Genomic DNA, 41,251 nt, shown 5'->3' with positions numbered 1-41,251 from the left:
CGGGCGATGGTGGACAGCCAGCGCATTCGTACGCCTTCGGCGAGTGCCTCTTCGATCTCGATGTCGTGTGCGGGCATGCGTTCGCGGGTGCGGCGGTAGACGACGACGGCGTCGGTGGCGCCGAGGCGGCGGGCGGTGCGGGCGGCGTCCATGGCGGTGTTGCCGCCGCCGTAGACGACCACGCGGCGGCCGAGCATGGGGCGTTCGTCGCCTTCCATGCCGCGGAGGAGCGAGACGGCGTCGAGGATGCGGGCGCTGTCGCCGGCGGGGATGTCGGCCCGGCGGCCGATGTGCGCGCCGACCGCCAGGAACACCGCGTCGAACCCCTCGTCCCGCATGGCAGCCACCACGTCGGTGACGGTGCGGCCGGTCTCCAGGGTGACGCCCATGGCGAGGATCCGGTCGATCTCGGCGTCGAGGATGTCGCGGGGCAGCCGGTAGGCGGGGATGCCGTAGCGCATCATGCCGCCGGGTCTGGTGCCCGAGTCGCGGATGGTGACGGCGTGGCCGAGCAGGGTGAGGTGGTAGGCGGCGGCGAGGCCGGAGGGGCCGGCGCCGACGACCAGGACCCGTTTGCCGGACGGCGGTGCGGTCACCTCGACGGTCCATCCGCGTCGGATGGCCTGGTCGCCGAGGAACCGTTCGACGGAGTTGATGCCGACGGATTCGTCGAGTTGTCCGCGGTTGCAGGCTGTCTCGCAGGGCCGGTAGCAGACCCGGCCCATGATGGCGGGGAAGGGGTTGTCCAGCATGAGCTGCCGCCACGCCTGCTCGTAGTGGCCTTCCTCGGCGTGGAACAGCCAGCGCTGCACGTTCTCGCCGGCCGGGCAGGCGTTGTTGCACGGTGGCAGCAGGTCGAGGTAGACGGGTCGTTCGGTGCGCCAGGTGCCGGTCTTGTTGGCCAGGCTGGAGCCCACGTCCAGGGTGATGGCGAACGGCTTGTCCTTCATGGCTGGGTCTCCTGGTCGAGCAGGCCGAACCGGCGGATGTTGCGATCGGCGCCGGCCTGGATGCGGTCGATGACGTCCTGGCTCGGGGTCTCGCCGAACAGGTGGGCGTAGCGGCCCTGCAGCCGCAGGTACTCCTCGACCGGCACCGGCCGGCGGATCTTGGACACGGCGACGACTTCGCCGCGTTCGGCCTCGAAAACCGGGAACAGCCCGGACTCCTTGGCCAGCCGGGCGAGCCGGATGGTGTCGGCCGCCGAGGCCGCCCAGCCGAGCGGGCACGGCACCAGCACGTGCAGGTAGCGGGCTCCGCGGAACTGCATGGCGCGCCGCACCTTGTACTCCAGGTCGCGCAGCTCGGCCACGGTTGCCGTGGCCACGTAAGGGATCTCGTGCGCCATGGCGATCAGCGGGGCGTTCTTTCCCTGCCCGAAGGCGTTTCCCGGCTCGGGGCCGACGGCCTGGGTGGTCGCGGTGCGGGCCGCGGCGGGGGTGGCGCCGGAGCGCTGGACGCCGGTGTTCATGTAGGCCTGGTTGTCGTAGCAGATGTAGAGCACGTCGTCGTTGCGCTCGAACATGCCGGACAGGCAGGCGAACCCGATGTCCACGGTGCCGCCGTCGCCGCCCTGGCCGACCACCCGGATGTCGGTGCGGCCCTTGGCTTTCAGGGCGGCGGCGACGCCGGTGGCAACGGCGGGGGCGTTGCCGAACAGGGAGTGCAGCCAGGCCAGCCGCCAGGAGGTCTCCGGATACGGGGTGGAGAACACCTCGAGGCATCCGGTGGCGTTGACCGCGATGAGCTGGTTACCGGTGGCGCGCATGGCGGCGTCCAGGGCGTAGCGCGCGCCGAGGGCCTCGCCGCAGCCCTGGCAGGCGCGGTGCCCGCAGGTGATGCTGTTGGCCCGGTTCGGGTCGGCCTGCACGCTGCGCGCCTCGGGGTCGAGTAGCCGGTTGCCGACCGCGAAGCTTCCGGTCTGATAGAACTTGATCATCTGTGCGGGCATGGCGTCCTCACCTGATCCGGGCCGCGATCGCGCCGATGTCGCGTAGCAGGTTCTCCGCGATCGGCCCGGATCGCCGGGTCTGCCTGGTGCGGTGGAGCTCCCGCTCCACCAGGTCGGTGTTGAGGTCCAAGAAGGACAGTGGCGGGAGCCGGTCGGCGGTGGCGTCGGTGATCATGCCGCGCAGCGAGGCCCGGGTGATCGCCCGGCCGCCGAGTCCGGCGATCACGGTGTAGCCGTGCATCGGCAGACCGGACAGGGCCATCCGCACGTTGGCCGAGACGATGCCGCCGATGCCGACCGCGAACGCGCGTTCCAGCACCACGACCCGTTTGGCATCGAGCAGGGCCGCGCGGACCGCGTCGAGTGGGAAGGGCCGGAACGAGGTGATGCCCAGCACGCCGATCCGTTCGCCCTCGGCGCGCCGCTCGTCGACGGTGTCCTTGAGGGTGCCCAGGACCGAGCCGAGCGCCACCACGATGGTCTCGGCGTCCTGCGTCCTATATGGACGGACGAGCCCGCCGGAGTCGCGGCCGAACAGGCCGGCGAACTCGGCCGAGACCTCGGGGATGAGGTCCAGGGCCTGGATCTGCCTGGCGTGGGCCAGATAGCGGACCTCGGTGAACGCCTCCGGTCCGACCATCGCGCCGATCGAGACCGGATCGGCCGGGTCGAGCACCTGCCGTGGTTCGTATTCCGGTAGGAACAGGTCGACCTGTTCCTGGCCGGGCACGTCGATGCGCTCGACGGCGTGGGTGAGCACGAACCCGTCCATGCACACCATGACCGGCAGCGAGAGCTCCTCGGCGATCCGGAACGCCTGGATGTGCAGATCGAGCGCCTCCTGGTTGGTCTCGGCGTAGAGCTGGATCCAGCCGCTGTCCCGAACCGACATCGAGTCGCTGTGGTCGTTCCAGATGTTGATCGGCGCACCGATAGCCCGGTTCGCGACGGTCATCACGATCGGCAGGCCGAGCCCGGAGGCGTTGTACACCGCCTCGGTCATGTACAGCAGACCCTGACTGGCCGTCGCGGTATAGGACCGGGCCCCGGCCGCCGACGCGCCGATGGCCACCGACATGGCGGCGAACTCCGACTCCACGTTGACGAACTCGCACGGGGCCAGCGCGCCGGACTTCACCAGCACGCTGAGCTGCTCGACGATGTGCGTCTGCGGAGAGATGGGGTAGGCGCAGATCACCTCGGGCCGGCACAGCGCCACCGCCTCGGCCACCCCGCGCGATCCCTCGATCTGCCTAAGCATGAGTGATCTCTCCGATCTCCTGGATCTCACCGCGGACGAAGCCGAACGCTTCCTCGGCGGCCGCCACGTTCCGCTCGGCCACCGGGCCGGAGAACCGGTCCCGGATGGCCGCGGTCACCGAATCGATCGACACGACCCCGCTGGCCGCGGCGAAACCTCCGAGCAGCACCGCATTGGGCACCGGCCGGCCCAGAATCCGCTGGGCCAGCGCGGTTGCCGGCACGACGAGCAACCGCTCAGCACGCAACCGCGCGGTCACCTCGCCGATACCCAGCTCGGCAACGGGTTGGGTCGAGTTGATCAGCAGGTAGCCGTCCGGCCGAAGACCCTCGAACACGGCCACCTGATGCAGCAGCGTCGGATCCTGAACGATCAGCGCGTCCGGCGCCACGATCGGCTCCCGGGTGCGGATCTCCCGATCGGCGATACGGCAGTAGGCGACCACCGGTGCTCCGGTGCGCTCCGAACCGAAGCTGGGAAACGCCTGCGCGTGCCGGCCCTCCAGAAACGCCGCCACCGACAGCAACTCCGCGGCGGTCACCACACCCTGACCGCCCCGACCGTGTATGCGCACCTCGAACATGAACCCATCAAACGACGGCGCCCGGCCGCGCTCCAGGTACCAAAGGTCCCACATGTGCGGCCCTTGGACCCTTTGGTCGGAGCCGGGGCGTTGACGAGGCTGGAGCCATGAAGATCGGTGTGCTGAAGGAGCAGGCGCCGGGCGAGCGGCGAGTGGCGCTGGTACCCGGGGTGGTCGCCACGCTGTCGGCGACCGGCGTCGAGGTGCTCGTCGAGACCGGCGCCGGGGCGCGGGCGAACTTCCCGGACAGTACGTATGACGCCCAGGGAGCCGCGGTGGCTTCCCGGACCGAGATCTGCCGGGAGGCCGACGTGATCGTCTGCGTCGGCCCGCCCGACGGCCTGGAACCGCGTCGCGGGCAACTGCTGGTCGGCCTGCTCCGGCCGCAGGAGCGGCCGGAGCAGTTGCGCGCGTGGGCTCGGACGGGGGCGACGGTGGTCAGCCTGGACCTGTTGCCGCGCACGCTGTCCCGCGCGCAGGCGATGGACGCGCTGACCTCGCAGGCGACCGTGGTCGGCTACAAGGCGGTTCTGGTCGCGGCCAACGCCTACGGTGGCTACTTCCCGATGCTGGTCACCGCCGCCGGGACCGTGCGACCGGCCAGCGTGCTGGTGCTGGGTGCGGGCGTGGCCGGGTTGCAGGGGATGGGCACGGCCCGGCGGCTCGGCGCCGTCGTGACCGGCTATGACGTGCGGCCCGAGGCGCGGGAGGAGGTGCGGTCGGTCGGCGCCCGGTTCCTCGACCTGCCCGGCGGCCCGGATGCCGGTGGGACCGGCGGGTACGCCCGGGAGTTGACCGACGAGGAGCGCGAGGCGCAGCAGCAGGCGCTGCGCACCGCGATCGGCGACGCGGACGTGGTGATCACCACCGCCGGGGTGCCGGGGCGCCGGCCGCCGGTCCTGGTGACCGAGGAGGCGATCAAGGAGATGCGCGCTGGCTCGGTCGTGGTGGACACGGCGGCCGGCCCGCTCGGCGGCAACGTCGCACTGTCCAAACCGGACACGACGGTCGTCGTCGACGGGGTGACGATCATCGGCGCCGGCAACCTCGCCGCCACGATGCCCGCCGCCGCGTCGACCGCCTACGCGCGCAACATCCTGGCCATCCTGGCCCACCTGTGTCCCGGCGGCGAGCCGCGGATCGACCTGACTGACGAGATCCAGGACGCCATCGTCGTCGCGCACGAAGGAGAGCTCCGCCATGAGTGCTGAGCTGCTGACCGACCTGACGATCTTCGTGCTCGCCCTGCTGGTCGGCTACGAGGTGATCAGCAAGGTGCCGCCGACCCTGCACACGCCGCTGATGTCCGGTGCCAACTCGGTGCACGGCATCGTGCTCATCGGCGCGATGCTGGTCACGGCGGAGGCCCGTACCCCGGCCGGCTACGCGCTCTCGTTCGTGGCGGTGGCCTTCGCCGCGATGAACGTGGTGGGCGGCTACCTGGTCACCGACCGGATGCTGCACATGTTCCGGACCCGACCGGGGGTCGTGTCATGAGCACGGTCGAGTCGGTGGTCCGGCTGATCTATGTGGGCGCCGCCGCGTGTTTCGTGCTCGGCCTGCACGAGATGAACTCTCCCGCCACCGCCCGGCGGGGCAACCTGCTCTCCGCCGGGGGGATGGCGGCTGCGGTGCTGGCCACGGTGGTTCTGCTCGCCACGCGGGGCGGCGTGACCGCGACCGGATGGATCGTGCTGGCCGCCGGGCTGCTGGCCGGCGCGGGGCCCGGCCTGTACGCCGCCCGGACCGTGGCAATGACCGCGATGCCGCAACTGGTCAGCCTGTTCAACGCCGTGGGCGGTGGTGCGGCCGCGCTGCTCGCCGCCGTCGACCTGATCGAGCACCGGGCGGCCGGGGTGTCGGCGACGACCGCGGTGGCGGGTTCGCTCGACATCCTGATCGGCACCGTGACGTTCACCGGATCCCTTGTCGCGGCCGGGAAGTTGCAGGGATGGGTGCCCGGCCGGCCGCTGCTGTACTCCGGTGCGCGGGCGGTCATCGCCGGGCTGGCGGCCGTGCTCGTCGTCGGGGCGGTGTGGCTCGCCGCCGACCCGGCCAGCGTCGCCGCGCTCGCCGTCGTGCTCGGTGTGGCCGCGGTGTTCGGGGTCATGATGGTGCTGCCGATCGGGGGCGCGGACATGCCGGTCGTGGTGTCGCTGCTGAACGCGTGCACTGGGATCGCGGTGGCCATGGCCGGGTTCGCCATCGGCAACGTGCTGCTGATCATCGCCGGGGCACTGGTCGGCGCGTCCGGCGGCATCCTCACCAAGCTGATGGCCGACGCGATGAACCGCTCGGTCTTCGCGGTCCTGGCCGGCGGCTTCGGCACCGGCGACGCGCCGAGTCCGGTGGCGGGCTCGGCTTCCGGCCCGGTGCGCCAGACCACCGCCGAGGACGCCGCGATCCAGCTCGGCTACGCCGGCAAGGTGATCATCGTGCCCGGCTACGGTCTGGCGGCTGCGCAGGCGCAGCACGAGATCAGCGAGCTCGCGCGCTTCCTGGAGACCCGGGGCGTCGAGGTCAGCTTCGCCATCCACCCGGTCGCCGGACGCATGCCCGGACACATGAACGTGCTGCTGGCCGACGCGAACGTGCCCTACCCGCAACTGAAGGACATGGACGAGATCAACCCGGAGTTCGCCCACGCCGACGTCGCGCTCGTGGTGGGCGCCAACGACGTCACCAACCCCGCCGCCCGCCGGCCGGGTAACGCCGTGTCCGGCATGCCGATCCTCGACGTCGACCGGGCCAGAAGCATCATCGTGATCAAACGCTCGATGGGCCACGGCTACGCCGGCATCGACAACGAGCTGTACACCAATCCCAAGACCGCCATGCTCTTCGCCGACGCCAAGAACGCCGCTGTATCGCTCCTGGCGGCGCTCAAGACCCTGGCGGGCCGGCGGTAGGTGCGGTCGGGTCCGCTGGACCGGGCAGTTGCAGGTCGTCGATCGAGTGCCGGATGGCGCCGATCCGGTCGTCGGTCCAGCTGACGGTGGGGTCGGGTTCGAGGAAGGCGGAGGCGATGCTGGCCAGGCCCAGTGCGGGCAGTGACCAGTCGCGGGTTTCGGCCGCTCCGAAAGGTTTTGCCGTGGTCTGGTGGGTGGCCAGGTCGGGGGTGGACAGCGCCATGAGGATCAGGCCGCGGGCGGTGGCGCTGGCCAGGGTGGCGATGGTGTCGTAGCCGACGGCCAGTTCGGGGCGCAGGCGGTAGCCGAACAGCTCGGCGACCTGTCGCCAGGCGGCGGCGACCCGGGTGATGAAGCCGTGTTCGGATTCGGCCAGGGTGCGCCGGATCTGGTCGCGCAGCTGGCCGTCGGCGAGGCTGTCGAAGGTCGCGTGCAGGGCGAGGTAGGTGCGCCACTGCGCAGAGCCGTGGAGCGTCTGGAAGTCGTGCAGCGCAGCCTGGCGGAACAGCTCGAGCACGACGCCGTGGCGTCCCTCGGCGGTGGCCAGCCGGTCGGCGTGGTCGGCCACGATCTTCCTGATCAGTGCGAGTATCGCCGCGTTGTCGGCGGGGGAGGGGATCGCCGCCCTGGCCAGCTCGGCGACCAGGTCGGTGAAGAACAGGTCCTTGTAGGGCCAGCGACGGTAAACCGCGCTGCGAGCGACGCCTGCCTCGCGGATGACGTCCTCGAAGCTGAGATGGTCCAGACTCACGGTCAGCCCGGTGCGGTTGACCATGGCCAGCGCCGCGTCGAGCATCCTCCGCTCGGTCTCCTCCTCGGAAAGGCGCCTGCTTCTGCGGCCCAGGCCGGTAGGGGCCGGCGTGCCATCCCGCATCGTGACCCTCCCGCATTGGGACTTTGGACTCTGTGTCTCAAGTTTCATGTCTGACATAAGTGTAGGGGGAGCCCCGCGAGAGGAGGCGGACCATGTGGCCCTATTCCGCCGAGCGCCTGCGTGCCATGTACGACGGCGGCCGAGGTGACACCACCGCACGCCGGTTCGCCCGGTTCTGGGCGCGGGTGCACGCCCTGGGGCTGCTGCCCCGCCGTTGGGTGACGCTCGAGGTGCCCGGCCGCCGCTCCGGACGCCTGGCCCGGTTCCCCTTGGGCATGGCCGACTGGAACGGCCGGTGGTACCTGGTGTCGATGCTCGGGGAGCGGTGCGACTGGGTCCGCAACGTCCGCGCCGCCGACGGTCTGGTGGTGCTGCGCCGCCGCCAGGCCCTGGCCTGCCGGCTGACCGAGGTGCCGGTCACCGACCGGGCCCCGATCCTCAAGCGCTACCTGGCGAAGGTGCCCGGCGCGCGCCCGCACCTGCCGGTCGACCGGCACGCGGCCCTGGCCGAGTTCGACGCCATCGCCGCCAGCTACCCCGTCTTCCAGGTTCTCTCCGACCACCACGACCAAGGACGGCCGATATGAGCAGCACGACCGCTTCCACCACCCCGACCACCGGTGACCGTCCGGCGCGCAAGCGGCGCTGGGGTCGACGAATCCTCATCGGCCTCACCGCCGTCGTCGTGCTCCTCGTGGCTTCGGTGGTGCTCTACGTCAAGCTCGCACCCGTTCCCGCCCCGCTGGCGCTGCCGGCGACACCGGCGAACACGCCGGCCGGCGCGCTCGAGGGAACCTGGGACGTGGCCGAGGGATCCGAAGCCGGGTTCCGCATCCAGCAGGCCGTCCTGTTCGTCACCGCCGACGTCGTCCAACGCACCCGCGCGGTCACCGGCACCCTGACCGTCGCCGGCAACCAGATCACCGCCGCCGACTTCCGCGTCGACCTCACCACGATCACCAGCAACGGCCAGGTCACCCCCCAACTCGCGCTGAGTCTGGACACCGAACACCATCCGCAGGCCACCATCACCCTCACCCAGCCGATCACCATGGACCCGGCCTTCACCGCCGGCGGCACCACCACCAGCACCGCGTCCGGCCAACTGACCCTGCGCGGCATCACTCACCCGGTCAGCCTCACCGTCACCGCCCGCCGCGACGGCGACACGCTGCAGGCCGCCGGCTCGTTCCCGGCCACCTTCGCCGAGTGGAACATCCCCAGCCCCACCGGCTGCGGCCCGCTCGGCTCCCTCGCCGACCACGGCACTGCCGAGTTCCTCCTCACCCTGCACCACCGGTGAATCCCGTTGCTGTGCCTGACCTTCGGCACGGCACCCGGGGACGTTCGGCCGTGGCGATCGGCTGTTGGCCGCGCTGGACTGGAGCCACATCCAACCAGGACCGAGGAGGGATCATGACGACACCGGACACGCGGCCTGGGATCCCCACGCGCGGACCACAGCTGACCGCTACCCAGGTGTGGCGGCAGCTCCAGCGGTCGTCGTTCGCGGTGATCAGTTATCGCACGCCGGCCGGTGACCCGCGGTCGAGCGGGGTGCTGTACGCGGCGGAAGGGCGGCGGCTGTACGTGGTTGTCGCCACGGACAGCTGGAAGGCCAGGCACATCGCGGTCGGCGGGCGGGTCGCGGTGACCGTGCCGGTGCGCCGGGGCGGCCTGCTGTCGCTGCTGATGCCCATTCCGCCGGCCACGATCAGCTTCCACGGCACCGCGACCGTGCGTCCGGCGGGCGAACCAGAGATCGGCGCACTGCCCGGTCGGCTGGCGCGCCTGCTGCCGGCCGAGGGCCGGGCATCGTCGACGATCGTCGAGATCGCGCCGGAAGGCCGGTTCGTCACCTACGGGATCGGCGTGTCCCTGCAACGGATGCGTCACCCGGCCGCCGCCCGGGCCACGGTCCCGGTGGGCAGCGGCTGATCCGTCCGGACGGTAGCGTGGCGCGAATGTTGGAGCTGCATCTGCGGGGGCGAGTGGCGCCGGGCCGACATGCTGATCTGGTCGCGTTTCTGCGTGAGGCGATCCCGTTCTACGAGCAGCCGGGCGGGATTCGGGTCCGGCTGATGTGGAACGCCGCCGACCCGGACCGGTTCATCGAGGTCGTGGCCTACGTCGACCAGGACACCCACGACCGCGACCAGGCCAGAGTGGACAATGACCCCACCATGCGGGACTACCTGCGGCGGTGGCGGGACCTGCTGGCCGAACCCCCGCAGGTCGAGACCTACCAGCATGATCAGACCGCCGCACCGGTCCCGGATCGGTGACCATCGGCGGTGCCGGGCCGGGACGTTGGTCGGTGGCGGCCGTCACGGTGCGGGGTCCATCGTGGACGAGTCAAGTCCCGTTGAGGCTCCAGGTAGGTTGCCATGACCGGTTACCCGCATGATCGTCCTGTTCGCCCGCCAGCAGATCACGGCTGGATCCTGGTGGGATGGGTGCTGCCCCTGGTGATCGCGATCGGGTTGACCCTCGCGACGGCCGGGTTCGGCGCCATCTTCATCCCGATGGCGATCGTGATCGGCGTGCTGGCCACGGTGCTGCACCGCCGGCCGCGCACGCGGTAGACCGCACCGCCGTCCGGCGTGGCGTCAGCAGATGCGTGGCAGTTGCTCGCCGACCAGCATGTCGACGATCCGCGACGAGCCGACCAGGGTGCGGGCGGTGACCCATCCGGCCGGGTCGGCGGTCACCCGCCCGATCGCCCGGGCCTCCGCACCCTCGGGTAGGGCGCGCATCGCGGCCAGCACGGCGTCCGCGTGGTCCGGCGCGACCAGCGCGACCAGACAGCCCTCGTTGGCCACGTGCAACGGATCGAGACCGAGCAGGTCGCACAGCGACGCGACCGGCGCCGGCACGGGCAGCTCGGCTTCAGTGATCTCGATGGCCACCGACGCGGCGGCGGCGAGTTCGTTGAGCGCGCTGGCCAGACCGCCGCGGGTGGGATCGCGCAGCGCGTGCACGGCCGGGCCACCGGCCGCGATCATGGCCGCCACCAGGCCGTGCAGCGGCTGGCTGTCCGAGCTCAGGTCACCGGCGAAGCCCAGATCCTCCCGGGCGGCCAGGATCGCCGTGCCGTGCCGGCCGATCGCGCCGGACAGCAGCACCACATCCCCCGGGCGACCGGCGGCCGCGCTCACCTCGGCACCCGGCAGCCGCACCCCGATGCCCGTGGTGGTCAGGTAGATCCCGTCCGCCGCGCCGCGCCCGACCACCTTGGTGTCGCCGGCAACGACCGGCACACCCACGGCCGCCGCGGCGGCGGCCACCGAGTCGGTGATCCGGCGCAGGTCGGCCAGCGGCAGACCCTCCTCGAGGAGGTAGGACAGGGTCAGCGCGACCGGCCGGGCGCCGCGCATCGCGATGTCGTTGACCGTGCCGTGCACGGCCAGCGAACCGATGTCCCCACCAGGGAAGAATCGAGGCGTGACCACGAAGCTGTCCGTGCTGACCACCACTTCCGGCCGGTCCAGATCGAGCACCGCGGCATCTTCCAGTGGGCCGTGCATTCCCAGCGCGGGCGTGATGACCTCGCCGAGCAACTCGGCCATGAGCTGGCCACCGGAGCCGTGCCCGAGCAGCACCACCTCGGTCTCGGTACGGGGTATCGGGCAGCTGAACGCGGTCGACGACTCGCTCGCAAGCTCGCTCATTAGGCCGTCTCCTCGCAGGCTCGGATCCGCCGCGAGCGGACGCCCTGTGACATTGATTCGCTCGCAAGCTCGCTCATGATTCCGCCACGGTGGACGGCCGGCGGCCGGCGTTGTGATAGGCCGCGCAAGTGCCCTCGCTGGACACCATCGGCGCGCCCAACGGTGTACGCGGCGTGCAGCGCACCCGGTAGGCGGTGCAGTCGGTGGGGACCTTGGTGCCGCGCAGGATCGCCCCGGCGATGCACTCCGGGTTCTCCCGCACCGCGATCGTGCCGGTGGCGAACCGGGTCTCGGCATCGAAGTCGGTAAACGCCCCGGCCAGCCGCAACCCGCTGGCCGGGATCGGTCCGATTCCGCGCCAGGCCCGGCCGGTCACCGCGAACACCTCGGCCACCGCCGCCTGCGCGGCCGGGTTGCCCGATCGCCGGACGGCGCGGGCGTACTGGTTTTCCACCGCCGCGCGGCCCGTCTCGAGCTGCCGCACGGCCATCAGGATCCCCTCCAGCAGGTCCAGCGGCTCGAACCCGGTGACCACGATCGGCACCCGGTACCGGGCGGCGATCGGCTCGTACTCGGTGAAGCCCATCACCGCGCACACGTGCCCGGCGGCCAGGAATGCCCGCACCTCGTTGTCCGGCGCGTCCAGGATCGCGGTGATCGCCGGTGGCACCAGCACATGGCTGACCAGCATGCTGAAGTTCGCCAGCCCGGCCCGGGACGCGTGCAGCACGGCCATCGCGTTGGCCGGCGCGGTGGTCTCGAACCCCACCGCGAAGAACACCACCTGCCGGTCCGGGTGCTCCGCCGCGATCCGCACCGCATCCAGCGGCGAGTACACCACCCGGACATCACCACCGCGGGCCTTCACCCCCAGCAGATCCCCGGTCGTGCCCGGCACCCGCAGCATGTCCCCGTAGCTTGTGAAGATCACCCCGGGCCGTCCGGCGATCGCCACCGCCTTGTCAACCATCTCCAGCGGCGTGACACACACCGGGCAGCCGGGACCGTGCACCATCCGGATCCCCGCCGGCAGCTGTTCGTCGATGCCTTGCCGCACCAGGGTGTGCGTCTGCCCACCGCAGACTTCCATGATCGCCCACGGCCGGGTCGCGACCGCCCGCAACTCACCCAGCAACCGCCGAGCCAGCTCCGGATCGCGGTACTCCGCCAGGTATTTCACGACGCGCTCGCCTCCGGCCCCAGCTCGGTCTCCAACGCGCCGGGCATGGCCCGCAGCACCGCCAGCGTCCGCGCCGCCTCGTCCTCGTCAACCACTGTGATCGCGAACCCCACATGCACGATCACGTAGTCACCCACCCCGGCCTCCGGCGTGTAGGCCAGGCACACCGTGCGCCGCACGCCACCGAAGTCCACCGTTCCGGTCCGTAGATCCGGCCGGTCCGCCGGCACCTCCACATCGAGGATCCGCCCAGGCACCCCAAGACACATACCCACACGCTGGCACGCCGTCCGGGGACCGCAGCAGAGACCAAGGTCCCGAATGGATCAGGTCGGCCCGCACCGCCCCGGTCAGCTCCGGCGCCGCGCCGGCGTGACTGACCGGTCGAGCAGCGCGAACTGCTCCCGCAGACCTGTCGTGAAGACCTCGAGATCGGGGTAGGCGTCCCGGTCGGCGGTCACGGCGATGGCGAACTGGTCGGTGTAGGACAGTGCGCCTACGCCGAGGGCGACGTTCGCGATCAGCGGCAGGATCGGGAACACCTCGAGCAGGCGTGCCCCGGCCAGGGAGACCGGTCGAGGTGGGCCGGTCAGGTCGGCCGTGGTCACGTTCACCGGGTAGCGGTCCAGAACGGACAGCAGGGCGCGCCGGGCGATCCGGCCGCCGAACGCGCTGCCCAGCGGGGGATGGCTCATCGCCTTGCGGACGGTGGTCTCGGCGGCGATGCGGTACAGCCGCAGGCCTGGGTCGGCGATCCCGACCGGCAGCGGAACCACCATCTGCCCGATCAGGTTTCCCCGCGCCCGAGCGCGGTCCGGTTCCGCGCGCAGCGAGACCGGCACGTAGACCGGCAGGGTCAGTCCGTCGACCCGTTCTCCCCGGCCGCGCAGCAGCGCGGCCAGGCCACCAGCGGTGACCGCCAGCAGCACGTCGTTGACGGTGCCGCCGTGCGCGTGCGCGATCCGCTTGACCGCCTTGAGATCGGCGCGGACCAGAGCCAGCGATCGGTCCGGTCCGGCGAAGCGGTTCAGGCTGGTCGCGGGCGCCGCGGCTCCGGTGGGCACCGGCGGCGGTGCGGCCCGCAGCCGCCGCCCGGCGCGCACCGGGTGAGCGAGCGTCGCGCACAGCTTGTCCTTGTGCCGCTGGAGGTTGTCGGCGAACAGCTCCCACGCCGCCGGTTGCGGTGCCGGCGCCCACGGCGGGACCGGTGCCACTGTAGCGGTGTCGAGCAGGGCGCCGATGGTGGCGATTCCCGCGACTCCGTCGGCGACGACGTGGTGCAGCCTGACGAACAGGCCGACCCGGCGCCCGGGCAGGCCCGGCAGGAAGCACAGCTGCCACAACGGCTGCGAGCGGTCCAACCGGCGGCGGCGCAGCCGTTCGACCGCCGACAGCAGCGCGCCCTCGTCGCCCGGCGCCGTGAGTGGGACAACCCGCACATGCTGGGCGATGTCAAAGGCCGGGGCATCGGTCCACAACGGACCGCCCAGCCCGCGCCGCGGCACCGCAAGCACCTGCCGCAACCGTGGGGCCAGGTGCAGGCGGGCCTGGACGGCTTCCCGCACCGCCTCGATCCGGAACCGGCCGCCAGCGTCGAACAGGGCCGCGCCGTCGAGCACGGCAACCGCACCGATCTCCTGGGGCCAGGCCGCATCCGGCCACAGCATGAGCAGATCCTCGGCGCCGAGTCGCTCCATCACCGGCACCCCCTTTCCCCGCCAGCGTGTGGCTCACTGGCAGGCAAAGCCAGGGACGTTCGACCCGCCGGCACGAGCCGATCGACTCCTTTCCCCGCGCCCGCGACAGAGCAGCGTCGGTGCTGGACCTACCAGGAGGAGCCATGTCAGAGACCGACCAGCTCGAGATCACCGCCAGGGTCAACGCGATCCTCAACCGCCGTCCCGCCGTCGGTTTGGCGATCGGCGTCGTGCGCAACGGATCCCTGGAGTACTTCCACGCCCACGGGGTCGCGGACATCGACTCGCGCGCGCCCGTCACCGAGGACACCGTCTTCCGGATCGCCTCGATCACCAAGACCGTCACCGCGATCGCCGTCGTGCAACTGTGGGAGCAGGGCCTGATCGACCTCGACGCCCCCGCCGCCGACTATCTGCGCGCCTACCGGCTCGTCCCCGCCAAGGCCGTCTTCCGGCCCGTGACCGTGCGCCAGCTGCTCACCCACACGTCCGGCATCCCCGAGGTCGTCCATCCCAGCGACCTGCTCCGCCGGCTGTTCGGGGAGACCGTGCCGGCCGGAACACCGGTGCCGGCACTGACCGAGTACTACCGGGGCCGGCTGCGCGTCCAGTCCGAGCCGGGTACCAGGTTCGTCTACACCGACCACGGCTTCGCCACCCTCGGCCAGATCGTCGAGGACGTCAGCCGGGAACCGCTCGACCGGTACTTCCGCGAGCACATCTTCCAACCTCTGGGCATGACCGACACCGACCTCGTCCGCTCCGCCCGCATCAAGGACCGCCTGGCCACCGGCTACACCCTCGGCCCCCACGGTCCCACGCCGGTCGCCGACTACGAGATGGTGCCCGCGGCAGCATCCTCCGTCTACTCCACCCCCCGCGACATGGCCCGCTACCTGGCCGCACTGCTCGGCGGCGGAGCCAACGAGTTCGGCCAGGTGCTCAAACCGGCCACGCTGGCCACCATGTTCGAACCCCACTACCAACCCGACCCACGCATCCCCGGCATCGGGCTCGGGTTCTGGCGCGGCACCACCGGCGGCCACGCGATCGTCGAACACGGCGGCATCCTGCCCGGCTTCAACTCACAGATCTTCGTCGCACCCGACGCCGGACTCGCCGTCATGGCCTTCACCAACGGAGCCAGGGCGGCCATGCTCTGGCTCCCCGGCGAAACCGCCGCTCTGCTCAACCACCTGCTCGGAGTTCCGGGCGAGGCGATCCGCACCGACAGCCCGCACCACCCCGAGATCTGGCCCGAGCTGTGCGGCCGGTACCAGCTACCCGCCCGCCTCACCGACGCCCGCGCCCGCGAAATGGTCGGCGCCGGCATCGAGGTCTTCACCCGCGGCGACCAACTCCGGCTCCGCGTCCTGACCCCCATCCCCACCCTCTACCGCGGCCTCGCCCTGCACCCCGACGACCCCACCGACCCCTACGCCTACCGCATCGACCTCACCCGCTACGGCATCGGCACCGCCCGCATCCTCTTCACCCCCGACAAGGTTCACCTCGACCTGCTACCCCTGACCCTGCACAAGCGACCACCCGCCACCAACCCCCGACTCTGGGTCATCGGCACGCTCGCCGCCCTCGCCGCCCTCGCCACCCGCCGGCACCGCCGGCACCGCCGTCACCGCCCTGCCGCACAACCGACGGTCCCGGCGGGCGGCAGTCCCAGGACGAGCACACACAACGCCGCCGTCTGATCCAGCACGTGATCGGGGGCTGGCCGGGGTGGTCCCCTCATCAGGGGCGGGAGATTGCAACTACCTGCGGGTCAGCCACGACGGCAACCGCGGCCCGGTGACGGAGTATCCGCGGCTGCCGACAAACGGGGGCCGGCCACCCTGACCATCGACCGGCCAAACGCAACGCGATGAGCTACACGATGTCGTTATCGCTACCCGGAGCAACTCCACCGGCGCCTGACACCGCCAGGCCATTTAGGCGAGTCAGCAACAGCGAATGGTCCCGTTCGGACGGTTATCTACCTGCGGGGACTCGCCTCCTCAGGACCGGTGCTAGGTACGCTGGCCGCAGAGCAGGGTGGCGCTGGTGATGACCCATCTCACCGCGCTGGGCACGCTCATCCTGCCCGCCGCCGTGCAGGCGGTCGCCGGTGTGGTGGCGGGATTCGGCATCGGCGTGATCGCGGCGATCATGGGCGTGGCCGGCGGCGAGTTGCTCGCTGCCGCCGTGGTTATGGATCAGTGGCGGTGAGCCAGTGGGCGAGGTAGGTGTGCAGGCCGGTGAGGTCGGTGCCGCGGTTGCGGTAGGCGAGGTGTCCGTCTGGGCGGATCAGGTAGTGCACCGGGGTGTCGGGGTCGGTGCCGAGGCGGCGTAGCGCGGTGCCGTCGGGATCGTGCAGTACATCCTGGGCGGTCTGGTGGCCGAGTCGGTGTGTGGTGATCAATCCGGGCCACGCGGTGCGCAGTTGGTCGGCGGCATTCGAGTTCCAGGCGGTGGCGGGGCCGCAGAGCAGCAGGTGGTAGGTGGGGGCGGCGGTGGCCGCATGCAGGGTGCTGGGCTGCCCGTCGATGGTGATGGGGGCGTCGGGGAGCCGGTCACCGGGTCGCGGTCCGCGGCGTGGTGGGGTGGGTCCGGTGGTGCTGAGCGGGCTGTGCCGGTAGTCGATGGTGAGTTGGGCGATGGTGCGAAACCCGGTGCCGCGCAGCCGGGTGCGCAGGGCCAGGGGTGCGATGCGGGGGACGAGGTGGGTGCGGGCGAAGCGGATGAGCGGGTTGCGGGTGGTGGCGATGGTGAAGGCGCGGTCGCTCATCCGCCGTACCGCGCGGCCGACCGGGGCGCGTTCGGGCTGGTAGCTGTCCAGCAGGGCGGTGTTGGTGCCTCGGGTGGATAGGGCGAGTTTCCAGCCGAGGTTGACCGCGTCCTGGATGCCGGTGTTCATGCCCTGGGCGCCGGCCGGGCTGTGGATGTGCGCGGCGTCGCCGGCCAGGAAGATCCGGCCGGTCTGGTAGTGGGTGGCGCCGCGGTTGTGTAGCCGGAACTCGGTCAGCCACACCGGATTCCGCAGGCGCACCTGGCCGCCGGTGGTCCGGTCGGTGATGGTCTGCAGGTAGTCGAGGGTGAGCGGGGTGTGCGGGTCGTCGGGTGGGCGCATGGCCAGCATCCGGAATGGTGCGGGTGTGCGCAGGGGGAAGAAGAACAGCATCCCGGTGTCGGACAGCCAGGTGTGCACCGCGTCGGGGTCGAGGTCGTCGGCGTCGAGGTCGGCCAGCAGGAAGGTCTGCGGGTAGGGGTGGCCGGTGAACCCGATCCCGGCCCGGGTGCGCACGGTGCTGCCGGCGCCGTCGCAGCCGACCACATAGCGGGCGAGCACGGTCTCCTCTCGGCCGCCTGCGTGGTGGCGCAGTCGGCAGGTCAGCGTCTCGCTGCCGGGGTCGAGGTCGAGGAGTTCCACGCCGCGTTGGACCGCGACGTCTTGTTGGGACAGGTGCTCGCTGAGGATGAGTTCGGTTTCGGCCTGGGACAGGAACAGCAGGAACGGGTAGGTGGTGTCGGCGATTCCGATGTCGAACAGGGGCAGTGCCACGGTTCGGTTCGGGGTGTGCAGGTGCAGCTGGACCGCGGGGTTGCCCGCCGCGACGAGTTGGTCGGCGAGGCCGTGGCGGGCGAGGACTTCCAGGGTGCGCGGTTGGATGGCCAGGGCCCGGGACTCCTGCACCCGATCGCGGTGCCGGTCGATGATGCGGAACCGGACGCCGAAGGCGGCCAGCTCGGCGGCCAGGGCCAGGCCGGTTGGGCCGGCTCCCACGACCAGCACGTCGAGCGGGTTCGGCTCGGTCATGGTGTTAGGTGGCGGTGGCGCGGCGGTAGCGCAGCACGGCGATCGGGATGGTGACGGCGAGCAGGCCGGTGATCCAGGCCAGGGCGTGCCAGACGTGGGTGGCGGTTGGGCCGCCCAGGCACAGCGCGCGCAGCGCGTCGACGGTGATGGTGATCGGGTTGCGGGTGGCGAAGGCCTGTAGCCAGCCGGGCATGGTGGCCACGGGTACGAAGGTGGAGCTGACGAAGATCAGTGGGATGACCGCCAGCAACCCGCCGATGCCGGCCGATTCGGGATCGCGCACGATCAGTCCGAGCAGGGCGAAGATCCAGGAGAAGGCCACCCCGATCGCCAGGGCCAGGCCGACCGCGCCGAGCGCGGCACCGGGGCCGGCGTGGAAGCGGAACCCGATCAGCGATGCGACCCCGATCATGAGGGCGAGGACGAACAGGTTGCGGATGGCGTCGGACACGGTGCGGCCGGCCAGCACCGCGGAGCGGGCCATCGGCAACGCCCGGAACCGGTCGATCATCCCGGTGGCGAGGTCGTCGGCGATGGCTACGCCGGTCTGGGATGCACCGAAGGCGATGGACAGCACGAAGATCCCGGGCAGCACGTAGTCGATGTAGTGCTCGACGCCGGGTGGGTGCACCGCGCCGCCCCAGGTGTAGGTGAACAGCAGCACGAACAGGATCGGCTGCACGGTGGCGAAGGCGATCAGGGTGGGCACCCGCACCAGCCGGTGCAGGTTGCGGCCGGTGATCGTGGCGATGTTGGCCACCAGCCACCCAGGTCCGGTAGTGCGGTGGACTGCGGCGGTGGTCATGCGGTCCTGCCGACCAGCTCGGTGTCTGGTGTGGACGGTGTGGTGGGTTGGCCGGTCAGGGTGAGGAAGACGTCGTCCAGGGTCGGGCGGCGCAGCGCCAGGTCGGCCACCCGCAGGTCGTGGGCGGCCAGGCGGGCGGCCACCTGCGGCAGGATCGCCGGCCCGTCGGCGACCGGCACCACCACCCGACCGGCCTCGGCGTCGACCGAGGGTGGGCTGGAGCCCAGGCCGGCCAACGCGGCGGCCAGCAGCTCCGGATCCGCTCCCGGGATCGCCGCCAGTTCCAGGCGGTCGCCGCCCACCCGGGTCTTGAGCTCGGTGGCGGTGCCGGCGGCGATCACCCGGCCGGCGTCGAGCACCACGATCTGGTCGGCCAGCCGGTCGGCCTCCTCCAGGTACTGCGTGGTCAACAGCAGCGTGGTGCCCCGCGCGGTCAACTCCCCCAGCAGCTGCCACAGGCCGCGCCGGCCGCGCGGGTCCAGCCCGGTGGTCGGCTCGTCCAGAAACAGCACCCGCGGGGTGGCGACCAGGCTGGCCGCCACGTCCAGCCGGCGGCGCATCCCACCCGAATAGGTGCGGGCGGTGCGGTCGGCCGCGCCGGTCAGCTCGAAGGCCTCCAGCAACTCCTCGGCCCGGCGCCGGGCCGCGGACCGGCGCAGGCCGGCCAGCCGGCCGATCATCCGCAGGTTCTCCCGCCCGGTCAGATAACCGTCCACCGCGGCGTACTGGCCGGACAGCCCCACAACGCGGCGCACCGCCGCCGCCTGCCGCACCACGTCCAGCCCGGCCACCCAGGCCCGCCCGGCATCCGGTGCCAGCAGCGTGGCCAGGATCCGCACCACGGTGGTCTTGCCCGCCCCGTTCGGTCCCAGCAACCCCAGCACCGACCCGGCCGGCACCTGCAGATCCACCCCGGCCAGCGCCTCGACCGCGCCGAACCGTTTCACCAGCCCCTCGGCCACGATCGCCGCCCGCTCACCCATCCCGGAGTCTCCCATAGCTAGGATTACTACCTATCCACGAGAGGTAGCATACCTACCTATGAAGGCCGAGGCGCAAGCCCTCAAGGGGCACCTGGACGTCCTGCTGCTGGCCACCCTGGAGGACGGGCCCCGGCACGGCTACGCCATCAAGGAAGCGCTGCGGGAGGGCAGCGGCGGCCGGTTCGACCTGCCCACCGGCACCGTCTACCCCGCCCTGCACCGGCTGGAACGCGCCCGGCTGATCACCGGCTCCTGGTCCACCGTGGACGGACGACGGCGCCGCAGCTACCGGTTGACCGCCAAGGGTTCCCGCCAACTGGCCGCCGACCGCGGCAGCTGGCAGGAGTTCGCCACCGCCGTCACCGCCCTGCTGGAGCACAGGCCATGGCCGGCCACGCCCTGATCGAGGCCCACCTCGCCACGCTGGCCGGCCGCCTGCCCGCCGGCGCGGTCGACGAACTGGCCGACGGCCTGACCGAGACCTACCAACACCACCTGGCCCGCGGCCTGGACCCGAACTCGGCAGCCGCGGCCGCGGTCGCCGAGTTCGGTGACACCGACCAGATCCTGACCGCGTTCACCCACCACGCACCCGGCCGCCGCACCGCCCTCGCCCTGCTGGCCACCGGACCGGTCTTCGCCGCCTGCTGGGGCCCGTCACTGATCATGAGCCAAGCCTGGGTCTGGCCGATCCCGATCGCCGCCGAACTCGCGTTCGGACTCGCGTTGCTCGGCATCGTCGCGATCCTGGCCATCGCGGCGACCAGTCAGCACCACTACGGCCGGACCAGGCTCGCCGCCGCCGGCGGGATCGGACTCATCGTGCTCGACGCGGCGATACTGGCCGCCGTGCTGCTGGCCGCACCCACCCTGGTGTGGCCCATGGTCCTCGCCATTCCGGCCAGCCTCGCCCGGATCATCTTCACCGCCCGATCCCTGCCGCGCGTGCTGTGAGCGGATGGCGGCGGCCGATCCGCAGCCCGCCCACGGCTGCGATCCCCGAGGAGGTAGGGCGCGAACGCCGCCCAGGCCATCACGACCCGCCCTTCCGGTTGTGGCTGGTCGGTGCCGCGCAGCAGTCACAGCCCGGCCCGCACCCGCACCCATCGGCGTCCGGCTCGACGGCCGCGGCGGCCTGGACCGGCACCGCGCTGCAGGACTCGCCACGCCAGGCCTCGCGGCTTTCCGTCACCGCGATCGCCGCGATGACCAGGGCGGCCACCGGGTCGGCCGAAGAACCAGCCAAACAGACTGCTCAGGCCCAGCCCGACCAGCAACACCGCGGACAGGTGGGTGCACAACATTGTCTGCTTGGAGTCGGCCACCGCCGAGGCAGAGCCCAACTGCGGCCGGCGCGCCGCTGCGCATGCAACAGCAGGGGCATCACCGCTCAGGCTTTACTGATCTTGTCAAGGAGGTCCGAGGGTTACCGCGTGGCGTCGGTGCGAGTGGGGGGCAGCACGATGTCGCTGGCGTGGGTGGGGGTGAGGTTGGGGTAGAGCAGGCGCAGCAACGGCACGGCCAGTGCGCCGCCGAGGAGTTGGGCGGCGACGAAGGTGGGGGTGGAGGTGGGGGCGATGCCGGCGAAGGTGTCGCTGAAGATACGGCCGAGGGTGATGGCGGGGTTGGCGAAGCTAGTGGAGCTGGTGAAGAAGTAGGCGGCGCCGATGTAGGCACCGACGGCGGCCGGGGCGCGGTCGGCTCGGCCGGTGCGGGCGAGGGCGAAAATGACCAGCAGCAGCCCGATCGTGGCGAGCACTTCGGAGATGGCGTGGGGGAGGCTGGCGCGGTGGGTGGTGCTGATGCTGACCGGGTTGGCGGCGAACATGATGTTGGCCAGCACCGCGCCGGTGACGCACCCGGTGATTTGGGCGGGAATGTAGGCGGCGACTTGACGCCAGGGCAGGCCGCCGAAGGTGGCGTCGACCAGGGAGACGATGGGGTTGAAGTGGCCGCCGCTGATGGGGCCGAACATGAGGATGATCGCGTAGAGACCGGTGGCGGTGGCCGCGGCGTTTTCCAGCAGTTGCAGCCCGGTGTCGGCGGGCGAGAGCCGTTGGGCGGCGATGCCCGAGCCGATCACCACTGCTGCCAGCAGAGCGCTACCGAGGAACTCGGCGGCCAGCTTGCGGACCATCTGCTGCTGTCCCAACGGGTTCTCCTTTGTGGACAGCGTGGTCTGTCCGAGGGTGCTGACCGAGCGGGGGGATCAGGTGCGGGCGGCGACGCCGAGATCGTCGAGCAGGGCGCGGACGCGGCGTTCGATCTCGTCGCGCACGGGCCTTACGTCTTCGACGCCTTTGCCGGCGGGGTCGTCCAGGGGCCAGTCCAGGTAGCGTTTGCCGGGGAAGATCGGGCAGGCGTCGCCGCAGCCCATGGTGATCACGACGTCGGCCGCTTGGACGATCTCGTCGGTCCAGGGTTTGGGGTACTCGCGGGAGATGTCGATGCCGCGTTCGGCCATCGCGGCGATGGCGGCGGGGTTGATCTCGTAGCCGGGTTCGGAACCGCCCGACCAGGCCACGGCGCGGTCTTCGGCGAGATATTCGAAGAAGCCCAGGGCCATCTGGCTGCGGCCGGCGTTGTGCACGCACAGGAACAGCACGGTGGGTTTGCCGTCCTGGTGGTGTCCTTCCACTTTGGCCAGTGCGTGCAGGCGTTGCCGGGCGAAGCGTTCGGCCAACAGCGGCAGGAACCGCGGGATGGTGCTGTGCGCGGCGAGCCCGTCGTAGCTGGAGTGCAGGAACCGCTCGATGGTCTCGGCGCCGAACACGCCGTCGAACTGCTGCTGCAGCCGGGTGGCCGCGGTGCGCAGCGCCAGCTGCTGGTCGATGCTTAGACCAGCGGGGTGCGGGTGGGCGGTGTCGGTCATCGGGGGTCTCCGGGGTGGTGGACTGCGGGGGCCAATCGGTCGACCCGGTCGGTCAGCTCGCGTAAGGCGCCGGTGAACGCGGCGTCGGTATCCAGGGGGGCGGGGTCGGGCACCGACCAATGCAGCCGGTCGGCGGTTGCGAGGTGTTCATTGGCGGTGAGGGATTCGTGGGCGGTGTCGCAGACCGCGACGAGGAGATCGTCGGGTCGCAGCACTTCCTCGATGTGGTAGGTGCGGGCCCGAGCCAATGAGAGACCGTGCGCTTTCGCGGTCGTGACCGTGCGGGGGTGCACCCGTGAGGCGGGTTGGGTGCCGGCGCACGCGGCGGGTACTCGGCTGCGCCGTTTCCACAATGCGGCGGCCAGTTGGGAGCGCGCGGAGTTGTGGGTGCACACGAACACCACCCGTGGCGCCTGTCGCTGACCGGTGGGCACCAGCCGCGTCAGGGCCTCGGCCCGCAGCCGTAGGTAGATCCGGCGGTGATCACCTTCGGAGCGGGACCGGTCGATGAGCCCGGCGTGCTCAAGCAGCTTGAGGTGATGGGCGAGCAGGTTGCTCGACAGGCCCAGCTCAGCGCCGAGTTCGCCAGGCGAGACGTCACCAAGCAGCAACCGGTCCACGATCGCCAGCCGCGCAGGCTCGCCCAGCGCCGCATGCAGCCGGGCGCGCTCCACCACCGACGAAGACCACTCAGCATTCATTGAGGCAATGATGATTGAGGGATATCACGCTGTCAAACCCGTTGGACAAAGTGCCGGCCGGGCACCCGGTGGTCGTGCTCAGGTGATGGCGACGACCCGGCGTTGACCGGTCCTCCGTGCCCGCCTACGCGCACCGAGGCGGACCGGTGGGTGGAGGTCGATCATCGGGTGGGTCAGGAACCAGTCGGCGAGGCCGACCGCCGCGGTGACCGAAACCAGGTGTCAGCCGCGCACCCGTGCCGGGGCGTCGAGCAGGGCGGCCAGTGGCCGCAGGTTCTCGGTGCGCGGCCAGTAGTAGACCCAGGTGCCCCGACGTTCGGAGTCGACCAGGCCGGCCTCTCGCAGCACCTTGAGGTGGTGGGAAATGGTCGGGCCGGTCAGGTCGAAGCCGGCGGTGAGGTCGCACACGCAGGTCTCACCCTCAGCCGAGGTGATCAGCGACAGCAGCCGCAGCCGCACCGGATCGGCCAGCGCCTTGAACGCCCGGGCCAGGTCCACCGCCTGCTCGGCGGCCAGCGGCGCGGCCACCAGCGGCGCACAGCACCCCACGACCGGCCGGACCGGCACCCCCACCGCCTGTTTCGACATGCGTCTATCTTGACAGATGTCTAATCAGCATGCAAGCTGGCCGCGTCGGTTATTTAGACATCTATCGAAACAATTGTGAGGAGTCGTCATGAGTACTGAAGCCAGAACGGGTGGGTTCGTCGGCGACCCGGCGGAGACGTTCACCCCTCCGGCGGCGAGCGGCTGCTGCGGCAGCACCCCGGCGCCGAGCACCGCACGCGGTGATGTCGCGGTGAGTACTTGCTGCGGCAGTGCCGAGTCCGCGGCCACGGCCGGGGTGTGCTGCGACCCGGCTGCCAAGGCGGAAGCCATCGACGCGGGCGCCGGATGCTGCGGATGAGCAGCGCGGTGCCGCGGCTGGCTGGAACGCCGTTGGGCGAGGTGGACACCGGCCGACTGGTCGCCGCCGTCGCGGAACTGGCCGCGGATCCCTATGCCGGGCGCCGGGTCGGCACCGCTGGCGGCCGGGCGGCGGGGTCCTGGCTGGCCGCCCGGCTGCGGCGGCTCGGCGCCGTGGTCCGCCTGCAGGAGTTCCCGGTGACCGGGGTGCGGGAGCTCTCCGCCCTGCCGGTGCTGCGCTGGCAGGACCAGTCGTGGCGGCACCGGCGTGACTCCGCCGTGCACCTGGCCTCGGCCGATCTGCCCGTACCGCGCACCGGTGACCTCGGCGTCGAGCCGGTGTCCGGCCGCTGGGTGCTGGCCTCCGCCGTGGAGCCCGGCCTGGTGGCCCAGGCGGTGGCCGCGGGGGCAGCGGGGTTGGTGATCCCGCGTGGTGTCGACGCCGGCGGGTGGATGCCGAAGATGATCACCGGCCCGGCCGTCCAGCCGATTCCGATCGTGTCCGTGCGCACCGATCTGCACGCCCGGCTGCTGGCCGAGCGCGGGGTGCTGACCGCCACGCTGCCGCTGCGCACGGTGGCGGTGACCGGCCGCAACGTGCACGGCGTGTTCGCCGAACCGGCGCCCGGCGCGGTGTCGGTGCTGCTGACCGCGCACTACGACGGGGTCGGCGACGACCCGGACCAGCGGCTCCCCGCCGCCGCCGACAACGCCTCGGGGGTCGCGGTTGTTTTGGAAGCCGCCCGGACGCTGGCTGCGACGGTGCCAGCCGGCCTCGGGTTGGCGGTGGCGTTGCTGGACGCCGAAGAGGCCGGCGCCCAGGGCTCCGCCTACCACGCACCCCAGGTGCCGCCCGGCACCCATGTGATCAACATTGACGGCGCTGGCAAGCTCGACGGGCCGGCCGCGGTGGAGGCCGGCGGGCCGGCGCAGCCGCTGCTGGCTGCGCTGGATGCGGCCGGCCGGCAGGTCGGGGTGGCACTGCGGGCTGGGGCGATGCCTTCGGACAACCGCCGCTACGCCGCCACCGGACTCCCCGCCGTCGGGATCGGCATGGGCGTGCCCGGCTACCAGACCCCGGCCGAAACCGTCGACCGGATCGACCCCGCCACTCTGGCCGACGCGACCCGTCTGGTCGTGGCCACCGTCGACCACCTGACCCACCGATAACACGTTGGCAGAAAAGAGGATCGAGTCATCATGAGCACCACGTTGGAGCCGCCTGTCGCGGTGATCGGCGCCGGCCCGGTCGGCCTGGCCGCCGCGGCGCACCTGGTCGAGCGCGGCATCCCGTTCGTCGTGCTGGAAGCGGGCGAGCAGGTCGGCGCCGCGATCGCGGACTGGGGGCATGTGCGGCTGTTCAGCCCGTGGCGCTACAACATCGACCGCGCCGCCCGGGCCCTGCTGCACACCACCGGTTGGGCCGAACCCGACCCAAGCCATCTGCCCACCGGCGCCGAACTGATCACCGATTACCTGCGCCCACTGGCCGCCCACCCTGCCATCGCCCCCGCACTGCGCCTCGGGGCCCGGGTGGAGGCGATCAGCCGGCGGGGTTACGACCGCGTCCGCTCCCACGGCCGTGAGACCGCCCCGTTCCTACTCCGCATCCGTGAGGAGGATGGCGCCGTCACCGAACTGGCCGCCCGCGCGGTGATCGACGCCTCCGGCACCTGGATGACCCCCAACACGTTGGGCGCCAACGGACTGCCCGCGCACGGCGAGACCGACCCGGCCGCCCTGATCACCTCGGCGCTGCCCGACGTGCTCGGCGCCGACCGGGACCGCTTCGCAAACCGGCACACCGTCGTCGTCGGCGCCGGGCACTCGGCCACCACCACCCTGCTCGCCCTGGCCGACCTCGCCCACCACGCACCCGGCACGCAGATCACCTGGGCGATCCGCGCCACCGACCCGGCCCGCGCCTACGGCGGAGGAGACGCCGACGCGCTACCCGCCCGCGGCGCCATCGGCACCCGGATCCGCGACCTGGTCCACGCCGGCCACATCCGGATGGTCACCGGGTTCTTCACCCACACCGTGCACCCCCGACCCGACGGCGTCGACCTGATCAGCTCCGACCCCACCGGCGCCGAACAGAAACTCAGTGCCGACATCGTGGTCAACGCCACCGGCTTCCGCCCCGACCACACCCTCGCCGCCGAACTACGCCTCGACCTCGACCCCATCCTCGGCGCCACCCGCGCCCTGTCCCCACTGATCGACCCCAACATCCACTCCTGCGGCACCGTGCCACCCCACGGGGTGGACGAGTTGGCCCATCCCGAACCCGGCTACTACGCCATCGGCGTCAAAAGCTACGGCCGCGCACCCACCTTCCTGCTCGCCACCGGCTACGAACAAGCCCGCTCCGTCACCGCCGCGCTGGCCGGGGACTGGGCCGCCGCCCGCGACGTGCAACTCGAGCTACCCGAAACCGGCGTGTGCTCCGCCAACCTCACCCCACCCACACCGGACGCTGGCAACGGCCTGGCCACCGGAATCACCGGCGGACTACTCGCCGCACCCCTGCTGGCATCCACCAGCACAGCTGGGCGCTGCGGATAACGCCACACCATAACGGCACGGACCCGGTGGTCGCCGCCCGCGCCGCCGCGGCGATGCGGCGTTTATGGGGCGTCGTCGACCCTGAACAGGAGCGTCCGAGAAGGCACGGTGGGTCACGGAGATGTCCAGCGTTGCCGGCCGCTAGGCAGGGCGCGATCGTGGGGTAACGAGGGTGTGGCGGGTCTCGTCAAGCAGTGCGGATGCTGGCTAGCAGGGCATTGGCTCGGAATCGATGAATCTGGTGCAGAGCCGTCTACAACCGTCGTCATGGCTGGTCCTACCTGCTCGGCGACGTCTCGATCGGCTTGTCCGGAGGACGGTAATCTGTCGGCGGCACTACACAGGGAGTGAGCAGGTGACGACCCAACCGTCCAGCCCGTTGGCCCCGTGGTGCTCACACTGAGCGCCGGTCGACAGCGTGGCATCCTTCGTGGCACCAATTGCCGTCAACCGGGGTGGCTCTGGGCTACCATCGGGGCAGGCGGATCCGCCTTACACCCGAGCGGTCGCAGGTTCGACTCCTGCTGCGCCCACGTCCTCCGGCCGACCCGGCGCTACGGCAGGGTGGACTGAGGCATTTCCTCGCCACCTTTGCGGTGCGACCGGCAGCCGCCCATCTCGTCCTGGAGCGGGTTGCCGTGCCAGACGACCACGTCAGCCGGAGCCAGTCGGCTGGTGGTGGCCGGACCGGCCTGCGCAGAGCCTCCGACCAGGGTCGAGACCGCGATGGCCGCGGCACCGGCGAGCACGGCCGTAGTCAGCTTTCTCATGCGCCACCTCCATGCGTCACCACGAACCGTAACCCGCGCGCCCGCCCGGCCGGTACCGCCAGGTGTGGTCGGCTTCCGGCCGGATCACAGACCGCTCGGCGGGGTTGATTCGGTGAGTGCGGCCAGAACGGCGGTGACGGCGGGCGGGTCGGGTGGGTCGCCGTAGGTGGCGGCGTAGATCTGGCGGCGGAAACTGGGGAGTTCGGTGGCGTGGATGTCGGGTCGGCGGTGGGCTTGGAGCGCGAGGCCGGGCAGGATGGCGATGCCGATGCCGGCGGCGACCAGGGACTGCACGACGACCATGTCGTCGCTGAGCGAGGCGATGTGGGGGGTGAAGCCTTCGCGCCGGCACACGGCGGTCAGCTCCGCCTGGCACCGGTCGCAACCGCCGATCCAGGCGGAGTGGCGATGGTTGGCGAGGCGGTCGTCGGGTCGTTGGCTGATGAGGTAGATCGCGTCGTCGCCGATGTGGAGCAGGCGGAATCCCTCGTCGTCGACCGGAGCGTCGGCGTGTCGGAAGACGAGTGCGACGTCGATCTCGCCGTGTCGCAGCATCTGCAGCGCTTCGACCGGGTGACGGTCGATCAGGCTCAGCTCGATCCCCGGGTAGGACTGCGCCAACCTGGCGGCCGCCGTGGGCACGATGGTGCTCAGCGCGGATGCGTTGGCGGCCAGCCGGACCCGCCCTGCCTGCAGGCCGACCTGTGCCGCGAGCTCGTTGGTCGCCGCGTCGACCCGGCCCACGATCTCGGCTGCCCGGTTGGCCAGCAGTTGCCCTTCCGGCGTCAATCGGATCCCGCGACCGATCCGCTGAACGAGTTTGACGCCGGTGGCCGCTTCAAGGCGGGCCAGATGATGGCTCACCGACGGCTGCGAATAGTGCAGCATCCTCGCCGCGTCGGTCACCGACCCGTGCCGGGCCACCGCGGCCAGAACCTTGAGATGGACCAGGTTGAGCATTTATCAAAGATATCAATGAGAGCAGAACAGGATTGGCATTAGACGTCATGCCATGGCTGCTCCATGCTGATCTTGACAGGACGTTACTGGGAGGACAGCGGAAATGATCACACGTGGCGGCAAGGTGACCTGCGACCTCACGATCTCGGTCGACGGGTACGCGGCCGGACTCAACCAGACCGAGCAGCGGCCGTTCGGCGACGACGGCGGCGACGGCTGGGGCGACAAGCTGCACGCCTGGTTCGCGGAAGGTCCCGAGGAGCACCCGGCCGAGTTCGCCCGAATGGTGACGGCCAAGGCATTCATCATGGGACGCAACATGTTCGGCCCAGTGCGTGGCGAGTGGGATCGGCAGTGGAACGGCTGGTGGGGGGACAATCCGCCCTACCACGCCCCGGTCTTCGTGCTCACCCACCACCCGCGCGAGCCGCAGCCGATGGCCGGCGGCACCACGTTCCACTTCGTCACCGACGGAATCGAAGCCGCGTTCAACCGCGCGCGTGCAGCGGCCGGGGACGGCGACATCTCCATCCAGGGCGGGGCGACCACCGTGAACCGGTACCTCGCCGCCGGCTTGATCGACGAGATCCGGCTGCACATCGCGCCGCTCATGCTCGGTGCCGGCCCACGGTTGTTCGACGGTGTCCCGCCGCTGAACCTCGAGCAGGTGGAGTCGCGAGCCGCGACCTCGGTCACGCACCTGATCTATCGAGTCCTGTCCTGACCCGGAAAGCATCGGGAGACGACCATGAAACCTGACGGCGCACTGCGGACCTTCATCGACGAGGTGGAACTCGTGGTCGGCACCACCGACGACGAGTACGAGATCACCAAGCGGGTCGCGGAGCGGTTGTCCGCGCTACTGGCCGGCGACTACCGGCTCCCGGCCGAGGTCACCCGGCCGTCGGCCGACCACCATGTCAACTACCCGCTCTACATCGCTCCGGACAACAGTTGGTCTTTGGCCGCCGTCGTCTGGAACGTAGGTCAACGCACACCCGTGCACGGCCACGAGACATGGGGTGTCGTCGGCATCTACTCGGGAGCCGAACGCGAGATCCGCTATGCCAAACCCTCGGCCGCCGAGTCGGGCCAACCCCTCATCCCGGCCGGCGAGCAGGTCTGGGAGCGGGGACAAGTCACGGTGTGCTGTACGACCGACGACGACATCCACGCCGTCGCAGCCGTCGGCACCGTACCCACCGTCGGGATCCACGTGTACGGAGCCAACATCGGCACCATCGAACGGCGGCTGTACGACCCGGCGACCGGCGCGGTCGCAACGTTCGTCTCCGGCTGGAACGACCCCGTGGCCGACGATTCGCCGCCGCACCAGGCGATGGTGGCCCGGGGTTAGGGTTTCGCATGGCCAGGATCAGCTACGACGACGAGGCCGCGGCGGCGTTCAAGGCGGTCCGTGAGGTTCCCCGGGACGGGCTCGGACACTGGCGGGAGGCGATCCGACGGTATCTCGACCCGATGCCCGGGATGAGTGTGGTGGACATCGGCGCGGGTACCGGCGCGTTCGCCGCCACCTTCAACGACTGGTTCGGGCTGAGCGTCTACGCGGTCGAGCCGTCGGCGGCGATGCGGGCTCAGATTCCGGCCCGGCCGGGGATTGCGGTGCTCGCGGGCGAGGCCGGCGCCATCCCGCTGCCGGACGGCTCGGTGGACGGGGCGTGGTTGTCCACCGTGCTGCACCACATCCCGGACCTCGAAGCGGCCGCGCACGAGATCCGTCGCGTTCTGCGACCCGGCGCTCCCGTGCTGTTCCGCCAGGGATTTCCGGGCCGGGGCGACTGGGCGAGTAGCTGGTGGGTGCACCGGTGGTTTCCCGAGACCATCCGGGTGGTCGATACCTGGCCCACGGTCGAGCAGACCTGCCAGGCGTTCGCGGCCGCCGGATTCCGCCAGGACGGTCTCGAGCCGGTTCCCGAGACCTACCGGACCAGCCTCGCCGAGTTCCTGGCCCAGGCGGACACCTTCCGGCGCGCCGACTCACCGATGCGCACCCTCACCGACGAGGAGTTCCTGCGCGGCAAGGAACGACTCCGCCGGGCCGCGCGGGAGGCCGAGCAGACCCCCGGCCCGCAATCCCGAACTTCGTGGGTCGACCTGCTGGTTCTGCGCTGAGGTCACGGTCTGCCGGCACGCTCGGCCGGCTGCCGAGCCGAACGGGTCTGCTCGACCGGAGCCGGTGCTACGACGGCGTTGCGGGGTAGCGCATCAGGCGACGTGCTCGGTGAGATGACCGACGAACCGCGCGTGGTGGGCGGCGTAGCTGGCGAAGCGGGCCTCGAGCAGCCCGGTGGTGCGGCCGGCGTGGTCGGCGGCGTAGGCACCGTCCAACTCGATCTCGGAGAGGTGGAAGGCGGTGCCGTCGTAGAGGAAGTCGGCGCAGAAGTAGGGGATGGGGAACTTGTCGGCCAGGTAGTCGACGGTCGCGGTCAGCGGAGCGGGGAGGTCGACGTAGTCGGCGCGGCCGCCGCGGGCGACGTTGGCGACCACCTCGCCGGGTGACGGGATGCGGCGCAGGATGCTGTGCACCCGACCGTCGATGAAGTAGAGGCGGTAGTCGGCGGTGCCGTCGCCGAGATAGGCCTGGCAGACCAGGTCGCAGTCGGAGCCGGAGGCGAGCGAGGCGATCGTGCGGACCTGCCGCTCGTCCTCCGCGACGAGGATGCCGAGGCCGCCGCCCCACCCGGCCGGTTTGACCACGACCGGGTAAGGCAGTGCGGCGAGGGTCGCGGCGCCGGTGACCGGCTCGTCCCGGCCGGTGCCGAACCGGAACGTGGGGATCGGCGGTACCGGACAGTCGGCCAGGTACAGCGCGGTGGCCATCTTGTCGTTGGCGATCAGCGACAGCTCCGGCGGGATCGGCAGGTAGAAGCCGGCCTGCTGCAACACGGTGAACAGGGACATCTGCTTGAAGGTGTCCGGGATCTGGTGCGGGAACGTGTACAGCTCGGTGACGAACATGGTGTCCGCCGGGCTCACCCGCACCCCGTCGACGAACACCTCCGGCCGCGATCCGCCGGTCCCGTCCACCACCACCGAGCTCGGGTCGTGCATCGCGAAGTCGAGCCCGCAGCTCTGCGCGGCGACCCGGTAGGCGCTCCAGTACTTGTCCTCGGTCCATTGGCGTTGCCGGGTCGAGTTCCGGTCCGGCAAGATCCACCACACTCTGCGCACGACCGGACACTAGGTGACAACACGCGCCGCTGTCCGGTTTTTCCGGTGTTATCCGCCGATCGGACGGTCGGTCTGGTCCGGCCGGCGGCCCGCCGGCTGTGACGGTTTTGTGTGCGGGCCGTGTAGCCGCCGTCCGTAGGGTGCTCTTCCTGGGTGATCTCCACCCAACTCCCATCGTTCGAACACCAAGGAGAAGTGCGTACGTGTCCAGCTATCCCCAGATGACGGCCCCGGCGGCGCCGGCCATTCGTCGTTCCCGCCCGGGAACCCTGATCACGGCGATCGCGTTCGCGGTGGTGGCGGGGGTCGCCGCGATCGCCAACGGGGTGATCATCCTTGCCGGCGGCCGGGATCTGATCGTCGACATCCTGATCAACGAAAGCGGCCTGCCCGAGGGCGCCATCACGGTCGAGGACCTCTCGCTCCTCGAGGAGCTGTCCGGGGTCTCGCTCACCGACCTCGAGAGCACCCTGGCGACCCGGGCCTACCTGGTCCTGATCGCCGGTGCCGCGCTGGTGCTGTTCGGCGTGCTGATGCACCGGGCCGCGACCTGGGCGCGGGTGCTGGTCACGATCACCGGTCCGCTGGCCCTGATCTTCTCCGGCATCGTCATCCTCGACGGGTCGGTGCCGATCATGGCGCTGTGCTGCCTGGTGACGATCGTCGCCGTGATCGTCGTGCTGATCCTGACCTGGTTGCCGCCGAACAACCGCTACGCAAGGGCTATGCGCTAGTCATGCCGAGGACCGTGCCGGGCGGCGGACCGGGCCGCCGGGCACGGCCGGGTTCGGTCAGCCGAAGCAGCATCCGCACCAGCGTCGCGGCGCTGGCGTCCCGCGGATCGGTCAGCTCGTCCGCTTCGGCCCGCACTTCGGCGGCCGACACCGGATCCCCGGCCGCGACGTGCGCGGCGGCGAGCAGCCGCAGCGTGATCGCCAGCGCCGGGGGGCCGCCCAGCTCCCGGTACGCCCGCAGGCATCCGGTCAGCTCGTCGGCGGCGAGGTCGGGCCGGCCGGCGCCGATCAGACCGGCCGCGAGTGCCCTGGTGCAGGACAGCACGCGGGGTTGCTCGCCCAGCTCCCGGGCGATCATCAGGGCTTCGGCGAACGCCTCGATCGCCGCGGACCGCCGGTCCGACCCGGCATGGATGGCGCCGAGCGCGCGCAGCGCGCGGGCCAGCAGCGACCGGGCCGGGGTGGTACGCAGCAGGGCCACCGATTGCTCGGCCAGCCCGGTCGCCTCGGCGAGATCGCCGGTGATCGCCCGGGTCCAGGACAGGCTGTGCAGGCTGAGCGCGACGACGAACGGCTCACCGCCGCGCCGGGCCATGGCCAGCGCTTCGGTGTCGATCCGCACCGACTCCGCCGACCGGCCGAGCCGGTGCAGCGCCGCCGACCGGGTCCGCATCGCGGCGAGCACCGCCTGACCGTCCAACTGGAACATTCCCTCGGCCTCGGTGGCCAGTGCCAGGGCCTGTTCGGGATCACCGAGGCCGAGCAGGCAGTTGGCCAGGTTGACCATCGCCCAGCCCCGGGCCGGCCGGTCCGGCTCACCGGTCAACCGGTCGGTGGCGCCGCGGTAGGCCGGGATCGCCCGCCGGTACCGGCCGTGCACCTGGTCCAGCAGCGCGAGCACGGTGTCGGCCCGGGCCGCGACGGCCGGATCGGACGCGGCCCTGGCGGCGTCGGCCAGCCGGGCCGCGCAGGTCTCGAGGTCGGTGTAGTGGCCGTGCAGCCACAGGAACCGGCCGAACCGTTCGAAGACCCGCATCGCCTTGCGGTACCGGCCGATCCGGCACAGCACGAGCAGGCCGGCGATCAGGCTGCGCCGCTCGGTGGCGAACCACTCCTCGGGGTCGGCGAGCACCCGGCGGACGATCACCGAGGCCAGCCCGGGCGCCGGCGCCACCCCGGACACGTCCGGTACCGGCATCGCCCGGGGGAGCCGGTTGGCCGCGAGATCGGTCAGCGCGTACACCGCGTCGATCAGCCGGGTGCTGGCCTGCTCCCGTTCCGCCCGGCCCTCCTCGGCCAGCGCCAGCTCCCGTGCGAAGGCCAGCACCACGTCGTGCAGCTGGTAGCGCGGCTCGCCGACGCGGTCCACCCCGGCCGGTTCGAGCAGGCTCGACTCGATCAGCTCCTCGATCGCGCCGTCGGCGTCGTACCCGCCGCGCAGCACGGCGATCGCCAGCTCCGGCAGGTTGGGCACGTCCACGATTCCGATGAGCTGCAACGTGGTCTGCGCCGCCGGGGTCAGTGCCCGGTAGCTCAGCGCCAGGCTGGAGCGCACCGCGAGGTCGCTGACGGTCAGCTCGTCCAGCCGCTGCCGCTCGTCCTCCAGCCGGTCGGCAAGCGCGCCGAGCCGCAGGTGCGGCCGCAGCGCCAGCCGGGTGCCGGCGATCCGCAGCGCGAGCGGAAGGTTGCCGCACGCGGCGGCGATCCGCGCGGCGTCGACCGGCTCCGCGCTGGTCCGCTCGCCGGCGATGCGCCGCAGCAGCTGACCGGCCTCGGCATCGGTCAGCGGCTGCACGCCGACGTTGCGGGCGCCGGCCAGCCCGGACAGTCGCCTGCGGCTGGTGACCAGTGCCGCGCAGCTCGGCGTGCCCGGCAGCAGCGGGCGCACCTGGGCCGGGTCGGCGGCGTCGTCCAGCAGCACCAGCATCCGGCGGTCGGCCAGCCGGCTGCGGAAGGTGGCCGCCCGCGCGTGCAGGTCCACCGGGATCTCGGCGGCCGGAACGCCAAGCGCGGCCAGCCATTCGGCCAGCACCTCGGCCGGGTCGCGCGGATCGCCTGCGCCGGCCAGGTGGGCGAAGAGCTGTCCGTCCGGGAAGTCCCGGCGCAGCCGGTGCGCCACCCGCACGGCGAGCGTGCTCTTGCCGACGCCGGGCTTGCCGGACAGCACGGTCAGCGGCACGGTGCGCACCGTCGCGATCAACGCACCGATCTCCTCCTGCCGGCCACAGAAGTCCGCGATGTCGGCCGGCAGCTGGGAGACCGGACGGTCGGCGGGCGGCGGCGGCCGGTCCACCGGCTCACCGCCGAGCAGCTTCGCGTGCAGCTCGCGCAGCTCGGATCCGGGCTCGATGCCCGTCTCCGCAACCAGGTTGGTCCGGGTCACCCGGTAGACCTCGAGCGCCTCGGCCGGCCGGCCGGCGACCCGCAGCGCGACCATCAGCTGACCGGCCAGCCGCTCGCTGAGCGGATGCTCGACGACCGCCGCGCGCAGCTCGCCGACCAGCTCGACGTGCCGGCCGGCGGTCAGCTCGGCCGCCATGCAGTCCTCGAACACGGTGCGGCGCTCGGCCTCCAGCCGGGCGATCTCCGGTTCCAGCGCGGGAATCCGCGGGTCGATGATCTCCCGGTCGTGCCACTGGGCCAGCGCCCGGCGCAGATGCCGGACCGCGGCCGGCCAGTCGCCGGCCCGGCCGGCGCGCCGGCCCAAGGTGGACTCGCCGCGAAAGACCAACAGGTCGAGCTCGTCGTCGGCGACGGCCAACCGGTATCCGTTGCCGTTGGCGTCGATCGACGGTGCCCCGATCCGTTCGCGCAGCCGGGACACATAGGTGTGCAGGTTGGCCGCGTAGGACTTCGGTGGATCATCCGGCCAGACCGCGTCCACCAGTCGCTCGGTGGGCACGTATTCGTTGGCGTGGAACAGCAACATGGCCAGCAGCGACCGCTGTCGCGCGCTGCGCATCGGGGCTGGCTCCCCGTCCGCGCCGACGACCAGCAGCGTGCCGAGCACGCGGAACCGCAAGAACAACCCCCAATCCGTCCCACGTCAGCCGGCATCGTAGGGCAATGCCGGCGGGGCGGATCGGTCAGGTCCCGGGTGCTCCGTGCGCGTTCTGCTTGAACAGGCCGATGCCGAACAGGCGCTCCAGCCGGCGAACCGTGAACGGGTGCGACCGCGGCAGTTGGGCCAGCCCGACCCAGAAGCCGCGCAGCATCCGGCCCTGCCGGACCAGTTCGCTCACGTCCACCTCGGTTTCGGTGTAGCGGCCGGAGGCGAGCAGGACCAGCCCGGTCGCGCCGCGCGGCGAGAGGTAGGCGCCGTGCCGGTCGCAGGAGTACTCGCGCAGCCGGGACAGCGCCGGACCCAGCAGCGGGATCATCTGGGAGTAGGCGACCGCGATCTGGTACCAGAGCGACACATGGTGCAGGCGGATGTGGCCCATCTCGTGCCCGAGGATGAACCGCAGCCCCGCGCGGTTGTTGTCGTAGAGGTTGGCGAACAGCTCGTTGGACAACACGACGTAGTCGTAGCCGGTCGCCTGCGCGGCGAACGCGTTCAGCGTTCCGTTGCCGTTGGCCAGGAAGATCTGCGGCCGGCGACGTAACTTGAGCCGGCTGGCGAAGTTGTCGGCCACCTCGTACAACCACGGGTACTGCTGCGGCGAGAGCTGGACGGCGGTGCCCCGCACCGAGGCGCGCTGCATTTCGCGGACCACGATCAGGCCGGGCACCAGCAGCAGCAGGCCGATCAGCGCGCTGCGGATCACGGCCGCCCACTGGGACGTCTGCAATCGTTCCGGGAGGAACGGCAGCACCTGGGCGGCCCGGATGATCGCCGCGATGATCAGCACGTTCAGGATCACCATGAAGACGAAGAACGGCACCTCGGCGGGATGCCTCAGCCGGTCGGGAGCTTCAGTCCGGCGTTGCGTAGTTTGCGCCACGCTGGGCAACATGCGACATCGTCATCACCACCACCTCATCCCGAACGGGTGAGAAGTAGCGCCATGGGCTGAATCGTGCACGCACCGAACGTGATTGTGCCTGCAGTTCGGGTCAGAGTGGTGTCATGGGACGTTCGTTGCCTCGGGTGAGCCATGTCGTGTCGGTCGTACTGGCGCTGGCCGTCGCGGTCCCGGTGGACGCGGCCGTCGCCAGCGCGACCGACACCGCCCCGGTGGGGTTCGCCGCGGTGAACGCGCTCGGCCAGAACGGCACCACCGGCGGTGCCGGCGGCCCGGTGGTCACGGTGACCAGCACCGCCCAGTTCCTGGACTACATCGCCCGTCCCGGACCGTATGTGATCCAGGTTTCCGGCTCGATCACCCTGCCGACCGGATCGACCGACGGGATGCACAACGTCAGCTCGGACAAGACGATCATCGGTCTTGGCGGCACCGCCCGGCTGACCGGTGGCGGGCTGAACATCGGCCTGCCGGTGGACGACGACGTGACCAGCCCGCCGGCGACGGCGGTGCACAACATCATCATCCGCAACCTGTCGATCACCGGCGGCTCCGACGACCTGATCAACGTGCAGATGTTCTCGCACCACATCTGGATCGACCACAACGATCTGTCCAATGGGGACGATGGCGCGGTGGACATCAAGCGCGGCTCGGACTTCGTCACGGTGTCCTGGAACCGTTTCCACGACCACGACAAGACGTTGCTGCTCGGCCACGACGACGACAACGGCGCCCAGGACATCGGCCGGCTCCGGGTCACCTACCACCACAACTTCTTCGACGGCTCGGACCAGCGCAACCCCCGGGTCCGGTTCGCCGAGCCGGTGCACGTGTTCAACAACTACTACCGCGGCCCGCTGAGCTACGGCATCGCGTCGGCGATGAACGCCGGTGTGGTCGCCGAGGGCAACTATTTCGTCTCGGTGAACAACCCCGGCCGGGTGGACTTCAGCGGTGATCTCGGGCGGATGGTGGCCAGGAACAACGTCCTGGTGGACTGCAACCACGAGATCGAGCTACGCGGCGCGGTCGTCGAACCCCGCACCTTCTACCCATACACGGTGGACCCGGTCGCCGGGGTTCCGACGCTGGTCCCGGCCGGCGCGGGGGTCGGGAAGATCTGATCGGAACCGTAATCTTGCCGGGTGAGTGCAGCAACGCCGCGGGTTCTCGTTGTGGCGCTGTGCGTCGGCGGCATCACGGTGGCGCTGATGCACACGCTGGTCGTTCCGTTGCTCCCGGTGTTCCCCGAACTGCTCGGCGTGTCCCGGGCACAGGTGTCCTGGCTGGTGACCGCGACGATGTTGGCCGGCGTGGTGGGGGCGCCGGTGTTCGGGCGGCTGGGCGACCTGTTCGGCAAGCGGCGGATCCTGTTGCTGGTGCTGGGAATCATGCTCGCCGGCTCGGTGCTCGGCGCGGTGAGCTGGTCCTACGGCCCGCTGCTGGTGGCGCGGGCGCTGCAGGGCGCCGCGTTCGGCGTGATCCCGTTGGGGATCAGCCTGCTCAAGGACGCGCTGCCCGCGGACCGGGCCGGATCCGCGGTGGCGCTGATGAGCTCGACGCTGGGCATCGGCGGCGCGATCGGCCTGCCGGTGGCCGGGGTGCTGCCGCAGTACACCGGCTGGCACGCGCTGTTCTGGCTGGCCAGCGCGATGTCGGCGGCCAGCCTGCTGCTCGCCTGGCGGTTCGTGCCGGAGTCGCCGGTGCGGGCCGGCGGGCGGTTCGACGTGCCCGGCGCGGTCGGCCTGTCCGCCGCGCTGATCTGCCTGCTGCTGCCGGTGTCGCAGGGCAGTGAGTGGGGCTGGACCAGCCCGCGCACCCTCGGTCTGTTCGCCGCCTCGGTGGTGATCTTCCTGGGCTGGGGCGCATACCAGCTTCGGGTGGACGCGCCGCTGGTGAACCTGCGCACGTCGGCCCGGCCCATGGTGCTGCTCACCAACCTGGCCGCGATCCTGGTCGGCGTCGGGATGTTCACCAGCTTCGTGCTGATCGGGCAGGTGATGCAGGCCCCGGTGGCGACCGGCTACGGCTTCGGCACGTCGCTGGCCGTCGCCGGGATCGCCCAGGCGCCGACCGGGATCAGCATGCTGATCTTCGCGCCGCTGTCCGCCCGGCTGTCCAACGCCCACGGCGCACAGCTCACCCTGCTGGTCGGCTGCGTGCTGCTGGCCGCGACGAACCTGGTGCAGGCCATGCTGCCCGGCTCGCTGCTCCTGGTGGTGATGATCATCACGGTGGCCGCGGCCGGCACCGCGCTGACCTACGCCGCCATGCCGACCGTGATCATGGAGGAGGCCCCGCCGACCGAGACGTCCGCGGCCAACGGCCTGAACACCGTGATGCGCACGATCGGCACGTCGACGTGCAGCGCGGCGATGGGCGCGATCCTGGTGACGTTCACCATGACCGCCGACGGCCAGGTGCTGCCCGCACCGGCGGCCTACCAACTCGCGTTCGGCATCGCCGCCGGGTGTTCCGCGGTCGCCGCGGTGCTGGCCTGCTTCCTGGTCGCGCTGCGCCGCCGCCGAACCGCGGCCATCCCGCTCCCGGAACTGGTCGCCGAAAACCCTCAGGTCACCGGACCGGCTGACCGGACCCGGAATCCCGGCCCGGCAGCCACGCGCTCCGGGCCGGGATCGTGTGGTGGCTACCGAAGCCGGCCGTAGAGGATCAGGTCCCGGGCCCGGCCGGCGCGGTGCCGGGCGGCCCGGAGCACGCCCTCGGCCTGGAAGCCGCCCGCGGCAAGGGCGTGCCTTGCTGGCTCGTTGTCCGGTTCCACCATGGCCTCGAGCCGGCCGAGCGGGGTGCTGGCGAACAGGTGCTCGGTGAGCACCCGGACGGCCGCGGCGCCGGCCTCCGCCGGGCTGGGCACCGGGGTGATGTCGATCATCCACGCGGTGCAGGCGAGGGTGCCGCCGCGGTCCACCGGGTGCCAGCTCGCGACGCTGAGCAGGGCGTGGGTCCGGGCGTCCAGGACGGCGGCGCGGTGCGGCACCGGCGGGCTGGCCGGGGACAGCTGGGGATCCGGATCGACGGCGAACGGGTCGGCGACCCGGCCGAGGTCGTCCGGCCGCGCCTCGGCCAGCGCGACCGGTCCGTCCTCGCGCAGCACCGCCCGGACGCCGGTCAGCCCGGCCAGGTCCGCGCGCATCAGGCTGTACAGGAACATGTCCCGGCGCTGGCCGTCGCGCATGGTGACGCCGCGCGTGATGCCCTCGCGCCGGAACCCGGCCTTCTCCAGCCCGCGCCAGCCCGGCAGGTTCGCCACCTCGGTGTTGGCCTCGATCCGGTCCACCTCGGTGGTGTCCAGCAGGTACCGGGCCAGCATCAGGCCGGCCACCGAGCTGACACACCGGCCCCTGGCGACCGGTAGCAGCCGGATGCCGATGTTCCACGCCGTGCACTCGATGCTCATGCCGTACGGCAGGGCCCGCCACACCATCGCGCCGAGCAGCTCACCGGTTTCGGCGTCCAGCAACGACGCCCACCACTCCGCCAGGATCGACGGGGACGGCCGGTCGGACGGATCCTCGCCGTACTGCATGGCGCAGCCGCGGCTGACGATCTCCAGCTCGCCGTCCAGCGGGTCGACAAGTGCCAGCCCGGAACTCGTGGTGAGAACGGTCCGGTCGGTCAGTGGAGCGACGACGTCGCTCGCGAGGTGCATGGCAGCACCATAGTGTCCAGTTCTATCGCGAGCTACGGCGAGTTTCCCCCGGGTTCCGGTGCGTTACCTGGACAGCAGGGAACCGATCTCCTGACTTGCCGGTCCGGCCTGCGCCAGGTGGCGCAACGGCTCGGGCAGCGGCTCGCCGCGGTGGGCCAGGGCCTGCGCGTAGAGCCGGCCGGCCCGGTACGAGGAGCGCACCAGCGGTCCGGCCATCACGCCGGCGAACCCGATGCGTTCGGCGGTTTCCTTGTGCGCCACGAACTCCTCCGGCCGCACCCAGCGGTCGACCGGATGGTGGCGCACGCTCGGCCGCAGGTACTGGGTGATCGTCACGATGTCGCAGCCGGCCCCGTGCAGGTCCCGCAGGGCCGCGGTGACCTCGTCCGGGGTCTCGCCCATGCCGAGGATCAGGTTGGACTTGGTGACCAGGCCGGCGGCCCGGGCCATGGTCAGCACGTCCAGGGAGCGCTGATACCGGAACGCCGGGCGGATGGTCTTGAAGATCCGCGGCACGGTCTCCAGGTTGTGCGCGAGCACCTCGGGGCGGGCGCCGAACACCTCGGCGAGCTGGTCCGGGTCGGCGTTGAAGTCCGGGATCAGCAGCTCGACCCCGGTGCCGGGGTTGCGCGCGTGGATGCGCCGGACGGTCTCGGCGTAGAGCCACGCCCCGCCGTCCGGCAGGTCGTCGCGGGCCACGCCGGTGACGGTCGAGTAGCGCAAGCCCATGGTCCGCACCGACTCGGCCACCCGGGCGGGTTCCGCCCGGTCCAGCTCGGCCGGCTTGCCGGTGTCGATCTGGCAGAAGTCACAGCGCCGGGTGCACTGGTCGCCGCCGATGAGGAAGGTGGCCTCGCGGTCCTCCCAGCATTCGAAGATGTTGGGGCAGCCGGCCTCCTCGCACACCGTGTGCAGGCCTTCCCGCTTGACCAGACCCTTGAGCTCGCGGTATTCGGGGCCCATCCGGGCCCGGGTCTTGATCCACGGGGGCTTCTTCTCGATCGGGGTCTGGCTGTTGCGTACCTCCAGGCGCAGCAGCTTTCGTCCGTCCGGCGCGATCGTCACCACCTCACAGTACGCCGGTGACCTCGACCGTCTCCGGGCTCGGGTCCAGCACGTCCAGGGAGCGCTGATACCGGAACGCCGGGCGGATGGTCTTGAAGATCCGCGGCACGGTCTCCAGGTTGT

44 protein-coding genes and 1 pseudogene are annotated in these 41,251 nt (G+C 71.3%); 21 read left to right on the top strand and 24 right to left on the bottom strand.

Translation table 11 applies throughout. The features are described from left to right. From VFV67_RS02565 to VFV67_RS02550, 4 genes are all read right to left on the bottom strand, one after another. A partial coding sequence (locus VFV67_RS02565; RefSeq protein ID WP_326466892.1) for an FAD-dependent oxidoreductase occupies positions 1-950 on the bottom strand: 950 nt, incomplete at its 3' end. Next, positions 947-1,951 carry a thiamine pyrophosphate-dependent enzyme gene (locus VFV67_RS02560; protein ID WP_326466890.1) on the bottom strand — a complete coding sequence of 335 codons (1,005 nt, stop codon included), beginning with the start codon at positions 1,949-1,951 and terminating at the stop codon, positions 947-949. The genes VFV67_RS02560 and VFV67_RS02565, both read right to left, overlap by 4 nt. A 7-nt stretch (positions 1,952-1,958) precedes the next feature. Then, positions 1,959-3,212, bottom strand: a complete 1,254-nt coding sequence (porA, locus tag VFV67_RS02555) for a hypothetical protein (protein WP_326466888.1) — start codon at positions 3,210-3,212, stop codon at positions 1,959-1,961. After that, positions 3,205-3,795, bottom strand: a complete 591-nt coding sequence (locus VFV67_RS02550; RefSeq protein WP_326466886.1) for a 2-oxoacid:acceptor oxidoreductase family protein — start codon at positions 3,793-3,795, stop codon at positions 3,205-3,207. Before VFV67_RS02550 ends, porA begins: the two co-directional genes overlap by 8 nt. Before the next feature lie 107 nt (positions 3,796-3,902). Here VFV67_RS02550 and VFV67_RS02545 point away from each other — a divergent pair, with 107 nt between their 5' ends. The 3 genes from VFV67_RS02545 to VFV67_RS02535 are packed head-to-tail and all read left to right on the top strand — an operon-like array spanning position 3,903 to position 6,704. Beyond that, positions 3,903-5,006: an NAD(P) transhydrogenase subunit alpha gene (locus tag VFV67_RS02545; RefSeq protein WP_326466884.1), complete on the top strand. Its 1,104-nt coding sequence runs from the start codon at positions 3,903-3,905 to the stop codon at positions 5,004-5,006. Next, positions 4,996-5,292, top strand: a complete 297-nt coding sequence (locus tag VFV67_RS02540) for an NAD(P) transhydrogenase subunit alpha (protein ID WP_326466882.1) — start codon at positions 4,996-4,998, stop codon at positions 5,290-5,292. The genes VFV67_RS02545 and VFV67_RS02540 overlap by 11 nt, the downstream gene beginning before the upstream one ends. Continuing rightward, the gene (locus VFV67_RS02535; protein ID WP_326466881.1) at positions 5,289-6,704 is read left to right on the top strand and encodes an NAD(P)(+) transhydrogenase (Re/Si-specific) subunit beta; all 1,416 of its coding nucleotides are present in this window, start codon (positions 5,289-5,291) and stop codon (positions 6,702-6,704) included. Before VFV67_RS02540 ends, VFV67_RS02535 begins: the two co-directional genes overlap by 4 nt. Here the strand turns inward: VFV67_RS02535 and VFV67_RS02530 are convergent. Then, the gene (locus VFV67_RS02530; protein ID WP_326466879.1) at positions 6,679-7,578 is read right to left on the bottom strand and encodes a TetR/AcrR family transcriptional regulator; all 900 of its coding nucleotides are present in this window, start codon (positions 7,576-7,578) and stop codon (positions 6,679-6,681) included. The two genes, VFV67_RS02535 and VFV67_RS02530, sit on opposite strands and share 26 nt — an antisense overlap. Positions 7,579-7,670: 92 nt before the next feature. Here VFV67_RS02530 and VFV67_RS02525 point away from each other — a divergent pair, with 92 nt between their 5' ends. From VFV67_RS02525 to VFV67_RS02505, 5 genes are all read left to right on the top strand, one after another. Continuing rightward, complete coding sequence (locus tag VFV67_RS02525) at positions 7,671-8,165, top strand: nitroreductase/quinone reductase family protein (RefSeq protein ID WP_326466877.1); 495 nt, start codon at positions 7,671-7,673, stop codon at positions 8,163-8,165. After that, a complete protein-coding gene (locus tag VFV67_RS02520) occupies positions 8,162-8,881 on the top strand; it encodes a YceI family protein (RefSeq protein ID WP_326466875.1) in 720 nt (239 codons plus the stop codon). Before VFV67_RS02525 ends, VFV67_RS02520 begins: the two co-directional genes overlap by 4 nt. Before the next feature lie 113 nt (positions 8,882-8,994). Beyond that, the gene (locus tag VFV67_RS02515; protein ID WP_326466874.1) at positions 8,995-9,516 is read left to right on the top strand and encodes a pyridoxamine 5'-phosphate oxidase family protein; all 522 of its coding nucleotides are present in this window, start codon (positions 8,995-8,997) and stop codon (positions 9,514-9,516) included. A gap of 26 nt (positions 9,517-9,542) precedes the next feature. Beyond that, a complete protein-coding gene (locus tag VFV67_RS02510) occupies positions 9,543-9,863 on the top strand; it encodes a hypothetical protein (protein ID WP_326466872.1) in 321 nt (106 codons plus the stop codon). A 171-nt stretch (positions 9,864-10,034) separates the two neighbouring features. After that, a complete protein-coding gene (locus VFV67_RS02505) occupies positions 10,035-10,163 on the top strand; it encodes a hypothetical protein (protein ID WP_326466871.1) in 129 nt (42 codons plus the stop codon). 24 nt (positions 10,164-10,187) lie between these two features. On the opposite strand, the gene hypE is transcribed toward VFV67_RS02505, so the two are convergent. The 4 genes from hypE to VFV67_RS02485 form a co-directional block, all read right to left on the bottom strand. Beyond that, positions 10,188-11,249 (bottom strand): hydrogenase expression/formation protein HypE, encoded by a 1,062-nt coding sequence (hypE, locus tag VFV67_RS02500; RefSeq protein ID WP_326466870.1) that lies wholly within the window; start codon positions 11,247-11,249, stop codon positions 10,188-10,190. 73 nt (positions 11,250-11,322) lie between these two features. Continuing rightward, positions 11,323-12,429 (bottom strand): hydrogenase formation protein HypD, encoded by a 1,107-nt coding sequence (hypD, locus tag VFV67_RS02495; RefSeq protein ID WP_326466869.1) that lies wholly within the window; start codon positions 12,427-12,429, stop codon positions 11,323-11,325. Further along, complete coding sequence (locus VFV67_RS02490) at positions 12,426-12,686, bottom strand: HypC/HybG/HupF family hydrogenase formation chaperone (protein ID WP_326466868.1); 261 nt, start codon at positions 12,684-12,686, stop codon at positions 12,426-12,428. The genes hypD and VFV67_RS02490 overlap by 4 nt, the downstream gene beginning before the upstream one ends. 93 nt (positions 12,687-12,779) lie before the next feature. Next, entirely contained in the window at positions 12,780-14,126 is a 1,347-nt protein-coding gene (locus VFV67_RS02485) for a wax ester/triacylglycerol synthase domain-containing protein (RefSeq protein ID WP_326466866.1), read from the bottom strand. 143 nt (positions 14,127-14,269) lie between these two features. Here VFV67_RS02485 and VFV67_RS02480 point away from each other — a divergent pair, with 143 nt between their 5' ends. Both VFV67_RS02480 and VFV67_RS02475 read left to right on the top strand, forming a co-directional pair. Then, positions 14,270-15,835: a serine hydrolase domain-containing protein gene (locus VFV67_RS02480; protein ID WP_326466865.1), complete on the top strand. Its 1,566-nt coding sequence runs from the start codon at positions 14,270-14,272 to the stop codon at positions 15,833-15,835. Positions 15,836-16,175: 340 nt separating this feature from the next. Further along, the gene (locus tag VFV67_RS02475) at positions 16,176-16,349 is read left to right on the top strand and encodes a hypothetical protein (protein WP_326466864.1); all 174 of its coding nucleotides are present in this window, start codon (positions 16,176-16,178) and stop codon (positions 16,347-16,349) included. On the opposite strand, the gene VFV67_RS02470 is transcribed toward VFV67_RS02475, so the two are convergent. From VFV67_RS02470 to VFV67_RS02460, 3 genes are read right to left on the bottom strand one after another with little or no spacing between them, the layout of a single operon-like run. Beyond that, positions 16,330-17,937: an FAD-dependent monooxygenase gene (locus VFV67_RS02470; RefSeq protein WP_326466863.1), complete on the bottom strand. Its 1,608-nt coding sequence runs from the start codon at positions 17,935-17,937 to the stop codon at positions 16,330-16,332. The genes VFV67_RS02475 and VFV67_RS02470 overlap by 20 nt on opposite strands. Positions 17,938-17,941: 4 nt before the next feature. After that, positions 17,942-18,742 carry an ABC transporter permease gene (locus tag VFV67_RS02465; RefSeq protein ID WP_326466861.1) on the bottom strand — a complete coding sequence of 267 codons (801 nt, stop codon included), beginning with the start codon at positions 18,740-18,742 and terminating at the stop codon, positions 17,942-17,944. Next, a complete protein-coding gene (locus VFV67_RS02460) occupies positions 18,739-19,725 on the bottom strand; it encodes an ATP-binding cassette domain-containing protein (protein ID WP_326466859.1) in 987 nt (328 codons plus the stop codon). Before VFV67_RS02460 ends, VFV67_RS02465 begins: the two co-directional genes overlap by 4 nt. A 58-nt stretch (positions 19,726-19,783) precedes the next feature. Here VFV67_RS02460 and VFV67_RS02455 point away from each other — a divergent pair, with 58 nt between their 5' ends. Both VFV67_RS02455 and VFV67_RS02450 read left to right on the top strand, forming a co-directional pair. Further along, positions 19,784-20,128, top strand: a complete 345-nt coding sequence (locus VFV67_RS02455) for a PadR family transcriptional regulator (protein ID WP_326466857.1) — start codon at positions 19,784-19,786, stop codon at positions 20,126-20,128. Beyond that, positions 20,110-20,679, top strand: a complete 570-nt coding sequence (locus VFV67_RS02450; protein ID WP_326466855.1) for a permease prefix domain 1-containing protein — start codon at positions 20,110-20,112, stop codon at positions 20,677-20,679. The genes VFV67_RS02455 and VFV67_RS02450 overlap by 19 nt, the downstream gene beginning before the upstream one ends. Before the next feature lie 79 nt (positions 20,680-20,758). Here VFV67_RS02450 and VFV67_RS02445 read toward each other — a convergent pair. The 5 genes and pseudogenes from VFV67_RS02445 to VFV67_RS02425 form a co-directional block, all read right to left on the bottom strand. Continuing rightward, positions 20,759-21,112, bottom strand: a pseudogene (locus VFV67_RS02445) (hypothetical protein); the annotation flags it as partial. Between the two features lie 39 nt (positions 21,113-21,151). Then, a complete protein-coding gene (locus tag VFV67_RS02440) occupies positions 21,152-21,877 on the bottom strand; it encodes an MIP/aquaporin family protein (protein ID WP_326466853.1) in 726 nt (241 codons plus the stop codon). A 57-nt stretch (positions 21,878-21,934) separates the two neighbouring features. Next, positions 21,935-22,597, bottom strand: coding sequence for an arsenate reductase ArsC (locus VFV67_RS02435; protein ID WP_326466851.1), 663 nt, complete (start codon positions 22,595-22,597; stop codon positions 21,935-21,937). After that, positions 22,594-23,298: a helix-turn-helix domain-containing protein gene (locus VFV67_RS02430; protein WP_326466850.1), complete on the bottom strand. Its 705-nt coding sequence runs from the start codon at positions 23,296-23,298 to the stop codon at positions 22,594-22,596. The genes VFV67_RS02435 and VFV67_RS02430 overlap by 4 nt, the downstream gene beginning before the upstream one ends. A 222-nt stretch (positions 23,299-23,520) precedes the next feature. Continuing rightward, positions 23,521-23,886: a metalloregulator ArsR/SmtB family transcription factor gene (locus VFV67_RS02425; protein ID WP_326466849.1), complete on the bottom strand. Its 366-nt coding sequence runs from the start codon at positions 23,884-23,886 to the stop codon at positions 23,521-23,523. Between the two features lie 88 nt (positions 23,887-23,974). On the opposite strand from VFV67_RS02425, the gene VFV67_RS02420 reads away from it, so the two are divergent. The 3 genes from VFV67_RS02420 to VFV67_RS02410 are packed head-to-tail and all read left to right on the top strand — an operon-like array spanning position 23,975 to position 26,772. Further along, on the top strand, positions 23,975-24,205 hold the full coding sequence (locus VFV67_RS02420; RefSeq protein ID WP_326466847.1) for a hypothetical protein: 231 nt from the start codon (positions 23,975-23,977) through the stop codon (positions 24,203-24,205). Continuing rightward, the gene (locus tag VFV67_RS02415; RefSeq protein WP_326466845.1) at positions 24,202-25,374 is read left to right on the top strand and encodes a M28 family metallopeptidase; all 1,173 of its coding nucleotides are present in this window, start codon (positions 24,202-24,204) and stop codon (positions 25,372-25,374) included. Before VFV67_RS02420 ends, VFV67_RS02415 begins: the two co-directional genes overlap by 4 nt. A gap of 30 nt (positions 25,375-25,404) precedes the next feature. Beyond that, positions 25,405-26,772, top strand: a complete 1,368-nt coding sequence (locus VFV67_RS02410; RefSeq protein WP_326466844.1) for an FAD-dependent oxidoreductase — start codon at positions 25,405-25,407, stop codon at positions 26,770-26,772. Between the two features lie 554 nt (positions 26,773-27,326). Here VFV67_RS02410 and VFV67_RS02405 read toward each other — a convergent pair. Next, positions 27,327-27,542 (bottom strand): hypothetical protein, encoded by a 216-nt coding sequence (locus VFV67_RS02405; RefSeq protein WP_326466842.1) that lies wholly within the window; start codon positions 27,540-27,542, stop codon positions 27,327-27,329. Between the two features lie 84 nt (positions 27,543-27,626). Beyond that, entirely contained in the window at positions 27,627-28,502 is an 876-nt protein-coding gene (locus VFV67_RS02400) for a LysR family transcriptional regulator (protein WP_326466841.1), read from the bottom strand. A gap of 103 nt (positions 28,503-28,605) precedes the next feature. On the opposite strand from VFV67_RS02400, the gene VFV67_RS02395 reads away from it, so the two are divergent. From VFV67_RS02395 to VFV67_RS02385, 3 genes are read left to right on the top strand one after another with little or no spacing between them, the layout of a single operon-like run. Further along, complete coding sequence (locus tag VFV67_RS02395; protein WP_326466839.1) at positions 28,606-29,226, top strand: dihydrofolate reductase family protein; 621 nt, start codon at positions 28,606-28,608, stop codon at positions 29,224-29,226. A gap of 24 nt (positions 29,227-29,250) precedes the next feature. Then, a complete protein-coding gene (locus VFV67_RS02390) occupies positions 29,251-29,859 on the top strand; it encodes a hypothetical protein (RefSeq protein WP_326466838.1) in 609 nt (202 codons plus the stop codon). Positions 29,860-29,867: 8 nt separating this feature from the next. Continuing rightward, the gene (locus VFV67_RS02385) at positions 29,868-30,635 is read left to right on the top strand and encodes a class I SAM-dependent methyltransferase (protein WP_326466837.1); all 768 of its coding nucleotides are present in this window, start codon (positions 29,868-29,870) and stop codon (positions 30,633-30,635) included. A 93-nt stretch (positions 30,636-30,728) separates the two neighbouring features. Here the strand turns inward: VFV67_RS02385 and VFV67_RS02380 are convergent, their stop codons facing one another. Beyond that, positions 30,729-31,694 (bottom strand): hypothetical protein, encoded by a 966-nt coding sequence (locus VFV67_RS02380; protein WP_326466836.1) that lies wholly within the window; start codon positions 31,692-31,694, stop codon positions 30,729-30,731. A 203-nt stretch (positions 31,695-31,897) separates the two neighbouring features. Between VFV67_RS02380 and VFV67_RS02375 the strand changes: the two genes are divergently transcribed. Then, the gene (locus VFV67_RS02375) at positions 31,898-32,428 is read left to right on the top strand and encodes a hypothetical protein (RefSeq protein ID WP_326466835.1); all 531 of its coding nucleotides are present in this window, start codon (positions 31,898-31,900) and stop codon (positions 32,426-32,428) included. Here the strand turns inward: VFV67_RS02375 and VFV67_RS02370 are convergent. Together VFV67_RS02370 and VFV67_RS02365 are read right to left on the bottom strand one after the other, a co-directional pair. After that, positions 32,418-35,456, bottom strand: coding sequence for an AfsR/SARP family transcriptional regulator (locus VFV67_RS02370; protein WP_326466834.1), 3,039 nt, complete (start codon positions 35,454-35,456; stop codon positions 32,418-32,420). The genes VFV67_RS02375 and VFV67_RS02370 overlap by 11 nt on opposite strands. Positions 35,457-35,514: 58 nt before the next feature. Then, the gene (locus tag VFV67_RS02365) at positions 35,515-36,372 is read right to left on the bottom strand and encodes a M48 family metallopeptidase (protein WP_326466833.1); all 858 of its coding nucleotides are present in this window, start codon (positions 36,370-36,372) and stop codon (positions 35,515-35,517) included. 125 nt (positions 36,373-36,497) lie between these two features. Between VFV67_RS02365 and VFV67_RS02360 the strand changes: the two genes are divergently transcribed. Continuing rightward, positions 36,498-37,520, top strand: a complete 1,023-nt coding sequence (locus VFV67_RS02360; RefSeq protein ID WP_326466832.1) for a pectate lyase — start codon at positions 36,498-36,500, stop codon at positions 37,518-37,520. 21 nt (positions 37,521-37,541) lie between these two features. Beyond that, complete coding sequence (locus VFV67_RS02355; RefSeq protein WP_326466831.1) at positions 37,542-39,062, top strand: MFS transporter; 1,521 nt, start codon at positions 37,542-37,544, stop codon at positions 39,060-39,062. Here VFV67_RS02355 and VFV67_RS02350 read toward each other — a convergent pair. Both VFV67_RS02350 and lipA read right to left on the bottom strand, forming a co-directional pair. Then, on the bottom strand, positions 39,044-40,063 hold the full coding sequence (locus VFV67_RS02350) for a GNAT family protein (RefSeq protein WP_326466830.1): 1,020 nt from the start codon (positions 40,061-40,063) through the stop codon (positions 39,044-39,046). The genes VFV67_RS02355 and VFV67_RS02350 overlap by 19 nt on opposite strands. Before the next feature lie 63 nt (positions 40,064-40,126). Then, positions 40,127-41,128: a lipoyl synthase gene (gene lipA / locus VFV67_RS02345; RefSeq protein WP_326466828.1), complete on the bottom strand. Its 1,002-nt coding sequence runs from the start codon at positions 41,126-41,128 to the stop codon at positions 40,127-40,129. Between the last annotated feature and the right edge of the window lie 123 nt (positions 41,129-41,251).

This window comes from Actinophytocola sp. (genome assembly GCF_035762905.1).
Classification (GTDB): Bacteria; Actinomycetota; Actinomycetes; order Mycobacteriales; family Pseudonocardiaceae; genus DASYTH01.
Note: the sequence above shows the minus strand (reverse complement) of the source record. Positions and strands in the feature narration are given on the sequence as shown.

Coding starts and splice junctions, on each gene's coding strand:
- VFV67_RS02530 (WP_326466879.1), bottom strand. CDS start 7,578: ATGCGGGATGGCACGCCGGCCCCTACCGGCCTGGGCCGCAGAAGCAGG.
- VFV67_RS02465 (WP_326466861.1), bottom strand. CDS start 18,742: ATGACCACCGCCGCAGTCCACCGCACTACCGGACCTGGGTGGCTGGTG.
- VFV67_RS02400 (WP_326466841.1), bottom strand. CDS start 28,502: ATGCTCAACCTGGTCCATCTCAAGGTTCTGGCCGCGGTGGCCCGGCAC.
- VFV67_RS02515 (WP_326466874.1), top strand. CDS start 8,995: ATGACGACACCGGACACGCGGCCTGGGATCCCCACGCGCGGACCACAG.
- VFV67_RS02395 (WP_326466839.1), top strand. CDS start 28,606: ATGATCACACGTGGCGGCAAGGTGACCTGCGACCTCACGATCTCGGTC.
- VFV67_RS02535 (WP_326466881.1), top strand. CDS start 5,289: ATGAGCACGGTCGAGTCGGTGGTCCGGCTGATCTATGTGGGCGCCGCC.
- VFV67_RS02450 (WP_326466855.1), top strand. CDS start 20,110: ATGGCCGGCCACGCCCTGATCGAGGCCCACCTCGCCACGCTGGCCGGC.
- VFV67_RS02550 (WP_326466886.1), bottom strand. CDS start 3,795: ATGTTCGAGGTGCGCATACACGGTCGGGGCGGTCAGGGTGTGGTGACC.
- VFV67_RS02360 (WP_326466832.1), top strand. CDS start 36,498: ATGGGACGTTCGTTGCCTCGGGTGAGCCATGTCGTGTCGGTCGTACTG.
- VFV67_RS02390 (WP_326466838.1), top strand. CDS start 29,251: ATGAAACCTGACGGCGCACTGCGGACCTTCATCGACGAGGTGGAACTC.
- VFV67_RS02460 (WP_326466859.1), bottom strand. CDS start 19,725: ATGGGTGAGCGGGCGGCGATCGTGGCCGAGGGGCTGGTGAAACGGTTC.
- hypE (WP_326466870.1), bottom strand. CDS start 11,249: ATGAGCGAGCTTGCGAGCGAGTCGTCGACCGCGTTCAGCTGCCCGATA.
- VFV67_RS02435 (WP_326466851.1), bottom strand. CDS start 22,597: ATGACCGACACCGCCCACCCGCACCCCGCTGGTCTAAGCATCGACCAG.
- VFV67_RS02430 (WP_326466850.1), bottom strand. CDS start 23,298: ATGAATGCTGAGTGGTCTTCGTCGGTGGTGGAGCGCGCCCGGCTGCAT.
- VFV67_RS02415 (WP_326466845.1), top strand. CDS start 24,202: ATGAGCAGCGCGGTGCCGCGGCTGGCTGGAACGCCGTTGGGCGAGGTG.
- VFV67_RS02410 (WP_326466844.1), top strand. CDS start 25,405: ATGAGCACCACGTTGGAGCCGCCTGTCGCGGTGATCGGCGCCGGCCCG.
- VFV67_RS02485 (WP_326466866.1), bottom strand. CDS start 14,126: ATGGAGCGACTCGGCGCCGAGGATCTGCTCATGCTGTGGCCGGATGCG.
- VFV67_RS02420 (WP_326466847.1), top strand. CDS start 23,975: ATGAGTACTGAAGCCAGAACGGGTGGGTTCGTCGGCGACCCGGCGGAG.
- VFV67_RS02525 (WP_326466877.1), top strand. CDS start 7,671: ATGTGGCCCTATTCCGCCGAGCGCCTGCGTGCCATGTACGACGGCGGC.
- VFV67_RS02480 (WP_326466865.1), top strand. CDS start 14,270: ATGTCAGAGACCGACCAGCTCGAGATCACCGCCAGGGTCAACGCGATC.
- VFV67_RS02425 (WP_326466849.1), bottom strand. CDS start 23,886: ATGTCGAAACAGGCGGTGGGGGTGCCGGTCCGGCCGGTCGTGGGGTGC.
- VFV67_RS02545 (WP_326466884.1), top strand. CDS start 3,903: ATGAAGATCGGTGTGCTGAAGGAGCAGGCGCCGGGCGAGCGGCGAGTG.
- VFV67_RS02510 (WP_326466872.1), top strand. CDS start 9,543: ATGTTGGAGCTGCATCTGCGGGGGCGAGTGGCGCCGGGCCGACATGCT.
- VFV67_RS02520 (WP_326466875.1), top strand. CDS start 8,162: ATGAGCAGCACGACCGCTTCCACCACCCCGACCACCGGTGACCGTCCG.
- VFV67_RS02350 (WP_326466830.1), bottom strand. CDS start 40,063: ATGCACCTCGCGAGCGACGTCGTCGCTCCACTGACCGACCGGACCGTT.
- VFV67_RS02470 (WP_326466863.1), bottom strand. CDS start 17,937: ATGACCGAGCCGAACCCGCTCGACGTGCTGGTCGTGGGAGCCGGCCCA.
- VFV67_RS02455 (WP_326466857.1), top strand. CDS start 19,784: ATGAAGGCCGAGGCGCAAGCCCTCAAGGGGCACCTGGACGTCCTGCTG.
- porA (WP_326466888.1), bottom strand. CDS start 3,212: ATGCTTAGGCAGATCGAGGGATCGCGCGGGGTGGCCGAGGCGGTGGCG.
- VFV67_RS02405 (WP_326466842.1), bottom strand. CDS start 27,542: ATGAGAAAGCTGACTACGGCCGTGCTCGCCGGTGCCGCGGCCATCGCG.
- VFV67_RS02540 (WP_326466882.1), top strand. CDS start 4,996: ATGAGTGCTGAGCTGCTGACCGACCTGACGATCTTCGTGCTCGCCCTG.
- VFV67_RS02560 (WP_326466890.1), bottom strand. CDS start 1,951: ATGCCCGCACAGATGATCAAGTTCTATCAGACCGGAAGCTTCGCGGTC.
- VFV67_RS02385 (WP_326466837.1), top strand. CDS start 29,868: ATGGCCAGGATCAGCTACGACGACGAGGCCGCGGCGGCGTTCAAGGCG.